The 53707-nt window shown below is 69.4% G+C and carries 45 protein-coding genes and 1 tRNA gene (1 of these 46 only partly in view); 13 read left to right on the plus strand and 33 right to left on the minus strand.

From position 1 onward, the window contains the following. The 11 genes in view from era to lepA are tightly spaced (at most 58 nt apart) and all read right to left on the minus strand, a layout consistent with a single transcriptional unit that may run on beyond the window. A protein-coding gene (era, locus tag DEU37_RS14485) for a GTPase Era (protein ID WP_121191302.1) crosses the window boundary here: on the minus strand, nucleotides 1–761 show its 5' portion. Its footprint begins 142 nt before the window's first position; 761 of the gene's 903 nt are visible here — the first part of the coding sequence; it begins with the start codon at nucleotides 759–761; the stop codon falls past the left edge of the window. Beyond that, nucleotides 758–2077, minus strand: coding sequence for a hemolysin family protein (locus DEU37_RS14490; RefSeq protein ID WP_005049424.1), 1320 nt, complete (start codon nucleotides 2075–2077; stop codon nucleotides 758–760). The genes era and DEU37_RS14490 overlap by 4 nt, the downstream gene beginning before the upstream one ends. Beyond that, entirely contained in the window at nucleotides 2074–2541 is a 468-nt protein-coding gene (ybeY, locus tag DEU37_RS14495; protein ID WP_005049422.1) for an rRNA maturation RNase YbeY, read from the minus strand. The genes DEU37_RS14490 and ybeY overlap by 4 nt, the downstream gene beginning before the upstream one ends. Then, the gene (locus tag DEU37_RS14500; RefSeq protein WP_121191303.1) at nucleotides 2538–3680 is read right to left on the minus strand and encodes a PhoH family protein; all 1143 of its coding nucleotides are present in this window, start codon (nucleotides 3678–3680) and stop codon (nucleotides 2538–2540) included. Before DEU37_RS14500 ends, ybeY begins: the two co-directional genes overlap by 4 nt. Next, nucleotides 3673–4020: an HIT domain-containing protein gene (locus tag DEU37_RS14505; protein WP_036285009.1), complete on the minus strand. Its 348-nt coding sequence runs from the start codon at nucleotides 4018–4020 to the stop codon at nucleotides 3673–3675. The genes DEU37_RS14500 and DEU37_RS14505 overlap by 8 nt, the downstream gene beginning before the upstream one ends. A gap of 23 nt (nucleotides 4021–4043) precedes the next feature. Next, entirely contained in the window at nucleotides 4044–4796 is a 753-nt protein-coding gene (locus DEU37_RS14510; protein ID WP_121191304.1) for a 16S rRNA (uracil(1498)-N(3))-methyltransferase, read from the minus strand. A gap of 1 nt (nucleotide 4797) precedes the next feature. Beyond that, a complete protein-coding gene (dnaJ, locus tag DEU37_RS14515) occupies nucleotides 4798–5907 on the minus strand; it encodes a molecular chaperone DnaJ (RefSeq protein WP_121191305.1) in 1110 nt (369 codons plus the stop codon). 52 nt (nucleotides 5908–5959) lie between these two features. Continuing rightward, a complete protein-coding gene (hrcA, locus tag DEU37_RS14520; RefSeq protein ID WP_121191306.1) occupies nucleotides 5960–6997 on the minus strand; it encodes a heat-inducible transcriptional repressor HrcA in 1038 nt (345 codons plus the stop codon). 58 nt (nucleotides 6998–7055) lie between these two features. Beyond that, nucleotides 7056–8273 (minus strand): radical SAM family heme chaperone HemW, encoded by a 1218-nt coding sequence (gene hemW / locus DEU37_RS14525; RefSeq protein WP_121191307.1) that lies wholly within the window; start codon nucleotides 8271–8273, stop codon nucleotides 7056–7058. Then, complete coding sequence (locus DEU37_RS14530) at nucleotides 8273–8923, minus strand: DUF1990 family protein (RefSeq protein WP_121191308.1); 651 nt, start codon at nucleotides 8921–8923, stop codon at nucleotides 8273–8275. Before DEU37_RS14530 ends, hemW begins: the two co-directional genes overlap by 1 nt. A 28-nt stretch (nucleotides 8924–8951) precedes the next feature. After that, the gene (gene lepA / locus DEU37_RS14535; RefSeq protein ID WP_005049411.1) at nucleotides 8952–10802 is read right to left on the minus strand and encodes a translation elongation factor 4; all 1851 of its coding nucleotides are present in this window, start codon (nucleotides 10800–10802) and stop codon (nucleotides 8952–8954) included. 306 nt (nucleotides 10803–11108) lie between these two features. Here lepA and DEU37_RS14540 point away from each other — a divergent pair, with 306 nt between their 5' ends. Together DEU37_RS14540 and DEU37_RS14545 are read left to right on the plus strand one after the other, a co-directional pair. Further along, nucleotides 11109–15875: an ExeM/NucH family extracellular endonuclease gene (locus tag DEU37_RS14540; protein ID WP_259457314.1), complete on the plus strand. Its 4767-nt coding sequence runs from the start codon at nucleotides 11109–11111 to the stop codon at nucleotides 15873–15875. A gap of 108 nt (nucleotides 15876–15983) precedes the next feature. Next, on the plus strand, nucleotides 15984–16727 hold the full coding sequence (locus DEU37_RS14545; RefSeq protein WP_121191310.1) for an alpha/beta fold hydrolase: 744 nt from the start codon (nucleotides 15984–15986) through the stop codon (nucleotides 16725–16727). Here the strand turns inward: DEU37_RS14545 and DEU37_RS14550 are convergent. Continuing rightward, nucleotides 16657–17952, minus strand: a complete 1296-nt coding sequence (locus DEU37_RS14550; protein ID WP_121191311.1) for an MFS transporter — start codon at nucleotides 17950–17952, stop codon at nucleotides 16657–16659. The two genes, DEU37_RS14545 and DEU37_RS14550, sit on opposite strands and share 71 nt — an antisense overlap. A gap of 217 nt (nucleotides 17953–18169) precedes the next feature. On the opposite strand from DEU37_RS14550, the gene rpsT reads away from it, so the two are divergent. After that, on the plus strand, nucleotides 18170–18430 hold the full coding sequence (gene rpsT, locus DEU37_RS14555; RefSeq protein ID WP_036285140.1) for a 30S ribosomal protein S20: 261 nt from the start codon (nucleotides 18170–18172) through the stop codon (nucleotides 18428–18430). A 201-nt stretch (nucleotides 18431–18631) separates the two neighbouring features. Here rpsT and holA read toward each other — a convergent pair whose 3' ends face one another. The 5 genes from holA to DEU37_RS14580 form a co-directional block, all read right to left on the minus strand. Next, entirely contained in the window at nucleotides 18632–19678 is a 1047-nt protein-coding gene (gene holA / locus DEU37_RS14560; protein WP_016465137.1) for a DNA polymerase III subunit delta, read from the minus strand. 52 nt (nucleotides 19679–19730) lie between these two features. Continuing rightward, nucleotides 19731–22100 (minus strand): ComEC/Rec2 family competence protein, encoded by a 2370-nt coding sequence (locus tag DEU37_RS14565; protein WP_121191312.1) that lies wholly within the window; start codon nucleotides 22098–22100, stop codon nucleotides 19731–19733. Beyond that, the gene (locus DEU37_RS14570) at nucleotides 22097–22711 is read right to left on the minus strand and encodes a ComEA family DNA-binding protein (RefSeq protein WP_121191313.1); all 615 of its coding nucleotides are present in this window, start codon (nucleotides 22709–22711) and stop codon (nucleotides 22097–22099) included. The genes DEU37_RS14565 and DEU37_RS14570 overlap by 4 nt, the downstream gene beginning before the upstream one ends. Before the next feature lie 84 nt (nucleotides 22712–22795). Further along, the gene (gene leuS / locus DEU37_RS14575; RefSeq protein WP_121191314.1) at nucleotides 22796–25378 is read right to left on the minus strand and encodes a leucine--tRNA ligase; all 2583 of its coding nucleotides are present in this window, start codon (nucleotides 25376–25378) and stop codon (nucleotides 22796–22798) included. Between the two features lie 70 nt (nucleotides 25379–25448). Then, on the minus strand, nucleotides 25449–26771 hold the full coding sequence (locus DEU37_RS14580; RefSeq protein WP_121191315.1) for an anthranilate synthase component I family protein: 1323 nt from the start codon (nucleotides 26769–26771) through the stop codon (nucleotides 25449–25451). An 82-nt stretch (nucleotides 26772–26853) separates the two neighbouring features. On the opposite strand from DEU37_RS14580, the gene DEU37_RS14585 reads away from it, so the two are divergent. The 3 genes from DEU37_RS14585 to DEU37_RS14595 are packed head-to-tail and all read left to right on the plus strand — an operon-like array spanning nucleotide 26854 to nucleotide 29323. Continuing rightward, nucleotides 26854–27537, plus strand: a complete 684-nt coding sequence (locus DEU37_RS14585; protein ID WP_121191316.1) for a DedA family protein — start codon at nucleotides 26854–26856, stop codon at nucleotides 27535–27537. A 4-nt stretch (nucleotides 27538–27541) separates the two neighbouring features. Beyond that, a complete protein-coding gene (locus DEU37_RS14590; RefSeq protein ID WP_121191317.1) occupies nucleotides 27542–28603 on the plus strand; it encodes an App1 family protein in 1062 nt (353 codons plus the stop codon). A 9-nt stretch (nucleotides 28604–28612) separates the two neighbouring features. Further along, on the plus strand, nucleotides 28613–29323 hold the full coding sequence (locus DEU37_RS14595; RefSeq protein WP_121191318.1) for an SOS response-associated peptidase: 711 nt from the start codon (nucleotides 28613–28615) through the stop codon (nucleotides 29321–29323). Between the two features lie 59 nt (nucleotides 29324–29382). Here the strand turns inward: DEU37_RS14595 and nagE are convergent, their stop codons facing one another. Further along, nucleotides 29383–31329, minus strand: coding sequence for an N-acetylglucosamine-specific PTS transporter subunit IIBC (gene nagE, locus DEU37_RS14600; protein WP_396652206.1), 1947 nt, complete (start codon nucleotides 31327–31329; stop codon nucleotides 29383–29385). 320 nt (nucleotides 31330–31649) lie between these two features. Here nagE and DEU37_RS14605 point away from each other — a divergent pair, with 320 nt between their 5' ends. Further along, a complete protein-coding gene (locus DEU37_RS14605) occupies nucleotides 31650–32837 on the plus strand; it encodes an IS481 family transposase (protein WP_121191320.1) in 1188 nt (395 codons plus the stop codon). Nucleotides 32838–32887: 50 nt separating this feature from the next. Here the strand turns inward: DEU37_RS14605 and DEU37_RS14610 are convergent. From DEU37_RS14610 to rplU, 10 genes are all read right to left on the minus strand, one after another. Next, nucleotides 32888–32963 (minus strand) — tRNA-Ala (locus tag DEU37_RS14610). 72 nt (nucleotides 32964–33035) lie between these two features. Then, nucleotides 33036–33413 (minus strand): ribosome silencing factor, encoded by a 378-nt coding sequence (gene rsfS / locus DEU37_RS14615; protein WP_005053513.1) that lies wholly within the window; start codon nucleotides 33411–33413, stop codon nucleotides 33036–33038. Beyond that, nucleotides 33410–34390: a hypothetical protein gene (locus DEU37_RS14620; protein ID WP_121191321.1), complete on the minus strand. Its 981-nt coding sequence runs from the start codon at nucleotides 34388–34390 to the stop codon at nucleotides 33410–33412. The genes rsfS and DEU37_RS14620 overlap by 4 nt, the downstream gene beginning before the upstream one ends. Then, nucleotides 34387–34989 carry a nicotinate-nucleotide adenylyltransferase gene (gene nadD, locus DEU37_RS14625; protein ID WP_005053506.1) on the minus strand — a complete coding sequence of 201 codons (603 nt, stop codon included), beginning with the start codon at nucleotides 34987–34989 and terminating at the stop codon, nucleotides 34387–34389. Before nadD ends, DEU37_RS14620 begins: the two co-directional genes overlap by 4 nt. A gap of 9 nt (nucleotides 34990–34998) precedes the next feature. Continuing rightward, the gene (locus DEU37_RS14630; protein WP_121191322.1) at nucleotides 34999–35226 is read right to left on the minus strand and encodes a hypothetical protein; all 228 of its coding nucleotides are present in this window, start codon (nucleotides 35224–35226) and stop codon (nucleotides 34999–35001) included. A gap of 40 nt (nucleotides 35227–35266) precedes the next feature. Further along, nucleotides 35267–36538 carry a glutamate-5-semialdehyde dehydrogenase gene (locus DEU37_RS14635; RefSeq protein WP_121191323.1) on the minus strand — a complete coding sequence of 424 codons (1272 nt, stop codon included), beginning with the start codon at nucleotides 36536–36538 and terminating at the stop codon, nucleotides 35267–35269. Between the two features lie 53 nt (nucleotides 36539–36591). Then, on the minus strand, nucleotides 36592–37425 hold the full coding sequence (gene proB / locus DEU37_RS14640) for a glutamate 5-kinase (protein WP_121191324.1): 834 nt from the start codon (nucleotides 37423–37425) through the stop codon (nucleotides 36592–36594). Next, nucleotides 37422–38942 carry a GTPase ObgE gene (obgE, locus tag DEU37_RS14645; protein ID WP_016465127.1) on the minus strand — a complete coding sequence of 507 codons (1521 nt, stop codon included), beginning with the start codon at nucleotides 38940–38942 and terminating at the stop codon, nucleotides 37422–37424. Before obgE ends, proB begins: the two co-directional genes overlap by 4 nt. 104 nt (nucleotides 38943–39046) lie before the next feature. Then, nucleotides 39047–39304 (minus strand): 50S ribosomal protein L27, encoded by a 258-nt coding sequence (gene rpmA, locus DEU37_RS14650; RefSeq protein WP_005053492.1) that lies wholly within the window; start codon nucleotides 39302–39304, stop codon nucleotides 39047–39049. An 18-nt stretch (nucleotides 39305–39322) separates the two neighbouring features. Then, nucleotides 39323–39631: a 50S ribosomal protein L21 gene (gene rplU, locus DEU37_RS14655; RefSeq protein ID WP_005053490.1), complete on the minus strand. Its 309-nt coding sequence runs from the start codon at nucleotides 39629–39631 to the stop codon at nucleotides 39323–39325. A gap of 192 nt (nucleotides 39632–39823) precedes the next feature. On the opposite strand from rplU, the gene DEU37_RS14660 reads away from it, so the two are divergent. Next, nucleotides 39824–40096 carry a DUF4031 domain-containing protein gene (locus DEU37_RS14660; protein ID WP_016465126.1) on the plus strand — a complete coding sequence of 91 codons (273 nt, stop codon included), beginning with the start codon at nucleotides 39824–39826 and terminating at the stop codon, nucleotides 40094–40096. Nucleotides 40097–40120: 24 nt separating this feature from the next. Here the strand turns inward: DEU37_RS14660 and DEU37_RS14665 are convergent, their stop codons facing one another. Then, nucleotides 40121–42508, minus strand: a complete 2388-nt coding sequence (locus DEU37_RS14665) for an Rne/Rng family ribonuclease (protein WP_121191325.1) — start codon at nucleotides 42506–42508, stop codon at nucleotides 40121–40123. A 306-nt stretch (nucleotides 42509–42814) separates the two neighbouring features. On the opposite strand from DEU37_RS14665, the gene DEU37_RS14670 reads away from it, so the two are divergent. Then, the gene (locus tag DEU37_RS14670) at nucleotides 42815–43429 is read left to right on the plus strand and encodes a vitamin K epoxide reductase family protein (protein ID WP_121191326.1); all 615 of its coding nucleotides are present in this window, start codon (nucleotides 42815–42817) and stop codon (nucleotides 43427–43429) included. A 98-nt stretch (nucleotides 43430–43527) separates the two neighbouring features. Here DEU37_RS14670 and ndk read toward each other — a convergent pair whose 3' ends face one another. Genes ndk through ileS form a run of 4 tightly spaced genes read right to left on the minus strand, consistent with a single transcriptional unit; the run spans nucleotide 43528 to nucleotide 49106 of the window. Further along, nucleotides 43528–43941, minus strand: coding sequence for a nucleoside-diphosphate kinase (gene ndk, locus DEU37_RS14675; protein ID WP_005053482.1), 414 nt, complete (start codon nucleotides 43939–43941; stop codon nucleotides 43528–43530). Nucleotide 43942: 1 nt separating this feature from the next. After that, on the minus strand, nucleotides 43943–44350 hold the full coding sequence (locus DEU37_RS14680) for a DUF4233 domain-containing protein (protein ID WP_005053480.1): 408 nt from the start codon (nucleotides 44348–44350) through the stop codon (nucleotides 43943–43945). Further along, on the minus strand, nucleotides 44338–45690 hold the full coding sequence (locus DEU37_RS14685) for a folylpolyglutamate synthase/dihydrofolate synthase family protein (protein WP_121191327.1): 1353 nt from the start codon (nucleotides 45688–45690) through the stop codon (nucleotides 44338–44340). The genes DEU37_RS14680 and DEU37_RS14685 overlap by 13 nt, the downstream gene beginning before the upstream one ends. Next, nucleotides 45687–49106, minus strand: coding sequence for an isoleucine--tRNA ligase (ileS, locus tag DEU37_RS14690; RefSeq protein ID WP_121191328.1), 3420 nt, complete (start codon nucleotides 49104–49106; stop codon nucleotides 45687–45689). The genes DEU37_RS14685 and ileS overlap by 4 nt, the downstream gene beginning before the upstream one ends. Before the next feature lie 249 nt (nucleotides 49107–49355). On the opposite strand from ileS, the gene DEU37_RS14695 reads away from it, so the two are divergent. The 4 genes from DEU37_RS14695 to DEU37_RS14710 all read left to right on the plus strand — a co-directional run bounded on the left by DEU37_RS14695 (nucleotide 49356) and on the right by DEU37_RS14710 (nucleotide 53598). Next, nucleotides 49356–50033 carry a hypothetical protein gene (locus DEU37_RS14695; protein WP_121191329.1) on the plus strand — a complete coding sequence of 226 codons (678 nt, stop codon included), beginning with the start codon at nucleotides 49356–49358 and terminating at the stop codon, nucleotides 50031–50033. Next, on the plus strand, nucleotides 50030–50617 hold the full coding sequence (locus DEU37_RS14700) for a GNAT family N-acetyltransferase (RefSeq protein ID WP_016465120.1): 588 nt from the start codon (nucleotides 50030–50032) through the stop codon (nucleotides 50615–50617). The genes DEU37_RS14695 and DEU37_RS14700 overlap by 4 nt, the downstream gene beginning before the upstream one ends. A 136-nt stretch (nucleotides 50618–50753) precedes the next feature. Beyond that, nucleotides 50754–53348 (plus strand): valine--tRNA ligase, encoded by a 2595-nt coding sequence (gene valS / locus DEU37_RS14705; protein WP_121191330.1) that lies wholly within the window; start codon nucleotides 50754–50756, stop codon nucleotides 53346–53348. Between the two features lies 1 nt (nucleotide 53349). Then, nucleotides 53350–53598, plus strand: coding sequence for a hypothetical protein (locus DEU37_RS14710; protein ID WP_121191331.1), 249 nt, complete (start codon nucleotides 53350–53352; stop codon nucleotides 53596–53598). Nucleotides 53599–53707: the final 109 nt, after the last annotated feature.

A 53707-nucleotide genomic window follows, 5' to 3' on the forward strand; every position in this document is an offset into this window, starting at 1 on the left:
CCCTTGTGGCCGATGATGATCGCCTTCTGGCTGTCGCGCTCGACGACCAGGTTCGCGTAGATGTCGGTGAGCTCGCCCTCGTCACGGCGCGAGATGTCGTCGATCGTGACGGCGATCGAGTGCGGCAGCTCGTCGCGGACGCCTTCCAGCGCCGCCTCGCGGATGATCTCGGCGATGCGGTCCTCGAGCGACTCGTCGGTGACGATCCCCTCCTCATAGAGCGCGGGACCGGTCGGCATGAGCGTGAGCAGCTCGTCGGCGAGCACGTCGAGCTGTTCGCCCGCGACGGCCGACAGCGGGATCACCGCGTCCCAGTCCTCGCGCAGACTGTCGACCTCCATCAGCCGTTCGGTGATCTCGTCGCGGGAGGCGATGTCGGTCTTGGTGACGATGGCCACCTTCTTCGCGCGCGGGTATCCGTCGAGGGATGCCGCGATGCGGCGGTCGCCGGGACCCACCTTCTCCGTGGCGGGCACGAGGAAGCCGATCGCGTCCACGTCGCCGAGCACCTGTTCCACGAGGTCGTTCAGGCGCTGGCCGAGGAGCGTCCGGGGCTTGTGGATGCCGGGGGTGTCGACGATCACGAGCTGGCCGGCCGGGCGGTTGACGATGCCGCGGATCGCGCGCCGGGTGGTCTGCGGCTTGTCGGAGGTGATCGCCACCTTCTCGCCGACGAGGGCGTTCGTCAGCGTCGACTTGCCGACGTTGGGACGGCCGACGAAGGTGACGAACCCGGAGCGGGTCTGGGGGCTGGAACTCATCGGTGGGCATCCTCCCGGTCGGTGCGGTTGTCGTCGCCGAAGGCGGCGTCGACGGCGAGCAGGCTGGGGGTGGGTTCGACGAACACCGTGGCGAGGCCCCGCCCGCGCCCGCGGGAGGCGCCTCCCGTCAAGCGCAGCCCGGAGTACTCCGCGGTCGCACCGGGCAGGGGCACACGGCCGAGCAGCTTCCCGAGCAGGCCGCCGATCGAGTCGACGTCCTCGTCTTCGAGCTCGAGACCGAACAGTTCGCCGACTTCATCGAGGCCCAGGCGCGCGCTCACGCGGTACCGTCCCTCGCCCAACTCGACGATCTCGCTGGAGCGGGGATCGTACTCGTCGGAGATCTCGCCGACGAGCTCTTCGATCAGGTCTTCGAGCGTCACGAGACCCGAGACGCCGCCGTACTCGTCGACCACCAGGCACACGTGCACCGCATCGCGCTTCATCTGCTGCAGCAGCGTCTCGGCTTTCATCGATTCGGGCACGAACACCGCCGGCCGGGCGATCTGGGCGACCGGGGCGTCCCGCCATGCGGTCTCATCGCGGAACGCGAACTGCACGAGGTCTTTGAGGTAGACGACGCCGGTGATGTCGTCGGCTTCGCCGTCGGCGACCGGAACCCGTGACACGCCCTTGTCCAGGAAGAGCTGCATCGCCTGCTGCGTCGTGGCGGCGGCATCCATCGTCACCATGTCGGTGCGCGGAACCATCACCTCGCGCACGTACGTGTCGGTGAACTCGAACACGGAGTGGATGAGCTCGCGGTCGTCCTCTTCGATGAGGTCCTGCGAAGCGGCCTCGTCGACCATGCTCAGCAGTTGCTCCTCACTCGCGAACGAGGCGCCGCGGTGGATGCCGGGCGTCACCCGGTTGCCGACGAGCACGAGCAGGTGTGCGAGGGGGCCGAGCACGATGCGCGCGCCGCGCACGAGCGGGGCGCACGCCTGGAGCAGTCCGCGGGCGTGCTGGCGCCCGACGGCGCGGGGGCTTGCACCGACCAGGACGAACGACACCACGGTCATCAGCACCGCGGCGGCGAGCATGGCCCACCAGATGCTGTCGAACGCGATCGTGAAGGCCACCGTCACCACGACGGCCGCCGTCGTCTCGGCGAGGATCCTGATGAACACGACGGCGTTGCCGTGGGCTTCGGGATCGGCGCCGATCCGCCCGAGAGCGGTCGCGCTGCGTCCTGACGTCGCCATCTCGGCGAGGTCGGCGCGCGAGGTGACACCCAGCGCCGCGTCCAGCGCCGCCATCAGACCGCCGAGCGCGACCAGGAGGGCCGCCGCGATGAGCAGGAGGATCTCGGTCATGCGCGTCGTCGACGCTCCGAGACGTGGAAAGCGGCGATCAGGTCGCGCTGCAGACCGAACATCTCGCGCTCCTCCTCGGGCTCGGCGTGATCGAAGCCCAGCAGGTGCAGCAGCCCGTGCGTGGTCAGCAGGATCAGCTCGTCGACGGTCGTGTGGCCGGCTGCCTGAGCCTGCGTCTCGGCGACCTGGGGGCAGAGCACGATGTCGCCGAGCAGTCCCGGCGGCGTGGGCTGTTCCTGCGTGCCCGGTCGCAACTCGTCCATCGGAAAGCTGAGTACGTCGGTGGGGCCCGGCTCGTCCATCCACTGCACGTGAAGAGCTTCCATGGCGCCTTCGTCGACGAGGAGGATCGCGACGTCGGCATCCGGGCTGACGTGCAGCTCCGCGAGGTTGTTCTCGGTCAGGCGCAGCAGCACGGTCTCGTCGATGTCGACGCCGGACTCATTGGTGATCTCGATGGTCATGAGCGTCCTCGCTGTGTTCCGTGGGGGCCGTGGTGTCCCCGGCTGTCCCGGGGTGGCAGGTGGTCTCGCGGTCCGCCGGAGCGCGGCACACCGCTGCGACGCTCGGTGCGATTGGCGAACTCGGCGGCTTCGTCTCGTTCTCGGCGGGCGGCCAGGCGCTGCTCGTCGTACACGCTGTAGGCATCGACGATCCGGCCGACGAGGCTGTGGCGCACCACGTCTTCGCTGGTCAGCAGCGAGAAGTGGATGTCGTCGATATCCTTCAGCACGCGCGTCACGAGCCGCAGCCCCGAGGCTCCCTGCGGCAGGTCGACCTGGGTGATGTCACCGGTCACGACCATGCGGGTGCCGAAGCCCAGACGCGTGAGGAACATCTTCATCTGCTCGGGCGTCGTGTTCTGGGCCTCGTCGAGCACGACGAACGAGTTGTTGAGCGTGCGTCCGCGCATGTACGCCAGCGGGGCGACCTCGATCGTGCCCGACGCCATGAGCTTGGGGACGATCTCCGGGTCCATCATCTCGTTCAGCGCGTCATAGAGCGGCCGCAGGTACGGGTCGATCTTGTCGGTCAGGGTGCCGGGCAGAAACCCCAAGCGTTCCCCCGCTTCCACCGCCGGCCGCGTCAGGATGATGCGGTCGACCTCCTTGCGCTGCAGCGCCTGGACGGCTTTCGCCATCGCGAGGTAGGTCTTTCCGGTTCCGGCGGGACCGATGCCGAAGACGATCGTGTTCTCGTCGATCGCGTCGACGTAGCGCTTCTGACCGAGGGTCTTCGGGCGGATCGTGCGTCCACGCGAACTCAGGATCGCCTCGCCCAGGACGTCGGACGGGCGTTCGCCGGTGTCGGCCCGGAGGATGCGATTCGAGGTCTGCACGTCGGAGGGCTCCAGGCCCTGACCCGCGCGCGCCATCGCGATCAGCTCGTCGACGAGTGCGCGGGCCCGCGCAACGGACGCGGCGGCGCCGGTGAGAGTGATCTCGTTGCCGCGCACGTGCACCTGCACGTCGGGGTGTTCGCGCTCCACGACGCGCAGCAGTCGGTCCTGCGGTCCGAGCAACTGGACCATCGCCACTCCGTCCGCGAGAATCCGGTCGACCGCGTGCTCGGTCGCGTTCGCGTCGTCGGCGGAATCAACCACCGAGGCTCCCCTCGTCCAGTCCCCCGGCCAGCACATGCGCGTGGACGTGGAAGACCGTCTGACCGGCGCCCGGCCCCGTGTTGAACACCAGGCGGAAGTCGCCGTCTGCGTGCTCGGCGGCCAGAGTGTTCGCGAGTGCGATCATCTCGCTCATGAGGGCGGGATCGGACGCGGCCAACTCGACGACGTCGCGGTAGGCGGCACTCTTCGGGATGATCAGCAGGTGCACGGGCGCTTGGGGTGCGATATCGCGGATCGCGAACACGTTCTCGGTCTCGGCGAGGATCTCGGCCGGGATCTCGCCCTCCAGGATGCGCGTGAAGATGGACGGTTCGCTCATACTCCGAGTGTAGTCAGCGCCCGTCACCAGCGGCCGAGGCGGGCGTTGACGACGGCGAGGGCAGCCGGCCCGGCCGTCGAGGTGCGAAGCACCGTGTCGCCGAGGCGGACGGCGGTGGCTCCGGCATCGGCCAGGGCGTCGAGTTCGTCGGGAGCGATGCCGCCCTCGGGGCCGACGACGAGCACGACCTCCGCGCTATCGGTCAGCGACAGGGTGCTGAGGGGCACGGACGCCGTCGGCTCCAGGACCAGCACGCGGGCATGTGCGGCACGTGCGGCGAGGCCGGCGACGGACACCGGCGTCGACACGCGCGGAACCCAGGAGCGGTGCGCCTGCTTCGCGGCCTCGCGGACGATGCTCTGCCAACGCGCGACGCCTTTGACGGCCTTGTCGCCGCCCCAGCGCGACACGCTGCGCGCCCCCTGCCACGGCACGATCTCGTCCACGCCGAGTTCGATCGCCGCCTGCACGGCGAGCTCGTCGCGGTCGCCCTTCGCGAGCGCCTGGGCGAGAACGAGACGTGGGGTCGGCGCCTCGGTGACAGAGCGGCCGGTCACCGTCACTGCGACGCGCTTGGGGGCGGATGCCGCGACGATGCCCGTGAGCCAGACGCCCGCACCATCGCCGACGGTGACCTCCTCACCGACCCGGACGCGGCGGACGACCGCCGCATGATGGGCCTCGGCGCCGGTGATGACGATCTCGTCGCCCAGAGCCGCGTCGGCGACGGCGGGCCCGTCGGTCGGCGGTTCGTCGACGAGGAAGTGCAGTGCCATCTCAGCCGCGGAACCGGTCGCGCAGCTTCGAGAACATGCCCTGGTGGAACTGCGCCAGGCGGGGCGCCGGGGCCTTGGTCTTCTTGGCGAAGTCCTCGATGAGAGCGCGCTCCTTGGCGTCGAGCTTCGTCGGGGTGACGACCTGCACACCGACCCGGAGGTCGCCGCGCGTTCCGCCGCGCAGGGGCGTGATGCCGCGGCCCTTGATCGTCAGGACGTCGCCGGACTGCACGCCGGATCGCACCTCGAGGTCGACCTCGCCGTCGAGCGAGGAGATCGTCGTGTGGGTGCCGAGGATCGCGTCGGGCATCGAGACCTCGAGGGTGGCGAGCAGGTCGTCGCCCTCACGGCTGAAGACCTCGTGGGTGGCGACGGTGACCTCCAGGTAGAGGTCGCCGTTCGGACCGCCCGCCGGGCCGACCTCGCCCGAGCCGGGCAGCTGGAGGCGCAGGCCCGTCTCCACGCCGCCGGGGATGTCGACCGACACCGTCCGCCGTGCGCGCACGCGGCCCTGTCCCTGGCACGTCGCGCAGGGGTACGGGATGGTCGTGCCGTAGCCCTGGCACGTGGTGCAGGGCTGCGAGGTCATGACGTTGCCGAGAAGACTGCGCACGGTGCGCTGCACCTGACCCGAACCGTGGCAGATGTCGCACGTCGCCGGCTGGGTGCCCGGCTGGCAGCACGATCCCTCGCAGGTCTCGCACAGCACCGCCGTGTCGACGTCGATGTCACGGTGGGTGCCGAAGACGACATCGCCGAGATCCAGCGTCACCCGCACCAGCGCATCCTGGCCGCGCTCACGCCGCGATCGCGGTCGGCCGGCCCGTGCTCCCCCGCCGCCGAAGAACGTTTCGAAGATGTCGCCGAATCCGCCGAAGCCTGCGCCGCCTCCGCCGAAGGGCGAGCTGTCGCCGCCCATGTCATAGCGTTGGCGCTGCTCCGGGTCGCTGAGGACGTCGTACGCGTGGGTCACGAGCTTGAAGCGCTCCGACGCGTCCGCTCCGGGGTTGACGTCCGGGTGCAGCTCGCGCGCGAGACGCCGGTACGCCTTCTTGATCTCGTCGGGGCTCGCATCGCGGGACACGCCCAGGACTTCGTAGTGGTCGGCCACAATCGCCTTTCCTGCCCTGCCGGGCGCGGGTCGGTGTTCGGGAGCGCGACGCTCAGCGGGACGTGTCGTCCTCGTCGAGCAGTCGGCTCAGATAATGCGCGACGGCGCGGACCGCCGCGAGGTTGGTGGGGTAATCCATGCGGGTGGGGCCGAGGAGGCCGACGCGGGCGCGGGTGCCCGTTGCGTCGTACTCGCTCGTGAGGATGGAGGCCTCCGTGAGTCCGAAGGGCTCGTTCTCCCGACCGATGCTCGCGGCGAGACCGTGCTCGTCGGCGACCATCTCGCCCATCAGACGCAGCAGGGTGACCTGCTCCTCGATGGCCTCCAGCAGCGGGTAGATGCTGCCGCGGAAGTCGCCCTCGCGCCGCGCGAGGGTCGCACTTCCGGCCATCACGAGCCGGTCCTGCCGGAAGTCCTCGAGCTCCTCGCCCACGATGCGCGCGACGGTGCGCAACGCGGCGTCGATGCGGGTGCCGTCGGCAGCGGATGCCGAGAGAGCCTCGATGGCGGCCGCGGCCTCGCCGACGGGCTTGCCCGTGACCAGCCGCGCGATCGCGGTCTTGACCTGTCGGGCGGCATCCTCGGTGAGCTCCTCGGCCAGGAAGGCCACGCGCTGGGAGACTCGCCCGGTGTCGGTCACGACGATGACCACCACGCGCGGGCCGCCCAGATGGACGAACTCGATGTGCGTGACGTTCGCGCGCGCGAACGACGGGTACTGCACGATGGCGACCTGTCCGGTGAGCTGCGTGAGGGCGCGCACGGTGCGCATCAGGAGCTCGTCGAGATCGCCCGGATCGCTGAGGAACGACGAGATCGCCGAGCGCTGCGCCGTGGACAACGGCCGCAGGTCGGCGAGATGGTCGACGAACACGCGGTAGCCCTTGTCGGTGGGTACGCGTCCGGAGGACGTGTGCGGCGCGGCGATGAGCTCCTCGTCCTCCAGGAGCGCCATGTCGTTGCGGATGGTCGCCGCGGACACGCCGAACTGGTGACGTTCGACGATCGCCTTGCTGCCGACGGGCTCATGGGTGTCGACGTAGTCCTGCACGATCGCGCGGAGGACCTGCAGGCCGCGTTCCGAGACCATCGCTCCTCCTTGTTGGCACTCAGGGTCGTCGAGTGCCAATATTACCGCGATCGCGCGGTCAGGCGGTGAGGGCGCGCACCACGGCATCCGCCAGCAGGCGGCCGCGGCGGGTGAGGACGACGCGGCCGCGCACGGCGGAGGACCCGTCGATGAGCCCGTCGGCGATGAGTGCCGCGATCGCGTGACGACCCTCTTCGGTCAGCTCGGACACCGCGATGCCCTCGGCGATCCGCGACCGCAGGAGCACGTCCTCGAGTCGCCGCGCAGCGGCATCGGGGCGCTCCCGCGCCGCCGCGGGCGACGTGCCGGCGGCAAGGCGCTGCGCATACGCCGCGGGGTGTTTGACGTTCCACCACCGCAGGCCGTCGACGTGGCTGTGCGCGCCGGGGCCGTAGCCCCACCAGTCGGTGCCGCGCCAGTACGCGAGGTTGTGGCGGGAGCGGTGACGGGGCGCCGTCGCCCAGTTCGACACCTCGTACCAGCCGAACCCGTTCGATGCGAACGCCTCGTCGGCCAGCTCGTACATGTCGGCCTGGAGGTCGTCGTCCGGCGCGGCGACCTCTCCGCGGCGGATCTGGCGCTCGAGCTTCGTGCCCTCTTCGATGATGAGCGCGTACGCGGAGATGTGGTCGGGTGCGAGCGCCACAGCTGCCTCGACCGAACGACGCCAGTCGTCCAACGCCTCCCCCGGCGCGCCGTAGATCAGATCGACGCTCACATCGAGGCCGGCCGAGCGCCCCGCGTCGACGGCCGTCTGCACGCCGGCCGGATCGTGGGTGCGCTCGAGTGCGGCGAGCACGTGGGGCACGGCCGACTGCATGCCGATCGACAGCCGGGTCACGCCGGCCTCCGCCAGCTCGTGTGCCATTGCGACGGTCACCGTGTCGGGGTTGGCCTCGACGGTGACCTCGGCGTCGGCGGCCAGCGCGAAGGCGGAGCGGATGCCGTCGAGCATCCGCGCCAGATCTCCCGCGGGAAGCAGAGTGGGCGTGCCGCCGCCGAAGAAGACGGTGGATGCCGCGCGGAGGGGCCCCCGCGCCGACAGCACGCCCCGTGAGAGCGCGATCTCGCGGAGAACCTCGTCGGCGTACGCGTCCTGGCGCGCGCCCCGGAGCTCCGTGGCGGTGTAGGTGTTGAAGTCGCAGTAGCCGCAGCGCACCCGGCAGAAGGGCACGTGCAGGTAGACGCCGAAGTCGCGGGCGGGGTCGATCGAGATATCGGGCGGCAGCGCGCCGTCGATCGGCGCGGGGTCACCGAGCGGGAGGGCGGAGCCCATCAGGCCGGCGTCGTGTACAGCGGAGAGATGGCTTGCAGGTATCCGCGGAACAGCTCACGACGGCGTCGCTTCACCAGCGCCGGAACGACGCGGTAGAGCGTGGCGACGGGACGGTCGAAGGCACGCACCGTGAAGCGTACTTCGTCGTTGTCCGCCCAGGTCACGACGAACGACTCCTCGCCGCTGACGACGGAGTCGCCGACCGTCCCCAGAGCGAAGCCGACGCGCCGGGGCTCTTCGATCGCGTAGATGACGCGCAGCTCGCCGTCCGCGTTCATGCCCTTGACGTGTCCGCGCACCCGCACCGTCGTTCCCGCAGCCACGTACGGGGTCCCGTCGGCGTCGAAGCGCTGGTCGGCGTCCAGGCGACTCGCGACCATCGGATTGCCGTCGACGTCGTAGCCCACGCCCGTGTACATCGGTCCGGCAGCCGGACGCACGTCCGAGATCGTGAGGCCCGCTCCGCGCAGCGCCGTCCACGACAGCAGCGCGTCGGCCGACGACTCGAAGCGGGCGTGGCCGCTGCCGAGCAGCCAGGAATCCTCCGCCGGAACGCTGCTCTCGGGCGGATAGCTCATGAGGTCGTGCGCCTGCGTGGCGCCGACGGCGGCGTAGTCGACAGTGTCGTCCTGAAAGCTTCCGCGACGCATGATGTCCAGCCTAACCGGGGCGTCCGGCTTACTTCTTGTCCTTGCCTTCGACATCACCGGAGAGCGCGGCGATGAAGGCCTCCTGAGGCACCTCGACGCGACCGACCATCTTCATGCGCTTCTTGCCCTCCTTCTGCTTCTCCAGCAGTTTGCGCTTGCGGGTGATGTCGCCGCCGTAGCACTTGGCGAGCACGTCCTTGCGGATGGCGCGGATGTTCTCGCGCGCGATGATCCGCGCGCCGATGGCGGCCTGGATGGGCACCTCGAACTGCTGGCGCGGGATGAGTTTGCGCAGGCGTTCGGTCATGAGGGTGCCGTACGCGTACGCCTTCTCCCGGTGGACGATCGAGCTGAACGCGTCGACCTTCTCACCTTGCAGCAGGATGTCGACCTTCACGAGATCGGCCTCCTGGGATCCGGCAGGCTCGTAGTCGAGGCTCGCGTAGCCCTGGGTCTTGGACTTCAGGTGGTCGAAGAAGTCGAAGACGATCTCGCCGAGCGGCATGTTGTAGCGCAGCTCGACCCGGTCCTCACTGAGGTAGTCCATGCCGAGGAGCGTTCCGCGGCGCTGTTGGCAGAGCTCCATCACCGTGCCGACGTAGTCCTTGGGCAGCAGGATGCCGACCTTGACGACCGGTTCCGAGACGCTCGCGACGCGGCCGTCCGGGTACTCGCTCGGGTTGGTGACCGTGACGGATTCGCCGGTGTCGGTCGTGACCTCGTACGTCACTGACGGGGCCGTGGTGATCAGGTCGAGGCCGAACTCGCGCGACAGACGCTCCGTGATGATCTCGAGGTGCAGCAGGCCCAGGAATCCGCAACGGAACCCGAAGCCCAGCGCGACGGAGGTCTCCGGCTCGTACTGGAGTGACGCGTCCGACAGCTTCAGCTTGTCGAGCGCCTCACGCAGATCGGCGTAGTCGCTGCCGTCGATCGGGTAGATGCCGCTGAAGACCATCGGCTTGGGGTCGGTGTAGCCGGCCAGCGCTTGTCCCGCGGGCTTGCGGTGGTTGGTGATCGTGTCGCCGACCTTCGACTGGCGCACATCCTTCACGCCGGTGATGAGGTAGCCCACCTCGCCGACGCCGAGGCCCCGGGTGGGAACCGGCTCGGGGCTGGAGACACCGATCTCGAGCAGGTCGTGGGTCGCTCGCGTGGACATCATCTGGATGCGCTCGCGCGGTTCGAGTTTGCCGTCGACCATGCGGACGTACGTCACGACGCCGCGGTACGCGTCGTAGACGGAGTCGAAGATCATGGCGCGCGCCGGGGCGTCGGCGTCGCCGACCGGCGCGGGGATGCGCTCGACGATGCGGTCGAGCAGCTCCTCCACCCCCATGCCCGTCTTGCCCGAGACCCGCAGCACGTCGGCGGGGTCGCCGCCGATGAGGTTCGCAAGCTCCGCGGCGTACTTCTCCGGATCGGCGGCGGGCAGATCGATCTTGTTGAGCACCGGAATGATCTGGAGGTCGTTCTCCAGCGCCAGGTAGAGGTTCGCGAGGGTCTGCGCCTCGATGCCCTGCGCGGCATCCACGAGAAGGATGGCGCCCTCGCAGGCGGCGAGCGAGCGCGAGACCTCGTACGTGAAGTCGACATGGCCGGGCGTGTCGATCATGTTCAGTGCGAAGGTGCCGTCGGTCGTCGCCCACGGCATGCGGACGGCCTGCGACTTGATCGTGATGCCGCGCTCGCGCTCGATGTCCATACGGTCGAGGTACTGCGCACGCATATCGCGGTCCGAGACCACGCCGGTGATCTGCAGCATGCGGTCGGCCAGCGTGGACTTGCCGTGGTCGATGTGGGCGATGATGCAGAAATTGCGGATCAGCTCTGGAGGGGTCGCAGACGGCTCGAGAGGCTTCAGGGCGCGCGGTGACATGTCCCGAGCAGTCTACCGGCGTCTGCGGCGACGCCCCCGCGCCGCTGCGCGCGGGACTCTAGCGTGCCCGTCGCGCGACGCGCCAGGGCCGCGCAGGATGAGAAAGAGTTAACCGCTCATTCTCTTGCCGCCGCGATCCGCGCCACAGAAGCTCGATCTCACGTTCGATGGGACCGGATGTCGTGCGGCGTTCACTTCGGTGAAACCTTTTCGTCTCACAGCCACCTCATCATCGGCACTCAATCACCGAAGAGGACCGCCGTGTATGCGGCTGTCCGCTGTTGCATGCGAAACCAGGGAGAACACGTGTCAGATCCGACACCGGACGCCATGCGTCCCACCGCCGAGAGGCGGAAGCGACGCTCGATCGTCGCCGCCATCACCGCCGGAGCCCTCGCCCTCACCGGCGCGGGTCTGGCCGCTCTTCCCGCTCGGGCGGCGGTCTCCGCGGACGCCGCCGTGCTCATCAACGAGGTATACGGCGGGGGCGGCAACAGCAAGGCCACCTACACGCACGACTTCGTGGAACTCGTGAACGTCTCGTCGGCGCCGGTCAGCCTCGACGGCTGGACGCTGCAGTACGCCGCAGCAGGCGGCGACAACAAGTTCTCGGCGCAGCCCCTCAGCGGCACCATCGCCGCCGGACGCACCTTCCTCGTCCAGGAGGCGAAGGGGCAAGGCGGGACGACGCCCCTTCCCACACCGGATGCCGTCGGCTCGCTCGCGCTGAGCGGGACGACCGGCAAGGTCGCCCTGGTCTCGAGTGCGACCATCGTGACCGGACCGAGCGACGCCGATGTCGTCGACTACGTGGCCTGGGGCTCGTCCGCGACACCCGCGGCCGGCTCGCCCGCACCTGGCACCGAGAACCCGACCAGCATCTCGCGTAACGCATCGCACACCAACACCGCCGTCAACAGCGCGGACTTCGCCGTGGGCGCCCCCACTCCGCAGAACTCCGCCGCCGGCGCGGAGCCGACGCCTGGGCCGACCGGTACCGCGTCCCCCACTCCCCAGCCGAGCGCAACGTCGACGCCGACGCCGACTCCGCAGCCGACGTCGACGGCACCCGCGGGAACCGACACGATCACGCCGATCGCCGCGATTCAGGGATCCGCCGACAAGACGCCGCTGAACGGTCAGACCGTCACGACGGAAGGCGTCGTCACCGCTCACTACGCGACGGGCGGCTACAACGGCTACGTCATCCAGACGCCCGGAACGGGCGGCACGGTCGATCTGAGCACCCACACGGCATCCGACGCCATCTTCGTCTACGCGAAGACTTCGGCCGTGGCCAGCGAGGTCGCCCTCGGCGACACCGTGCGCGTCACCGGCAAGGCGTCCGAGTTCAACGGTCTGACACAGCTGACGGTCGATGCAGGCACGGCGCGCAAGATCGATGCGGCTGCGGCCCCCAAGCCCGTCGTGCTCAGCACATGGCCGGCCTCGACCGCGCAGCGGGAGAGCCTCGAGTCGATGCTCGTGAGCGTCACCGGCACCTTCACGGTCACCAACACCAACAACACCAACCGTTACGGCGAGGTGGGCCTGGCCGCAGGATCGGGCGTGCTCCGTCAGCCGACGGACGTCGCTCGCCCCGGCAGCTCCGAAGCCGCCGCGGTCACGGCGGACAACCTCGCGCGCGGCGTCGTCCTCGATGACGGCGGTTCGCTCGACTACGCGGCGCGTGCCAACAACGGGACCGGCGCGCTCCTGAACGGCGACCTGACTCCGGCCTACGTCTCGCTCGACAAGCCGGTCGTCGTCGGCGGCACCGCATCGTTGAGCGGCGCGTTCGTGCTCGATTACCGCAACAACACGTGGAAGCTGAACCCGGTGTCCTTCCTCGCCGGCGATGGCAAGACGCAGGGGCAGGCGAGCTTCACCAACCCGCGCACCGCGGCTCCCGCCTCGGTCGGCGGTGACCTCAGCGTGGGTTCGTTCAACGTGCTCAACTACTTCACGACGCTCGGCTCGTCCGATGCGTCCTGCCAGCCGTACACCGACCGCGCCGGCGTCGGCACGAACGTGCGCGGCGGCTGCGACCTCCGCGGCGCGTGGGGTGCGGCGGACCTCGCCCGCCAGCAGTCGAAGATCGTCTCGGCCATCAACACGCTGGACGCCTCGGTGGTCGGTCTCATGGAGATCGAGAACTCGGCCAAGTCCACGCCGGCGACGCCGGACAAGGCCGTCTCGACCCTCGTCGCGGCGCTCAACGCCGCTGCGGGAAGCGAGAAGTGGGCCTACGTCCCGGCATCCGCACAGCTGCCCGATGCGTCGCAGCAGGACGTCATCCGCAACGCGATCATCTATCAGCCCGCCCGGGTCGCCCCGGTCGGCGATGCGCTCGCGCTGGGGACGCAGTCCGGCTCCGGGCAGGCCTTCGACAACGCACGCGAGCCGATCGCGCAGAAGTTCGCTCCTGCCGCTGGCGGCGAGCCGTTCCTCTTCGTCGTGAACCACTTCAAGTCCAAGGGCTCCAGTGGCGCCAGCGGATCGCAGGCCGACCAGAAGGACGGACAGGGCGCCTGGAACCCGGCGCGCGTCGCTCAGGCGACCGCGCTGCGGGACTGGGTCTCTTCGATCACCACGACCGGCGAGGCAGCCGTCCTCGTCGGCGACTTCAACTCCTACACCCAGGAGGACCCGCTGAAGGTCCTCTACGATGCGGGCTACACGGATGCCGAGTCGGCGCTGAAGGTGGGGCGTTCCACCTACTCGTTCGACGGCCTCGCGGGCTCGCTCGACCACGTGCTGCTGAACGCGGCGGCCGGCAAGCGTGTCACGGGAGGTGATGTCTGGAACATCAACTCGGGCGAGTCGGTGGCGCTGGAGTACAGCCGCTACAACAACCACGGCACGCTGTTCTGGCAGGACGTTCCGTATCGCTCGAGCGATCACGATCCGCTGAAGGTCGGTCTGTCCGCACGCAAGAGCGCACCGACGAAGATCGACATCCTGACGATCAACGACTTCCACGGTCGCATCGAGCCCGGCAGCCAGGGCGAGGCCGGAGCGGCCGTGCTCGCCGGAGCGGTCGCTGCCAAGAAGGCGAAGAACCCGAACACGTTGCTGGTCTCGGCCGGCGACAACATCGGGGCGTCGACCTTCACTTCGCTGATCCAGCAGGACAGCCCGACCATCGACGCGCTGAAGGCCGCGGGGCTGGAGGTGTCGGCGGTGGGCAACCACGAGTTCGACCGTGGCTTCACCGACCTGAAGAGTCGCGTGCTGCCGCGTTTCGGCGGCAACACCGACCCCGCGAACGTGACCGACGCGCAGATCACCGCCGGTTCGCCGTTCGCGCTCGGCGCCAATGTGTACAAGAAGGGGACGACCACGCCTGTCCTGCCGGAGTACACCGTGAAGACGATCGGCGGCGTGCGCGTCGCCTTCATCGGCACGGTGACCACCGATACGGCGCGGATGGTCGACCCGAAGGGCATCGACGGCATCGAGTTCGGTGACCAGCTCGATGCGGCCAACCGGGTCGCCACGACGATCGCCGACGGCAACCTGGCCGACGTCACCGTGCTGCTCACGCACTCCGGCTCGTCGGTGTCGAACCAGTGCGACGCGGTCGCCACCGACCCCTCGGACTTCGGCACCCTCATCCGCGGGGCATCCAGCCACATCGATGCCATCGTCTCCGCGCACACGCACCAGACCTACGCGTGCAACGTGCAGGTGGGCTCCAGCGGGAAGCTGCGACCGGTCATCCAGGCGTCGGAGTACGGCAAGGCGCTCGGACAGCTCTCGCTGCAGTACGACACCGACGCTCACGAGCTGGTGTCGGCGACCGGATCGACGCAGGCGCTCGCCAAGGCCTACCCGGCCGATGCGGCGGTCGCCTCGATGGTCGCCGCCTTCACCGCACAGGCCAACACGATCGGTTCCAAGCCGGTGGGCGTCATCACGGCTGACATCCTGCGCGGCGGGAAGGGCGGCTCGGATCGCGGAGTCGAGTCGACGATGGGCAACACCGTCGCCGACATCTATCTGTGGGCCACGAGCACCAACCCGGGCTACGCGGGCACGAAGGCGCAGATCGCGCTGATGAACCCGGGCGGACTGCGCGCCGACCTCGTGCGCAGCGGCGACGGGACGGTGACGTTCAAGGATCTGGCCGCCGTGCAGCCGTTCGCGAACACGCTCGTCACGGTGACCCTCACCGGTGCCCAGCTGAAGGACATCCTGACGCGCCAGTGGCAGTCGACCGGCGACCGTCCCAAGCTGCACCTGGGCGTCTCGAAGGGCTTCACCTACGAGTACACCGAGGATGCACCGCTCGCCGGCCAGACGGCGTCGCGGTCGGGACACATCGTGTCGATGTCGCTGGACGGGAAGAAGATCAGCGACGCCGACACCTTCACGGTGGTGACGAACTCGTTCCTCGCCAACGGCGGGGACGGCTTCACGCCGTTCGCGCAGGGAACAGCCCGCACGGACACCGGTCAGGTCGACCTCGACGCGACCCTCGCCTACGCGGCGGCGGTCACGCCGATGACGCCCTCGCCGCTCGGACGCGCTGTGCTGGTCACCGCCACCACACCGACGCCGGGCCCGACCTCGAGCGCGTCCCCGACCGGTTCGCCCTCCACGACGGGCGCCCCGACCGGTGCGCCGTCTCCGTCGCCGTCGACGACGCTGCCGAGCACCGGCGGTGCCGCGGCGGGTGTGTCGACCGCGGGGCTGTCGGCCGATGGGCGCATCGAGCGCGGCGCGTCGTTCACGGTGACGCTCACCGGGCTGGGCGCGCGCGAACAGGTGGTCGCCACGCTGAACAGCGATCCGATCGTCATCACCGGCATCCCGGCCGCTGATGCCGCGGGCCGCGTGACGTTCACCGTGACGGTGCCGTCGACGCTCCCGCTGGGTACTCACCACCTCATCGTGTTGGGTGCCGACGGACGGGTCGTGCTGAACCTTCCGCTGCAGGTGGTCGGTGAAGGCACCCTCGCCACCACGGGCGCCGAGCTCCCCTGGGGTCTCGCGCTCGGCGGAGCGTTCTTGCTCGCGGCCGGCCTGCTGCTCGCGATGACACGTCGTCGTCGGAGCCTCATGGGCTGATCGCTCGCACCCGAGGCCCCGGCCCCGCTTCGGCGGGTGTCCGGGGCCTCGTGCGTGTCTGCGTGCACGTCGGATCCCGGGCCGCGCCCACTGCTTAGGCTGAAGACCATGGCGACGACGGTGGTGATGGTGCACGGCATCCGTACCTCGGCGACGATGTGGCGCGCGCAGGTCGAGCATCTGCGTGGCCGCGGCATCGACGCGGTCGCACTCGACCTCCCGGGCCACGGTGCGCGGATGGGTGAGCCCTTCACGCTCGACGGCGCATTCGCGACGATCGACGGCGCGGTGCGCGATGCCGCCACACGCGGCCGTGTGCTGCTCGTCGGCCACTCCATGGGCGGTCTCGTGTCCATCGAGTACGTCGGCGCGGCGGAGCGCCCGCCGGTCGACGCGTTCATCGCGGCATCCTGCACCGCGATCCCGCGCGGCGTGGCGCTGCAGACCTATCGCACGCTCGCTCGCGGCTTCGATCGGCTTCCCCGCCGCGGCGCACCGATCGCCGAGTGGGTGCTCGATCGCACGCTGCCCGTCGAGACGCGGGCCGACTTCGGCGCCGGTGGGTATGCGTATGACGCGCAGGACACCGCGCTGCGCAGCCTGTCGGTGCTCGACCTGCTCGCCGCGCTGCGTCGCATCGCGGTGCCGACGTGGTTCGTGAACGGGCAGTTCGATCAGTTGCGCATCAACGAGAGGCTGTTCACGTCTCTGGTGCCCGCCGCGGAGCTCATCGTGGTGCCGCGTACCTCGCACCTGGTCACCGCGATGCGTCCGCGGGTCTTCAACGCCGTTGTGGATCTGGCGCTGGCGACGATGGATGCCGGGACTCAGCCCGCACCATCAGGGTCATGAGTCCGCCGAGCACCGACAGCACGGCGCCGCCGAGGAACAGCAGCCAGAACCCCTCGACGGCGGCGACCAGGCCGGCGCCAACGAGCGGTCCGAGCAGTTGCCCCAGGCTCGCCGCAACGGTGACGAAGCCCAGGTCGCGCGCGCTGTCCTCGGCGAACGGCAGGAGGTCGGTGCCGAGTGCGAGCCCGACGGCCATGTACGCGCCGTACCCGACGCCCAGCAGCGCGGCCGCCACGAGGGCGATGTCGAAGGACGGGAACACTGCGAGCAGCAGAGCAGCAGCGCCCTGCACGAGGGCGGCGGCGACCGTCATGCCGCGTCGGCGTCCGGTGCGATCCGAGACCGCCCCGGCGACGACGGATGCCGCGACGACGAAGACGGTGTAGACGACGATGAGCAGCAGCAGTTCGTCCTGTGCGTCGGCCGGGTCGCGGTGCAGCCCGTAGAGAAGGAAGAACAGCAGCAGGCCGGTACCGAGGGCGTTGCCGATGTTGACGACGAGACGCCCCCACAGCATCCACGCGAAATCGCGGTCCCGGAAGGCGGCGAAGCGCTCCGCGGCGGAGAGACGGGTGCGTGCGGTGGCGGAAGCGGCGGGTGCGGGCGGGTCGGGCAGCAGCAGGGCGCCGAGGCCGCCCGCGATCAGCAGGACGCCGCCGAGGACGAGATAGCCCGCGATCACGCCCAGGCCGAGAAGGACGATGACCCCCACGCCGACGACGACTCCGAGGGCCTGCGAGGACGAGATCGAGGCGGAAGCGGTGCCGCGCTGCTCGGTGAGCTGGTCGGCGATCATCGCGGTGAACGCTGCGGATGCGACGGCGACACCGACGGAGACGCCGATCCACGAGATCGCCACCGCCCACGGGACCGTGGCGAACGCGAGGCCGATCAGCGAGACGGCGCCCAGTACCACTCCCCCGAGCGCCCACGGACGACGCCTGCCGAAGGCGCCACGGGTGCGATCGCTCATGCCGCCGGCGAGCGGGCCGGCGATGACACCCGCGAGGCCGCCGGCGGCGAGGATCAGTCCCGAGGACACCACCCCCGAGATCCACCGGTCGGCGTCGCCGGGGGTGTTCAGCTGCAGCGGGATGAGCAGCTGCAGCGGGGTCAGCTGGGCTGTCCAGATCGCCAGCCACGCGAGGGTGAACAGTGTGAACCATGCGGCACCGGCGCGTCGGGGCGCGTTCCGGGTGCTCGGGTCTGGCGAGGCGGCAGTCACGGCGACTCCTTCGTCGGCGGGCCTCGTCGATGAGGCCGAACGAGCCGATCATGCCGCACGCCCGGTGCCGCGGCCCGCATTGCGGGGGCGGCGCGCGGCGACCTGATAGACTCGGTGATTGGCTTGCGTGTGGGTCCCACCCCGCACGCCGCCGGAGGCGTCCCTCTACCGCTACCCCGGCACATCCATCGAAAACCGAACGAAAGAGCCGTCGAACGTGGCGAACATCAAGTCGCAGATCAAGCGCAACAAGACCAACGAGAAGGCGCGCGAGCGCAACAAGGCCGTCAAGAGCGAGCTGAAGACCGAGGTGCGTCGCACCCGCGAGGCGATCGCCGCCGGCGACAAGGCCGCTGCCGAGAAGGCGCTCGCGAAGGCGTCCAAGAAGCTCGACAAGGCTGTGAGCAAGGGCGTCATCCACGAGAACCAGGCCGCGAACCGCAAGTCGTCGATCGCGAAGCAGGTCGCCGCTCTCTGAGCCGCATCCACATCATCGAAGGCCCGTCCCCGCATCCGCGGCGGCGGGCCTTCGTCATGGGTGGGCACGGTGCACGCGCGTGCGCGTGCGCGTGTTCGTCGGTCCTGTCTGGTCGTTCATTCGTGCCGGATGCGACCAGACGGGACGGATGAGCGCGGGGTCGGGTGCGCCGCAGAGTGACGGATGCGGCATCCCCCGCGCTCAGGCGCCGTAGGGGGCGCGGGTGGCGATGATCGTGATGAGGCGCTCCACGGCGAAGACGGGATCGCGTGAGGCGCCTTTGACCTCGGCATCCGCCCGCGCCGCCGCCTGGATGGCGAGGCCGAGGCTCGCCTCGTTCCACCCCGTGAGGTCACGGCGCGCGCGATCGACCTGCCAGTCCTTCATGCCGAGTCGAGCCGCGAGCGACGCGGACGACTCTCGGATGCCGGCGACGCGCGCCATCGTTCGCAGCTTCGAGGCGATCGCGGCAACCAGCGGCACCGGATCGGCGCCGCTGGCGAGGGCGTGGCGAAGAGCCACGAGAGCATCGCCGTACCGGCCGGCGATGGCGGTGTCGGCGACCGTGAACGCCGAGGTCTCCACGCGGCCGCCGTAATACCGCTCCACGATCTGCTCGGTGATGTCGCCGGGCACGTCGGAGATGAGCTGCTGGCAGGCCGCCGCGAGCTCGGTGAGGTCGTCGGAGAATGCGCCCACGAGCGCGCGGAGAGCAACCGGCGCGATCTTCTTGCGCGCCGTCTGGAACTCCCCGGCCGCGAAGTCGAAGCGGTCGGAGTCGCGCTTGACGGCCGGGCACGCGATCTCGATGCCGCCACCGGTACCGGATCGGATCGCATCGAGCAGCTTCTTGCCGCGCACGCTGGAACCGGTGTGGCGGAGCACCACCGTGGCGCCGTCCTGGGGGGCCTCGATGTAGGCAAGGGCCTCGGTCAAGAAAGCGTCGGAGCACTTCTCGACGCCTCCGACGCGCACGAGCCGCGGCTCGCCGAACAGCGACGGCGACGTGAGGGTCAGCAGGCTTCCGGAGGTGTAGTCGTCGGCCCGCAGGTCGGAGACCTCCAGGCTCGCATCCTCCGCGCGGAGGAACTCGCGGATGCCGGCGGTCGCCCGCTCCGCGCAGACGTCCTCGGGCCCGGAGACGAGCACGACGGGCGCCGGCTGCGGCGACCGCCAGGAGATCTGCGGGATCGCCGACGCGGTGCGCGCGCCTCCGCGAGAGGCGGGACGACGCGGCGCGGAAGGCATGAACACCAGCCTACCGACGGCTCGCGACACCGAGGCAGCGCCCGGCGGCAGCTCACGGAGATCCCTTCTCGTGCCACAGTCGCACGCTCGATGCCTCGGTCCACAGCATGAGGAGACCTTCCGTGTCGGTGCGGGCCAGCCGCGCGCCCAAGGATTCGAGCATCGCGAGCGTCTCGCTTCGCGGATGTCCGTAGGTGTTCGCTCCGACCGAGATCAGCGCCACTGCGGCGTGGAGTCGTCCGTACAGCCGCGGTTCCTGGTCGGCGCTGCCGTGGTGCGAGACCTTCACGACCGTGTAGGCGGCGCGCAGGGATGCCGTCGCCATCAGGCGCCGCTGACCCTCGGCAGAGAGGTCACCCAGCATCAGCATCGGAGGCACGGTCGGGCCGGCGATGTCGATCACGACGCTGCCGTCGTTTCCTGCGGCGGTGCGCGGCTGCGGCCACAGCACGCGCCAGCGGGCATCGCCGAGGGTGCCGGTCATCCCCGCGTCGGCACGGACGAGGTGGGCTCCCGCGTCGCTCAACCGGGCCAGTGTGCGTTCGTCGTCGGGCGCACCTGTCGGTCCGTGCAGAACGGTGTCGACGCGGCCGGCGACCGCGCGCGTTCCTCCGTCGTGGTCGTGGTCGAAATGGGTGAGAACCAGAAGGTCCACCCGGTCCACACCGAGCGTCTCCAGGCAGCTCGTGAGCGCCTGCGGATCGGGGCCGGTATCCACGAGCGCGACGCGACCGGCGGCGCGGATCGCGATCGCATCGCCCTGGCCGACGTCGCACACCGCGATCGACCAGGCGACGGGAAGGCGGGCGCGAAGACCGACCTGCGCGGCGGGGCCGGTTGCGGCCACGACGACCGCGGTGACGGCCAGGACCACGACTGCGGCGACCCGCGCCGGTCGCGGTGTGCGCAGCAGCAGGACGACCACGGCCGCACTGGCAAGGGTCAGGGCGGCCAGGCCCCCGACGCCCTCGGGCCACCAGATCGCGCTGCCCGGCAGGGTGCTGAGTGTCGTGGCGGTGGCGGCGATCCAGGCGGCCGGCACCCAGGCGAGCGCCGCGAGTCCCGCACCCAGGAGGGGGATGCCGGCGCACAGGCAGGCGGCGAGCCCCAGAACGGTGCCCACCGGCGCGGCCGGCGCGGCGAGCATGTTCGCCGCCACACCGTAGATCGACACCTGGGGCGAGATCAGCACGATGATGGGGCCGCACGCGAGCTGAGCGGACAGCGGCACGGCGACGAACAGAGCGAGTGTGCGCGGCATCCACCGCGAGAGGCCATCCGCGAGGGGCCCGGCGAGGACGAGAAGCGCGGCGGTGGCGGCGACCGAGAGGGCGAACCCGATCGAGCGCGACAGCCACGGGTCGAGCAGGAGCAGGAGGACGACCGACGCTGTCAGCAAGGAGAGCCCCGCCCCGGTGCGACCCAGCATCAGGCCCAGCATGGCGATGGCGGCCATCGTCGCCGCGCGGATGACGCTCGGCTCCGGCGAGACGAGGATCACGAACGCGACGAGGGCGCCGAGGCCCGCGATCACCCGGAGGGCACGGCGCGCTGCGCACAGGGCCGCCAGAGCGAAGGCGATCCCGACGACCAGGGCGCAGTTGGCTCCGCTCACGGCGGTGAGGTGCGACAGCGAAGAGGACTTCATCGCCGCATCGAGCCCGTCCGACACTCCCGAGGTGTCGCCGACCGCGAGACCCGCGATCAGGCCGCCGCCGGGATCGGGGAGCCCGGTCGTGACGGCGGTCAGTCCGTGGCGCAGGAGCGAGGCCAGAGCGGACACTCCCGTCGGTGCGGCGATCAGCGTCGGCGTCGCGGACGCATCGATGACGAGGACGGCCCGTTCGCCGGGGCCCGCGGCCCATGCCGTTCCGGTCAGGCTCACGCGGGCGCCGAGATCGAGTCCCGGCGGGACGTCGCCGGTGCGTACGAGCACCGGCACCGGTGTCGTGATCGTGGTCTCTCCGTAGGCGAGCCGCTGCAGCACGGCGTCGAATCGCCAGCCGGCCGCGCCGCGTTCGATCTTGCCGACCGCGACGACGTCGACCGTCAGCGCACGTCCCCCGGCGATCTCGGCCGCCGCAACGGCTCCGCGAGCAGGCAGCGCGGAGGCGACGTGCGAGGCGACCCCCGCCGCGACGGCCAGGACGATGGCGACCAGGGCGAGCGCAGGAGCGCTGCGTCCCGCCCGGAACGCAGCGGAGCGGCGCCGCCGGTGCACCAGCGCGAGGACGACCACGAGTGCGCTCGCCCAGAGCAGCGCGGCCGCGGATGCCGCGGCATCCGCCGTGCCGGTGAGGACCCCGGCGGTCACCCACGCACCGGCGGCGACGGGCACGAGGCGCACGTCCCGGCGTCGCAGGGATCGGCCGCCCCGGCCGGCTCGCGTCGGCTGAGGTGTCGTCGCCGCGGTGCCGGTCACACCGTCACCAGGTCGCGGAGTCCGGCGAGCATCTTCTCGCCGATGCCGGGAACCGACAGCAGATCGTCGACGCTGGTGAACCGGCCGTTCTCCTCGCGCCACGCGATGATCCGCTCTGCGATCGCGGGTCCCACGCGCGGAAGCGTGTCGAGGGCGGCGACGTCGGCGGTGTTGAGGTTCACGCGTCCGTCACCGCTGACGGGTGCGCCGGTGGACGGCGCCTCCCCGACCTCCGGCACCTGCACCTGTTCGCCGTCTACGAGAGGTCGCGCCAGATTGACCGCCGTGCGATCGGCGGTGTCCGTGAACCCGCCCGCGGCGGAGACCACATCGACGACGCGCGCTCCGCCGTCCAGGCGGTAGAGCCCGGGGCGCTCCACGGCACCCGACACGTGCACGTAGAGCGCAGCGGCCGAGATCTCGACGGGCGCCACCGCGACGCCCGTGTCGGCGGTGGCCACCGAGCGGACGAGCCCCACCGCGACCGCGATCGCCGCGGCGGCCAGCACCAGCACCAGGGCCGCACCGGTGCCGACGCGCCGCCGACGCGCGCGATGCGCGTCGGCGGCGGTGCGCGGTGGGTGATCGATGCCGGGCGGACTCACCTCCACACCGTGCCATCGGCGTACCGCCGGGATCAGCGCCCGCGCGGCATCCGTGGACGAGCGGCGGGCACCGCCCTCATGGGGAGGAGACTACGCGGTGGTGAAGCTGACGACCTTGGGAGCGCGGACGACGACGCGTGCGATCTCGCGTCCGCCGAGTGAGCGCACGACCTTCTCGTCCGCGCGCGCCAGCGCCTCCAGCTCGTCGGCCGAGATGCGCGCCGGCACCGTCAGCGTGCCGCGCACCTTGCCGTCGATCTGCACGACCGCGGTGACCGACTCCTCGACCAGCAGCGTCGGATCGGCTTGACGCCAGGTGGCGAGACCGACGAACGGCTCGTACCCGAGCTGCTCCCACATCTCCTCGGCGGTGTGCGGAGCGAACAGGTCGAGGACCATCGCGATCGCCTCGGCGGCCTCGCGGACAGCAGGATCCCCCGCCCCGGCGGGGCCGTCGATCGTCTTGCGCGTCGCGTTGACGAGCTCCATCAGACGGGCGACGACGACGTTGAACTTGGTCTGCTCGATGAGCGCCGGGGCGTCGGCCCACAGGCGATGGGTGACACGGCGAAGCGCCTGGTCTCCCTCGGCCCACACGACGTCCGGAGCGCTGGTCACCTCATGCGCGATGCGCCAGGCGCGCGCCAGGAACTTCGCGGCTCCCGTCGTCGAGACATCGCTCCAGTCCTTGTCGTCCTCCACCGGACCGGCGAAGGCGAGCGCGACCCGCAGGGCGTCGGCACCGTGGGCGTTCAGCTCGTCCTGGAAGAGCACGAGGTTGCCCTTGCTCTTGCTCATCTTGGCGCCGTCGAGGATGACCATGCCCTGGTTGATGAGGTGGGAGAACGGCTCGGTGAACTCGACGAGGCCCATGTCGAACAGCGCCTTCGTGATGAAGCGCGCGTACAGCAGGTGCAGGATGGCGTGCTCGACGCCGCCGATGTAGAAGTCCACCGGACCCCATCGGTCGGCATCCTTCGAGGAGAACGCCTTCGTCGTGTCGCCCGGTGACAGGAACCGCAGGAAGTACCAGGAGCTGTCGACGAACGTGTCCATCGTGTCGGGGTCGCGCAGGGCCGGCTCGCCCGTCTCGGGGTCGACGGTTTCGACCCATCCGGTCGCGGCGCCCAGCGGAGAAGAGCCCTTCGGCGTCAGGTCGAGGCCCTCCATGGCCGGCAGCTCGACGGGCAGCTGCTCGTCCGGCACGGGCACGATGCGCCCATCGGCGGTGTGCACCATCGGGATCGGCGTGCCCCAGTAGCGCTGGCGTGAGATGAGCCAGTCGCGCAGGCGATAGGTCTTCGCAGCGCGACCGGTTCCGGCGGCCTCGAGCTGCTCGATGGCCCGGGCGATGGCGTTGCGCTTGCTCAGCCCGTCGAGGGGGCCGGAGTTCATCATCCGGCCGTCGCCCGTGATCGCGACGCCGGTCTTGGCCGGGTCGATCTCGTCGATGCCCGGAGCACCCGGATCGATCGGCACGCCCTCGGCATCCAGTTCGATCACCGGGATCGCGCCGGTCACGGGGGCTGTCGTGTCGACGACCACCTTGACGGGCAGGTCGAACGCACGGGCGAAGTCGAGGTCGCGCTGATCGTGGGCGGGAACCGCCATGACGGCGCCGTGGCCGTAGCCGGCGAGCACGTAGTCCGCGGCCCAGATGGGCAGCCGCTCCCCCGTGACCGGGTTGACCGCGTACCGCTCCAGGAACACGCCGGTCTTCGGGCGGTCGGCGGTCTGCCGGTCGATCTCGCTCGTCTTCTGCACGGTGTCGAGGTAGTCCTGGAAGCGCATGCGCGCCTCCGGGGATGCCGAGGCCACGAGCTCCGCGGCGAGGTCGGAGTCCGGAGCGACGACCATGAACGTCGCGCCGTAAAGGGTGTCGGGGCGCGTCGAGAACACGGTGATCTTGTCGGCGCGGCCTTCGATCTCGAAGTCGATGTCGGCGCCGACCGAGCGTCCGATCCAGTTGCGCTGCATCTGCAGCACCTTGTGCGGCCAGAAGCCCTCGAGCTGGTTCAGGTCGTCGAGCAGACGGTCGGCGTACTCCGTGATGCGGAAGAACCATTGGGTCAGCTTCTTCTTGACGACCACGGCGCCGCTGCGCTCCGATGTCCCGTCGGGCAGCACCTGCTCGTTGGCGAGCACGGTCTGGTCCACCGGGTCCCAGTTGACGAGCGCATCCTTGCGGTACGCGAGGCCCTTCTCATAGAGCCGCTGGAAGAGCCACTGGTTCCAGCGGTAGTACTCCGGGTCGGAGGTGTGCAGTACGCGCGACCAGTCGAACGAGACGCCGTATTGCTGCATGCTGGAGCGCTGCTGCGCGATGTTGCCGTAGGTCCAGCCGCGCGGCTCGACGCCGCGCTTGATGGCGGCGTTCTCGGCGGGCAGGCCGAAGCTGTCCCAGCCGATCGGGTTGAGCACGTTGTACCCGCGGTGACGCCAGAAGCGCGCGACGATGTCGGAGTAGAGGTAGTTCTCCGCGTGCCCCATGTGCAGGTCGCCCGACGGGTAGGGGAACATCGCGAGCACATACTTTCGCGGGCGGGTGTCGTCTTCACCGCCGGCGCGGAACGGGTCCTTCTCGGCCCAGATGCGCTGCCACTTCTCCTGCACGGCGTGCACGTCGTACGGTCCGTTCTCGGCGGCGGTGGCGATGTCTGTGGGGCTGCTCATGGGAAGGGGAAGACCAATCTGAAAGCTCGGGAACGCACGAGAGGCGTCCTTCCAGGTTAGCGGACCCGTCCTACCATCCCGGCGGCAGATTCGCACCCAGCGCGGCGAGGGGGCCGCGGGCTTTGAGCCCGACCTCGGCGACCTCCTCTTCGGGATCGGAGAGCCAGGTGATGCCGCCGCCGGCACCGACGTATGCGCCGTGCGGTCGCAGCACGATCGATCGGATCGTCATCGCCAGGTCGGCGCGACCGTCGGTGCCGACCCAGCCGAAGCACCCCGCGTAGATGCCCCGGCCTGCCCCTTCGAGCGCGGACAGGATCGTCATCGCCGACAGCTTCGGCGCCCCCGTCATGCTCCCCGCAGGGAAGGCGGCGTCCAGCAGGTGTCCGAGGGTGGCGTCGGGCAGGAGCTGGCCCGCGACGGTGCTGACCAACTGGTGGACCGCTGTATACGACTCCACCTCGAGCAGACGTTCGGCGCGGACCGTCCCCGGCCGGCACACCCGCTGCAGGTCGTTGCGCATCAGGTCGACGATCATGACGTTCTCGGCGCGCTCCTTCACGCTGTCGACGAGCGCGCGACGCAGCGCGGCGTCATCGTCGGCGTCGCGGCCTCGCGGCCGGGTGCCTTTGATCGGGTGCGTGCGCACCACGCCGCCTGTGACCTCGAGGAAGCGCTCGGGACTCGCGCTGAGCAACGCGGTGTCGCCGCTGCGGATGATCCCACCGTGGTGTGCGGGCAGCGCGTCGCGCAGCGCGAGATAGGTGGTGACGGGATCGAATGGTGCGGATGCCGCGACCGTGAACCGCGTCGTCAGGCAGAGCTGGTAGGCGTCGCCGGCCCGGATCGCGTCTCGGCACCGCGCGATGAGCGCCCGATACTCCTCCGGCGTCTGACGGGCCGATGCGGTGGGGACCGCCTGGCGTGTGGCGGCGGGGCGGCGCGACGCCGCACGCGCAGCCGACGATCGTGCGCTTTCCACCGCGTCGGCGAGGGTCTCGCCGCGGTCGGCGGGCGCGGCGATCCACACCTCGCAGGCGGCGTGGTCGAAGACGATGAACCATTCGATCCGCAGCCACAGCTCCTGCGGCCCGTCGGCGTCGTCGACGCGCGCGGGCGCGCCGACGGCCGCGGACGCCGCATCGAACCCCCACCACCCCACCCAGCCGCCCTGCAGCGGACCCGGCACCGCGGCCGCCTGCTGAGCGTCCGCCACGAGAGGTAGGTCGCGGGGTCCTGCGCCGGGAGCGCCGACGCCCAGCCAGCTGAATCCCGTCGTCGCACCCGGCCCGGCATCCAGCCAGAACGCGTGCTCGTCGTCGCAGAGGATCGTCGCGAAGACGACGGCCGGATCGACCCAGTCGTGCCGACGGGCGACGAGGCGCGAGCTCATCGCTCCAGGCTAGCCGTGACGTTCGGTCGCCGACGGCGGATGCACAGCATGCACACACCTTCACCCGCCATAGGCTGGAGCCGTGAACGAGTTCCTCTCATGGCTGCTCGATGCCGTGCAGAGTGTGGATCCCGTCCTGCGCACGGTGCTCGCGGGCGTCGCCATCATGCTGGAGACGAGCGTTCTGGTCGGCCTGATCGTGCCCGGAGACACCGTCGTCATCGTCGCTGCCACGGCCGTCGGATCGGTCGCCGAAGCCGTCGTGCTGATTCTGGTCGTGGTCGGGGGCGCCCTGATCGGCGAGAGCGTCGGATTCTGGCTCGGTCGATGGCTCGGCCCCCGCATCCGCTTTTCGCGCCTCGGACGTCGGATCGGCGAAGACAACTGGACTCGCGCCGAGCTCTACCTGCGACGACGCGGCGGACCGGCCATCTTCCTCTCCCGCTTTCTGCCGGTTCTGCATTCCCTCGTGCCCCTGACGGTGGGGATGAGCGGGTTCTCCTATCGCCGCTTCCTCGCGTGGACCGCGCCGGCCTGCACGGTGTGGGCCGTGGCCTACGTGAGCGTGGCGGCAGCGGCGGCGGGCACCTATCGAGAGTTGGCCGACCGTCTGCACACGGCGGGGTACTTCTTCGTCGGTGCGATCATCGTCTTCCTCTTTCTCGCCTACGTCGCCAAGCGCGTGATCGTGGCACGCGAGGCACGCCATATGCGACTGGACGACGAGGCTCCCGGCACGAAGCGCACGGACGGCATGGGAGACTGAAACGATGGCCGCCGAACCCGCACCACGCGTGAAGGTGCTCTGGATCGCCCGACTGGAGTACCGGTTCCATGCGTGGCGAGAACGTCGGGCCCGCGCCCGTGGGCTGCGCGCCAGTGTGTCCGCGTACCCCGGTTACGGCGGGGAGGACTGGGTTCGTGTCCTCGGCCGTGTGCTGATCGCCCCTCCCGTCCGCGCGCGTCGTCGACGCGGCGACGACGGCGGCGTCCGTGGTTGGCGCAGCTTCGCTGCCGTTCCCGTCGGTTATGCCACCGTGACGGTGACCGTCGACGGCGTCACCCACGAAGTGATCGCCGATCGCGGTGGCGTCATCGATGCCGTGCTGCCGGCTCGACTGCAGGCGGGATGGCAGCCCCTGTCGATGGCCGTCGAGGGGTCGGAGCCGTTCGAGACGCGCGTGTTCGTGGTGGGCTCCGATGTTCGCTTCGGCATCGTCTCCGACGTCGATGACACCGTCATGGTGACGGCCCTGCCTCGGCCGCTCATCGCCGCGTGGAACTCCTTCGTCGTGAACGAGCACGCCCGCCAGCCGGTGCCGGGCATGGCCGTGCTGCTCGAGCGTCTCGTGCGCGAGCACCCGGGCGCGCCTATGGTCTACCTCTCCACCGGCGCGTGGAACGTCGCTCCGACGCTCCAGCGCTTTCTCCGTCGTCACCTCTTTCCGCCCGGAGCACTGCTGTTGACCGACTGGGGCCCCACGCACGACCGGTGGTTCCGCAGCGGCCGGGCACACAAGGAGGAGAACCTCCGACGCCTCGCGCGTGAGTTCCCCCAGGTGAGATGGGTGCTGATCGGTGACGACGGGCAGCATGACGATGCCCTGTACACCGCCTTCACGGGCGCGCACCCCGATCACGTCACGGCCGTCGCGATCCGCCGGCTCTCGCCGGCGGAGGCGGTGCTGGCCGGAGGACGCACGGCCGTGGACGATCACACCGCCGCCACGGTGCCGTGGGTGACAGGGGACGACGGCGCCGGCCTTCTCGACAGGCTGGCTGAGATCGGTGTCGTGGGCGGCACGGCCGACGGCGTCGGAGGCCCCGCGTAGGCTGGCCGCATGTGCGGTCGATTCGTCGTGGGCAGCTCCGGCTCCGAGCTCGTCGGTGTGCTGCGCGTGGATGTCGTCGGTGACGATCTGCCGCAGCCTTCGTTCAACATCGCGCCCACTGACCGTGTCGCGATCGTGCTCGACTCCGCCAAGACGGAGCCTCCGACACGTCGTCTGGAGGCCGCGCGCTGGGGTCTGATCCCCGGCTGGGCAAAGGATGTGGGCATCGGCGCGAAGGCGATCAACGCGCGCGCCGAAGAGGTCGAGAACAAGCCGATGTTCCGGCAGGCGCTGATCGCGCGGCGAGCGATCGTCCCGGCATCCGGCTACTACGAATGGAAGACGGAAGACGGCGTCAAGACGCCGTACTACATCCACCCGGCTGACGACGAGCCGCTGTTCTTCGCCGGTCTCTACGAGTGGTGGAAAGACCCCGCGAAGGCCGCGGACGACCCCTCACGATGGGTACTGAGCTTCACGATCATGACCAGGGATGCCGTGGGTCAGCTCGGCTCGATTCACGACCGCATGCCGCTGTTCATCGACGCGGATTACGCGGATGTCTGGCTCGACCCCACCACGGAGAACGTCGGCGATCTGCTGGACGCGACGATCGACGCTGCCCCGGCACTGGTGGACGGGATGCTGATGCGAGAAGTTGATCGTGCCGTCGGCAACGTGCGCAACAACGGCCCGCAGCTGATCGCGCCGCTCTCGTGACGAACGGCGGGACGGACCCGAAGGTCCGCCCCGCCGTATCCGGCAGGATCGGTCGATCCCTACGCGAACTCGATCGTCGCATCCTCGTTGTTGAGCACGATCACCGGAGTGATCGCGGAGTGCCCCGCGCGGCGGATCTTCTCCGGATCGAAGCGAAGGAGCGGCGTACCGGGCTCGACGGTGTCCCCCGCTGTCACGAGCGTCTCGAAGCCGTCGCCCTTCATGTCGACCGTGTCGATGCCGACGTGGATCAGAAGCTCCGTGCCGTCCGCGAGGGCGAGGCCGATCGCATGTCCCGTCGGGAAGACCGATGCGACGGTGCCGCCGGCCGGCGCGACGATGGTGTCTCCGGTGGGGTCGATCGCGAGGCCCGGACCCATCGTTCCTTGGGCGAACATCGCATCCGGAACCTCGGAGAGCGCGAGCACGCGGCCCGCCACCGGTTGACGAAGCTGCAGGACCGCCGGCGGTACCGACGAATCCAGCCGCTGCTCTGCGGCAGCCCCGGCGGCCATGGCGGCGCCGCCGACGCCCCCGACGAAGCCTGCCACTGCACCGGTCTGGCCGGCATCGGCACCGCGGAAAGCCTCGATGGTGCGATCGTTGAGGATGTCTTCCATCGCGTCCTTCACGAACTGGACGTTCAGGCCGTAGACCACCTGCACGGAGTGGCCGCCCGGCTTGATGGTCCCCGCGGCTCCGGCGCGCTTCAGGGCGTGCTCATCGACCTGGGACGTGTCGGCGATCTCCATCCGAAGACGCGTGGCGCAGTTGTCGACATCGATGATGTTCTCCTTGCCGCCGAGGGCCGCGATGAACTTCTCCGCCGTCCCGTGGTAGCCGGAAAGGCTCGTGCCGGCGTTGTCGGCATCCGGCTCATCGAGCTCGTCGCCCCGACCGGGCGTCTTGAGCTTGAAGCGCTTGATCAGGAAGTAGAACGTGAAGAAGTAGATGAAGAACCAGGCGACGCCGAGCAGGAGCAGCATCCACGGGTTCTCTGCCATCGGGTTCGTCCACTGCAGCACCATGTCGATGAAGCCCGCTGAGAAGCCGAAGCCGAGGCGCGTGGGCAGCATCGCGGTGATCATCACCGAGATACCCGTGAAGATCGCGTGGATGAGGTACAACCACGGCGCGACGAACATGAAGGAGAACTCCAGCGGCTCGGTGACGCCGACGAAGAACGAGGAGATCGCGCCCGAGAGCATGATGCCGTAGGTGATCTTCTTGCGACGCGTGTCGGCCGTGAGATACATCGCGAGTGCCGCGCCCGGCAGGCCGAACATCATGATCGGGAAGAAGCCGGCCATGTACTGGCCCGTCACGCCGTAGGTGCCGGTGCCGTTGAGGAAGTTGACGAGGTCGTTGATCCCCGCCACGTCGAACCAGAACACCGAGTTGAGCGCGTGATGAAGGCCGGTCGGAATCAGCAGACGATTCAGGAAGCCGTAGATCCCGGCGCCGACCGGACCCATCGTGGAGATCCACTCGCCGAAGGTCACCAGAGCGCCGAAGACGACCGGCCACACGAACATCAGGACGACGGCGACGACGAGCGACAGACCGGCCGTCACGATGGCGACGGAGCGCTTGCCCGAGAAGAACGAGAGCGCATCGGGCAGCTTCGTGTCCTTGAATCGGTTGTAGCACCACGCGCCGATGAGGCCGGCGACGATGCCGACGAAGACGTTCTGGACTTTGCCGAAGGCGGGGTTCACATCGCCCAACTCCCCCAGTCCCAGCAGCTTCTGCATCGTGGCGGGCGCAAGGAGGGTGGTGATCGTGAGCCACGATACGAGGCCCGCCAAAGCCGACGTGCCGTCGGTCTTGTTGGCCATACCGATCGACACGCCGACGGCGAACAGGAGCGGCATGTTGTCCAGGAGTGCCCCGCCGGCCGCGCCGAGGAAAGCGGAGGCGGTGTTGGCACCGCCCGCGGCGGAGCTGATCCAGTACGAGATGCCGGAGAGGATCGCCGCAACGGGCAACACAGCCACCGGCAGCATGATCGACCGACCCAAGCGTTGCAAGAACTTCATCGAGGAAACTCCGTCCAGGTGAGGCACGGGGCCACGCGAGTGCGCGGGCCACGCATGGGACGCTACCGCGCATCAGGTCAAACGCACAGCATTCACTCAGGAATCGGCGAAATCGGCGGTGAGGCGACTCTCGACCGCCCGGTCATTCGGGCCAGATGAGTCGGACACAAAGAGAAACCCCCGGGTGCGACCCGGGGGTTGTTGGTGGACCTGAGGGTGTCGGGGTTCGCGACATAGGCGACAGGTGATCGGCGACACGTGAGTCGCGTCATAGGCGACAGTGGTGGATGTCGTCGAAGCATCGTGTCGTGGTGTTGAAGATCGTCGCCGGGGAGATGTCGGTCACCGCGGCCGCGGCCGAACATGGGATGTCGCGGCAGTATCTCCATAGGCTCCTCGCCCGCTACCGGGACGAAGGTCTTGACGGGCTCGACGCGCGATCCCGGGCCCCGTTGACCAGCCCGCAGGCGGTCGCCGACCGGGTTCGTGATCGGGTCGTGCAGCTGCGGCAGGTGTTGGTCGCGGCGGGCACCGATGCCGGCCCGATCACGATCGCCTGGCATCTGCGGCAGGAAGGACTCACCGCCCCGTCGACATCCACGATCCGCCGCATCCTGCACACCGCCGGGCTGATCACTCCCGAACCCCGCAAACGCCCAAAGAGCTCCTACGTCCGGTTCGAGGCCGCGCAGCCCAACGAGACCTGGCAATCCGACTTCACCCACTGGCGCCTGGCCGACGGATCGGACGTGGAGATCCTGAACTGGCTCGATGACCACTCCCGCCTGCTGCTCAGCTGCACCGTCCACCGGCCCGTCACTGGCCGCAACGTGGTGGACACCTTCCTCACCACCATCGAGACCTACGGCCCGCCCGCGTCGACCCTGACCGACAACGGCCGCGTCTACACCGCCCGCCACGGCGGCGGACGCAACGAATTCGAGTACGTCCTCGCCGCCCTGAACATCCGGCAGAAGAATGGCGCTCCCAACCACCCGCAAACTCAAGGCAAGGTCGAGAGGTTTCACCAGACCCTGAAACGGTGGCTCGCCGCCAGACCTCGTGCCGCATCGATGCTCGAGCTGCAGACGCAGCTCGATGCGTTCCGGGAGCACTACAACACCGCCCGCCCGCACCGCGCCCGCGACGGACAGACGCCGGCCACCGCCTATGCGACATCACCGAAAACCGCCCCAGCCGGCAGCCGGCCTGATGCCGTCCACTACCGGATCCGCTACGACCACGTCGGCAGCAACGGGAAGATCAGCTTCAGAAGAGCCGCCCGCATGCACCACCTCGGCATCGGCATCGAACACCGCGGGAAACGCTGCATCCTCATCGCCGACGAACACACCGTCACCGTCATCCACCTCGACACCGGCGAAATCGTTGCGACCAACACCATCAATCCCGCCACAAGCTACTGGCGAAACAACGAAAAAGAGCCCGGCCGATGGCCGGGCTCCCTCTCATGAGTGTCACCTATGACGCGACTCAGATGTCATCTATGTCGCGACTCATCACATGGTGGACCTGAGGGGACTCGAACCCCTGACCCCCTGCATGCCATGCAGGTGCGCTACCAGCTGCGCCACAGGCCCATTTTCAGTTTGTCACCGCTCCGCGGCAACCCCTCAAGCTTACTACATTTCGAGGAGTGCAACGAACACGGCTCAGTCCGCGACGGCGGGTGCGGGCAGCTCGATCGGGATGATCGGGCAGTCCTTCCAGAGCCGCTCGAGCCCGTAGAACACACGCTCCTGCTCGTGGAAGACGTGGACGACGAGGTCGCCGAAGTCCAGGAGCACCCACCGCGACTCGTGGCGGCCTTCGCGGCGAAGACGCTTCACACCGTTCTCGAGCATCGCCTCCTCGACGGCGTCGGCGATGGCGGCGACATTGCGCTCGCTCGAACCGGTGGCGAGGAGGAAGGCATCCACGAGAGGCAGAGGCTCGGAGACGTCGAAGGCGAGAAGATCCTCGGCGCCCTTGCTCTCGGCCGCCGCCGCGGCGACGTTCACGAGGGTGCGGGTGGTGTCTGCAGTGGTCATCGAAATAATGCTCCTGTCGCAAGGGCCACGATCAGCACGCCGGTCAAGGCCAGCGCCAGCGCTCCCGCGGTGATGACGAGCGCCAGCATGAGCCGACTCCCCTTCTCCGGCGCGGGCGGTTTGATGATGTCTTCGGCACTCTTGATCGTGCTGATCGCGGAGCTGGCCGCGATCGGGGTGGGTGAGGAGGAGGCGGGAAGCTCGCCGTCGACGAGGACCGCGTCCGTCTCCTTGTTATCGGTGCGGCCGGGCATCGCGCCGGTCGATCCGAACGATTCGGGAAGAGAGAAGGTTCCGGTGATGAGGACTTCACCGGTGCCCGTGATGGGCGAGACGAGCGCACCGGTCTCCGGTGTCTGCGACAGGATCAGCGCGTTGGGCGCCGACAGCGCACCGGTGGCGGTGCTGCCGCGGGTCAGAAGCTGATCGAAGGATGCCGGGAGATCGATCTCCACACCCTCCCCGGCGAGAAGCCCCGAACCGAACGTCGGTGCGACGACGGGCCGCTCTTCATCGTCTGCAGGCTCGGGGGTCTTCTCCGGCGTGACGTCGGCCGGAGGGGCATCATCCCGCTGATCGACCGATGCGGCGGCGTCGGCCTCGTGGGTGTCCCCCGCGGCAACGTCGGCCTGCTCCTGTTCGTCCACGGGAGCGTTCGGGGCGGATTCCGCCGGGGTGGGCGTCTCGTCGGCGACCGGCACCGAGGCCGTCCGCAGTCGTTCCTGACGACGGACGGCGCGCCTCGTGAACGACGGCGCGTCGACATCGACGTCGGCGGCCGCGGGGGGTGCCTCGGCGACCTCGACGGGCGCGGCGGCCCGCGGCAGCGGAGCAACGACGGGAGGGGCCGGTTCGGCCGGGTGTGCTGCCTTCTCGGCATCTTCGGGGGTGATCACCGGCGTCGAAGCGGTGTTGCGCATCTCGCGCAACTGCCGGCGGGTCAGCTGGGGAGTATCGGGCTGGTCGGGTGTGCTCATGCCTCGCTCCGGTAAAGGTGGTGCTTCGCAATGTATTGGACGACGCCGTCGGGGACGAGGTACCACACCGGGTGGCCTCGGTTCACCCGCTCGCGACAGTCGGTGGAGGAGATCGCCAGGGCGGGGATCTCGAGTCTGCTCACGACGTCTTCGGGAAGGCCCTCGGTGGACAGGACGTGCCCCGGTCGAGACACCGCCACGAAGTGCGCCAGATCCCAGAGGCCGTCGTGGTCGCGCCATCCGAGGATCTGAGCGATGGCGTCGGCCCCCGTGATGAAGAAGAGCTCGGCGTCGGGACGAGCGTTCTTCAGGTCGCGCAGGGTGTCGATCGTGTAGGTGGGTCCGGCGCGATCGATGTCGACGCGGCTGACCGTGAACTGCGGATTGGATGCCGTCGCGATGACGGTCATCAGATACCGATGCTCACCGGCGGTGACCTTCTCCTTGTCCTTCTGCCACGGCATGCCGGTCGGAACGAAGATCACCTCGTCCAGGTCGAACGACTGAGCGACTTCGCTCGCCGCCACGAGGTGTCCGTGGTGGATCGGGTCGAAGGTTCCACCCATGACCCCGATGCGGGGGGCGCGTATCGAGGTCATGCCGGCGTCCTAGTGGTGGCCGTGTCCCACCTGCGCCTGGTCGACGGGGTGCGCCTTGGCGTACGCCTCGGCCTTGTGCGAGTGACGGTTGGCGACATTCCGGTAGGACAGCGTGACCAGTCCCAGCGCCATGAACACGATGAACGCGATCAGGCCGAAGATGAACGTCTGGGCCTGGACGTTGCCGTGAGGCTCAGCCTGCGCCGCAGCGAGGGCGAGGGTCGTGGCGAGGGTCATTCGGACTCCTTCGAAAGTCGGGTTTGTTCAGTTTAGGCGGTCAGGTGCGGATCTGCCCGGACCCACGCGCCAGCCACTTGGTGCTCGTGAGCTCGGGAAGGCCCATCGGGCCCCGGGCATGCAGCTTCTGCGTGGAGATGCCGACCTCGGCACCGAAGCCGAACTCGCCGCCGTCCGTGAAACGAGTGGACGCGTTGGCCATCACCACCGCGGAGTCCACCTCCGCGAGGAACCGCTCGGCCCGGGCCTCGTCCGCCGTCACGATCGACTCCGTGTGATGCGTCGAGTAGCGGCGGATGTGGGCCAGGGCCTCATCGAGATCGTCCACGACGCGCATCGAGAGGTCGAGGCTCATGTGTTCGGTCGCCCAGTCGGCATCCGTCGCCGCGACCGCTTCGGCAACCAGCCCGCGGACGGTCTCGTCGCCGTGGATGGTGACCCCGGCATCCTGCAGCGCGGCGGCGACCGGAGGCACCAGGCGCTCGGCCGCGTCACGCAGCACGAGGACCGTCTCCACCGCGTTGCACACGCTCGGCCGCTGGGCCTTGGCGTTCACGACGATCTGCTGGGCCCATTCGAGCGGTGCGGATGAGTCCAGGACGATGTGGACCACGCCGGCACCCGTCTCGATCACCGGCACGGCCGACTGCGTGACGACGGTCTCGATCAGCTGAGCGCTGCCGCGCGGGACGAGCACGTCCACGAGCCCGCGTGCCTGCATCAGCGCGTGGGCACCGTCGCGCCCGAAATCGTCGACGGTCTGGATGGCTTCGGGATCGATCCCCTGACCCTCCAAGGCGTCGCGCATGGCGCTGACCAGCGCAACGTTCGTCGACTGTGCGGCGGTGCCGCCGCGCAGCACGACGGCGTTCCCGGACCGCAACGCCAGCGCCGCGATGTCCACGGTGACGTTCGGGCGGGCCTCGTAGATCGAACCGACGACGCCGAACGGCACCGATACCTTCTGCAGTCGCACGCCGTTGCTCAGCGTGCGCTCGTCCAGCACGCGGCCGACCGGGTCGGGCAGCTCGGCGACGTCACGGACGGCTGCGGCGAGGGCCGCGACGCGCGCCGGGTCGAGACGGAGGCGGTCGAGCAGACCGTCGGTCAGTCCGTCGCGTTCCCCGCGCTCGAGGTCGACGGCGTTCGCCGCGACGATGTCGTCGGTCGCGGCCTCGATCGCGCCCGCGATCGCGCGCAGTGCGTCGGCCTTCTGCGAATCGGTGAGCAGGCCCACGCCGCGCGCCGCATCGTGCGCGTGGGCGATGCGCTGACGTGCGCCGGTGAGCGCGTCGACAGAGACGGTGGTCATCCGCTCATTCTACCGAGCGGCGTCACGGCATCCGCCGTGCGTGACGGCGACGCTCAGGCGGAGCCGACCGCCGGCAGCGGTGTGGTGCCCGTGCGCGGCGGTGTCTCGGGATTCGGCGCGAACCAGGTGCCGATGTCCTCGCCTGCCAGTGCCTGCTCGACGAGGTCGGCGCTGGTGACGAGCACGCCGATCCCGGATGCCGCGGCGAGGCGCGCCGCCGACGCCTTGGTGGCCGCTCCCCCGGTGCCCACACTGTTGACGACGACGGAACCGAACTCGAAACGGGTCAGGTCGTCGCCGAAGGGCACCGTGTGGATCGCTTCGGCCCCTGGCTCGGACGGCGGACGCGTGTACAGCGACGCGATGTCGCTGAGAAGGATCAGCGCATCCGCGCCGATCAGCTCCGCGACGAGGGCCGCGAGGCGATCGTTGTCGCCGAAGCGGATCTCGTGGGTGGCGACGGTGTCGTTCTCGTTGACGATGGGCAGCACACCGAGGCCCAGCAGGCGGTCGACCGCCCGGCGCGCATTGGCGCGGTGTGCCGCATTCTCGAGGTCTCCTGCCGTCAGCAGCACCTGACCGGCGAGCAGGCCATAACGCTCCAGCGTGGTCTGATAGCGCCACATGAGGACGTTCTGACCGACGGCGGCGGCCGCCTGCTGCGTCGCCAAGTCGGACGGACGACCCGCGAGATTGAGCAGCGGCAGCGCCGTCGCGATGGCACCGGAGGAGACCAGTACGACCTGCGTGCCGCGAGCGTGTGCGGCCGCGAGGGCGTCGACGATCGATTCGATGCGGTGATGATTGTCGCCGCTGATGGAGGAGGAACCCACTTTCACGACGACGCGACGCGCCCCCGCGATACCGGACCGATCGTGCACGCTCACGCTCGCTCGTCGTCCTCCCCGTCGAGGAAGGAATCCGGCGCCCCGAGGCGCTCAGCCTCGAGTTCCGCGCGGGCCTCCGCCTTGGCGTCCATCCGCTCGTGGTACCGCTCGCGACGCTGTGACGTGGTGCGGCGCGGGTTGAGGTCGAGTCGGGGATCGGTCCCGCGCGGAGCCGTCATCAGCTCGGCCGCGGAAGACAGCGACGGATGCCAGTCGAACACGATGCCGTCGCCCGGCCCGATCACGACCGTGGAGCCCGCGACGGCTCCCACGCGGAACAGCTCGTCCTCGACGCCCAGCTTCTCGAGGCGATCTGCGAGGAAGCCGACCGCCTCCTCATTCTGGAAGTCGGTCTGCTGCACCCAGCGCAGCGGCTTGTCGCCCAGAATGCGATAGACGTTGCCGTAGGTGCCGCCTTCGACGCGGATCTCGAACTCCTTCTGCGCGCCCTTGGGGCGGATGACGATGCGCTCTGCTGCGGGGGCCTCCGCCACCTGCACGCGATGCTGCGCGATGATCTCGCCCAGCGCGAACGTCAGTTGACGCAGCCCCTCGTGGCTGACCGTCGAGATCTCGAACACGCGGTAGCCGCGCTCTTCGAGATCGGCACGCACGAGATCGGCGAGATCCTTCGCCTCGGGCACGTCGACCTTGTTCAGGGCTACCAGCTGCGGGCGATCCAGCAGAGGGATCTGTCCCTCGGGAACCGGGTAGTTCGCCAGCTCTTCGCGGATCACGTCGAGATCGCTCAGCGGGTCGCGTCCAGGCTCCAGCGTCGCGCAGTCCAGGACGTGCACCAACGCGGTGCAGCGCTCGACGTGGCGGAGGAACTCGAGGCCCAGCCCCTTGCCCTCGCTGGCGCCCTCGATGAGTCCGGGAACGTCGGCGACGGTGAAGCGGATGTCGCCGGCCTGCACGACGCCGAGGTTCGGATGCAGCGTCGTGAACGGATAGTCGGCGATCTTGGGCCGCGCCGCCGAGACGGCAGCGATCAGGCTCGACTTGCCCGCGGAGGGGAAGCCGACGAGAGCGACGTCGGCCACCGTCTTCAGCTCGAGGAAGACGTCGCCCTCCCACCCGGGCGTTCCGAGCAGTGCGAAGCCCGGCGCCTTGCGCTTGGGGTTCGCGAGCGCGGCATTGCCGAGCCCGCCCTGGCCGCCGGGAGCGACGACGAAGCGCGTCCCCGGGACGATGAGGTCCGCAAGGGTTTCACCCTCGGCATCCTTCACCACGGTGCCGACCGGAACGGCGAGCTCCAGGCTTTCGCCCGCGGCGCCGGAACGGTTGTCGCCCATGCCGAATCCGCCGTTTCCGGCGGACCGGTGCGGCGAGTGGTGGTACGACAGCAGCGTCGTCACCTGCGGGTCGGCGACGAGGACGATATCGCCTCCGTGGCCTCCGTTGCCACCATCGGGGCCGGCGAGCGGCTTGAACTTCTCGCGGCGCACGGACACACAGCCGTTACCGCCTTTGCCGGCGCGCAGATGGAGCGTCACTCGATCGACGAAGGTCACCATGTCGGTCTCCTGACGGAAAGGTGGGGAAAGAGGAAAGGGGATGTAACGAAGGAGGGGCGAGCCGAAGCCCGCCCCTCACCTCATGTTCGTGGTCGAACGCGCGGTCACTCCGCCGCGGCGACGATGTTGACGACCTTGCGGCCGCCCTTGGTGCCGAACTCGACCGCACCGGCGGCGAGGGCGAACAGCGTGTCGTCTCCGCCGCGGCCGACGTTGGCGCCCGGGTGGAAGTGCGTACCGCGCTGGCGAACGAGGATCTCGCCCGCGCTGACGGCCTGGCCGCCGAAACGCTTCACGCCCAGTCGCTGGGCGTTGGAGTCACGACCGTTACGGGTAGAGCTTGCGCCCTTCTTGTGTGCCATCTCGTCTGCCTCTTCCGCTTACTTGATGCCGGTGATCTTGACGCGCGTGAGGTCCTGGCGGTGGCCCTGGCGCTTCTTGTAGCCGGTCTTGTTCTTGAACTTCTGGATCACGATCTTCGGGCCGCGCTCCTCGCCGAGGACCTCGGCGGTGACGGTGACCTTCGCGAGCTTGTCGGCGTCGGTCGTCACGGCGTCGCCATCGACGAGCAGCACCGCGGGCAGCTCGAGCTTGTCGCCGATCTTGGCCTGCTGACGGTCGAGGACGACGATCGTGCCGACCTCCACCTTCTCCTGACGGCCACCGGCGCGCACAACTGCGTAAACCACTTCACACCTGTTTTTCTTCTGCGGAGCCAACGGCCCCGGCTGTCTTCATGGGACGAGTACGTCCCCTGCGGGTGTACCCAAATATCCAGTGCGGAGGCGAAACTCGACGCACCAAGGGTCTACTTTACCGGATGCCGGGGCCATCGGCAAAAGCGACGCAAGGCGTGTCGCGCGTCGACCTAGACTGCGAGGATGGCGATCCTCATCGACGACCCGCGCTGGCCCGCCCACGGGAGGTTGTGGGCGCACCTGGTCAGCGACAGCGACCTCGATGAACTGCACGCCTTCGCGGCCGCGAACGGCATCCCGCGTCGCGGATTCGATCGCGACCACTACGACGTTCCCGAGGATGCGCTCGCGCGCCTCGTCGCCGCCGGAGCCGAGCACGTCAGCGGCCACGAACTCGTCAAGCGTCTGATCGCCTCGGGCCTGCGGATCACGGCACGCGAGCGTCGCGAGGGCTGACCGCTCCCCCGCGACGCGCGAGCATCACTCGGCAGCGGGCTCGGCCGTCGGCGTCGCCGCCACCGGGGTGCCCGTCAGCGCCGCGGTGGTGACGCGTCGGCGTCCCCGACCCTGGCCAGGAGCCTTCGGCTCCGGAAGAGCGCTCAGCACCGAATCGAGAAGGATCTCCTTCTCGCTCCGCTCGTTGGCCGAGGAGCGAGAAGCCGGCTCGCGCTTCTTGCGGGGACGCTTGGCGCGCTCGGGTGCGGCCTCAGGCTGTGCGTCGATCACTGTCACCGCCGGGACCTCGGCGGCCTCCGGTGAATCCTCGGCTGCGGTGTGGATGGTGGACGCGGCGATCTGCGCGAGCGCGGACTTCGCACTCTCGGTGATCACGTGCGTGCCGCCGCTCACGGAGCCGTTGCCGCCGGCGGCGGCGGGCGAGGAGCTCTGTCGCGACCGACGGCCGCCGGTCGACGCGGGCGCCTGCGCGCCACGGTGCTTGACGACCGGGTCGTGGTGCACTATCACGCCGCGACCGGCGCAGACCTCGCAGGCCTCGCTGAAGGTCTCCAGCAGACCGAGCCCCAGCTTCTTGCGCGTCATCTGCACGAGGCCGAGCGAGGTCACCTCGGCGACCTGGTGCTTCGTGCGATCGCGGCTGAGGCACTCGACGAGACGGCGCAGCACGAGGTCGCGGTTGGACTCCAGCACCATGTCGATGAAGTCGACGACGATGATGCCGCCGATGTCGCGCAGACGGAGCTGACGGACGATCTCCTCGGCGGCCTCCAGGTTGTTCTTGGTGACCGTCTCCTCCAAGTTGCCGCCGGAGCCGACGAACTTGCCGGTGTTGACGTCGACCACCGTCATGGCCTCGGTGCGGTCGATCACCAGCGAGCCGCCGGACGGCAGCCAGACCTTGCGGTCCAGCGCCTTCTCGATCTGCTCCGTCACGCGGAACCGGTCGAACGGGTCCTGATCGTCCTCGTACTTCTCCACGCGCTCGAGGAGGTCCGGGGCGACGCCGGCGAGATAGGCGGTGATCGTCTGGTAGGCGTCCTCGCCCTGGATGAGCATCTTGGAGAAGTCCTCGTTGAAGACGTCGCGGACGATCTTCACGAGCAGGTCGGGCTCGGAGTGCAGGAGCGCAGGAGCGCCGATCTTCTCGACCTGAGACGAGATGTGCTCCCACTGCGCGGTGAGCCGCTGCACATCGCGCGTGAGCTGGTCCTCCGTCGCGCCCTCCGCAGCCGTTCGCACGATGACACCGCTGGACTCCGGCAGCACCTCCTTGAGGATGCGCTTGAGGCGGGCGCGCTCCGTGTCGGGGAGCTTGCGGGAGATGCCGTTCATCGCACCGCCCGGCACGTACACGAGGTAGCGGCCCGGAAGCGAGATCTGGCTCGTCAGACGCGCACCCTTGTGTCCAACCGGGTCCTTGGTGACCTGGACGAGAACGCGGTCGCCGCTCTTGAGTGCCAGCTCGATGCGACGCGGCTGGTTGCCCGTCTCCACGGCATCCCAGTCGACCTCTCCCGAGTAGAGGACGGCGTTGCGTCCGCGACCGATGTCGACGAAGGCGGCCTCCATGCTCGGCAGCACATTCTGCACGCGGCCGAGGTACACGTTGCCGATGAGTGAGGACTCCTGGCTGCGCGCGACGTAGTGCTCGACCAGCACGTTGTCTTCGAGAACGGCGATCTGGATACGCCCGTTCTTCGAGCGCACGATCATGTCGCGGTCGACGGCCTCGCGCCGGGCGAGAAACTCCGCCTCGGTGACGACGGTGCGCCGGCGTCCGGCTTCGCGGCCGTCGCGGCGACGCTGCTTCTTGGCCTCGAGACGCGTTGATCCCTTGATCCGCTGCGGCTCGGTGATCAGCTCCACGGCGCGCCGACGCGGCTGGCTCTGCTCACGCGGCGCGTCATCCTCGGCGGCCGACGAGCCGGCGCCCCGGCGGCGGTTGCGCCGACGCGCGCTCGTGCCGGACTCGGAAGGCCCCTCGTCCCGATCGTCTCGCTGATCGACACGGATGCCGGGACGCGCGGGAAGCGGCACGATCTGCGGGGCGTAGAAGACCAGCTGCGTGGAGACGGCGGAGACGAACTCGGCGGGCAGGAGCCCGAGGCTCACAGCCGTGACGGGCTCCGTCGCTTCGGGTTCCGTCGCTTCGGGCTCGGTGGCGTCGGGCGCCGTGGTATCGGACTCGGTGCTCTCAGCATCCGCGGCCTCCGCCTCGCCGCCGTGCTCCTCCGCGACCGGGGCGCCGTCAATGACGGGCGCGTCCTCGGCGGCGGCGTCGCGCGTGCCAGCGTCCGCGTCGCGCGTGCCGGCGTCCGTGGGCGCACCAGCCTGCTCGACGGAGGGAAGCGACGGGGTCAGGACCTCGTCGGCAGGGATTGTGGACTGATCGTTGTTCTCATCGGCCATCTCTGGCTTACTCCTCGCCGCCGGCTCCGCGTGCCGTCGGGTGAACTCTGGCGGCGTCACCCGATAGTGGGGAACCGCATACTCACTCGGTCTGCAGCCTCACCCGCTCGTCGGCGGGACTCGTGCTGCCAAGGGCGTTCATCGCCCGAAGTCTTCGGTGATGCGTGGTGCGGCGCGGCCGCGATGCATCGGCCACCATTATCGCATCATCCGAGGAAGATTGAGCAGAGCGACGCTCGGACCGTGCTCTGACGCTCATTCGGTCTCCCAGCAGCGACCGTCCGTGTGGATGCGATAATCGCCAGCATGTCCGCGCAGACCATCGACACCCGCCCGAAGATCCTCGCCATCTGGCTGGTGATCGCGGGAGTCATCGGGTGGATCGCAGCGTTCGCCCTGATGTTGGAGAAGTTCGACAAGGCCACCGGATCGACCGCACCGGCGTCGTGCGACTTCAGCGTCGTCGTGCAGTGCAGTGCGAACCTCGACTCCGCTCAGGGCAGCGTCTTCGGCTTCCCCAACCCGATCCTGGGGCTCACCGGATGGATGGCGCCGATCGTGGTGGGGATGGCTGTTCTCGCCGGCGCCCGTTTCGCCCGCTGGTTCTGGCTCACGTTCTTCGCGGGCGTCACGTTCGCCTTCGGATTCGTGATCTGGCTGATCACCCAGAGCATCTTCTTCCTCGGAACGCTGTGTCCCTGGTGCATGGTCACGTGGCTCGTCACGATCCCGACGTTCTACGCCGTGGCGGTCCAGCTGCTGCGCTCGGGCGTGATCTCTTCCCACCCGCGTATGCGTGCCGTCGGCGCCTCTCTGGCCGCGTGGGTCCCGCTCATGGCGTTCGTGTCGTATGCGGTGGTGCTCCTGCTCGCGCAGCTGCGGCTCGACGCCATCCCGCAGCTGCTCGACGTCATCTTCTGAACCTCTGAGGCACCGAGACTCAGAGGTGCCCGAAGCCCAGACGCGCGATGCCCTTCCGCCTCAGAGGCGGAAGGGCATCGGAGCGTGCAGGCGAGCGATCAGAACCAGATCGCCAGTTCGCGCGCGGCCGACTCGGGGCTGTCGCTGCCGTGCACGAGGTTCTGCTGGACCTTCAGGCCCCAGTCGCGCCCGAAGTCGCCCCGGATCGTGCCCGGTGCTGCGGTCGTGGGATCGGTCGTGCCGGCCAGCGAGCGGAAACCCTCGATGACGCGGTTGCCCGCGAGGCGGATCGCGACCGACGGCCCCGAGAGCATGAACTCGAGAAGCGGCTCGTAGAAGGGCTTGCCCGCGTGCTCCGCGTAGTGCTGCTCGAGCACGTCGCGGTCGGGCTCGACGAGCTTGATGTCGACCAGGGCGTAACCCTTGGCCTCGATGCGCGCCAGGATCGCTCCGGTCAGGCCGCGCGCCACGCCGTCGGGCTTGACGAGGACAAGGGTCTCTTCGGTGGGCATTTCATTCTCCGTTCGTGACGTGCGGGGAAGCGTCTGCGCGGGCCGCGTTGCGACGGTCGAGCGCTCTGCCCTTGATGGTCGCATACGCGTACATGCCGCCGAAAATCACGCCGACGATGACCAGCGCGGGCACGAGCAGTCCGCCCAGTACGACGACGAGCTGCCAGAGCCAGCCGAGCAGGATGCCCACCCGGGAACGTGTCAGGCCGGTCGTGAGGATCAGGAGCGCCGCCAGCACGGAGCCGCCGACGATCCCCCACCAGGACGGGATGCCGGCGGGAAGCACGTTCAGACCGTAGACCGCCAGGCCGCCGAGGAAAACGATGATCGACTCGAACCCGAGCACGACCTGTGCGAGCGATTCCTCCGCGCCGCGTGCGCGCCGCGCGCGTGCGCTCACGCGCTCCACCCGGCCTTCCAGTCGCCGTCCGCGGCGAGTTGCAGGGCCTCGCCCGCCAGCACGACGCTGCCCGCGATGATGACCGCGCGTCGGTCCGAGCTCGCTGCCCATTCGCGCGCGGCTTCGGCCGCGTCAGCGAGGTCACGGTGCACGGTGACGGGGATTCCCGCCGCCTCGACGAGGTCGGCCAGCGCATCGGGGTCGGCGGCCCGCTCGGAGTCCGGCGCCGTCACGAACACCTGGGTCGCCGCCGGCGCGACAGTGGCGACGATCCCCGCGATGTCCTTGTCGGCGAACGCGCCGAGCACGATGCCCCATTCGTCGAAGTCGAACGAGTCGCCCAACGCGGCCACCAGGGCGCGTGCGCCGTGCGGGTTGTGCGCGCTGTCGATGAGCACGGTGGGCGCGACACCGATCAGCTGGAGACGGCCGGGCGAGGTCACCTGTGCGAGTCCGTCGGTGAGCACATCGGGTGCGATCGGCTGTCGACCGGCGCCGATGAGCGACTCGACGGCCGCGATGGCCAGGGCCGCGTTGTGCCCCTGGTGTGCGCCGTACAGCGGCAGGTAGAGATCGTCGTACGTCGCCGCGAGGCCCCGCACGCTGAGCTGCTGTCCGCCGACGGCGAGCGTCTGGCTCGTGAGGCCGAAGGCGGTCCCCTCGACCGCGAGGGACGCGCCTCGCGCGGCCGCGGCTGCGGTGAGGACGTCCAGGGCCGAGGGATCCTGCTGTGCCGACACCGCGGCGGCGTCGGTCTTGATGATCCCCGCTTTGACGGCGGCGATCTCGGCGATCGTGTGTCCGAGCTTGTCGGCGTGGTCGAGATCGATCGGTGCGATCACCGCGACGTCGCCGTCGGCCGTGTTCGTCGAGTCCCACGTGCCGCCCATCCCGACCTCGATGACGGCCACGTCCACCGGCGCGTCGGCGAAGGCCACGAAGGCGAGCACCGTGAGCAGCTCGAAGAAGGTGAGAGCGGCGTCCCCGGATGCCGCGAGCTCCGCGTCGACCAGGTCGACGATCGGGGCGATCTCGTCCCAGGCATCGGCGATGAGTGCGTCCTCGATCGGCTCACCGTCGATCATGATGCGCTCGGTGAAGCGTTCGAGATGGGGACTCGTGAACAGCCCGGTGCGCAACCCGTGGGCACGCACGATTGACTCGATGATGCGGCTGGTCGAGGTCTTGCCGTTGGTGCCGGTGACGTGCACGACGCGGTAGGTCCGTTGCGGATCGTCGAGCAGTTCCAGCGCGCGACGGGTGCGTTCGACGCGGGGCTGCACCCACTGCTCACCCTGACGGGTCAGCAGGCTCTGGTAGACGGCGTCGGCGCGCTGACGGTCGTTCACGAGGACGCTCCGATCCGGGTGACGGCGACGGTGACGTCGCCGGCGTTGGCGTAGGTACCGGCCGCGACGAGCGCCGTGTGGTCGGCGTCGATCGTTTCGGCCGCAGCCAACACCGATCCCTCCCCGACGAGCGCGGTGCCTTCGGGTGAGACGACCGCGTAATCGAGGGCGAGTGTCTCGCCCGCCACATCGGCGGTGCCGAAGGCAGACGCAACGGCCGCGGCATCCTCCGACGAGCTGAACAGCAGCTGCAGGCGGATGCGGTCGCTCACGTCGAACCCGGCGGCCTTGCGCGTGTCCTGCACGGCGCGGACGATGTCGCGGGCGAGTCCCTCGGCTTCGAGCTCCGGCGTGGTGGTCGTGTCCAGCAGCACGAAGCCGCCCTGACGCTCTCCCGACCCCGCCAGCACGGCGAGCGCCTCCCCATCGGGGCGCCCGGCCGTCTCGAGCACGAGGTCGTACTCGCCGGGCTCCAGGGCGATCCCGCCGACGACGACCGTGCCCTCGGCATCCGTCCACTCCCCCGCGCGCGCGGCGGCGATCACCTGCTGCACCTGCTTGCCCAGACGCGGGCCGGCCGCGCGAGCGTTGACCGACAGGCGGTGGGTGATGCCGTAGTCGGCTGCCGTGTCTGCCTCGAGCTCGACGAGCTCGACGGCCTTGACGTTGAGCTCGTCTCGCAGGATGTCCTCGAACTGTGCCAGCGCACGGGCATCCGCCACGACGACGGTCAGTCGGGGAAGCGGCAGACGCACGCGCTTGCCCTCCTTCTTGCGGAGGGCGTTGGCGACGCTGGAGACGTCGCGAACGGCGTCCATGGCCGTGCGGATGTCGGCCGCGGCGGGGAACGCATCGGCGTCGGGCCAGTCCTCCAGGTGCACGCTGCGGCCGCCGGTGAGCCCCTGCCAGACGCGCTCGGAGACGAGCGGGATCAGCGGCGCGGCGACGCGCGTGAGCGTCTCGAGCACCGTGTACAGGGTGTCGAAGGCTTCGGTCGACGTCTCGTCGTCGGTCACCCCGACCCAGAACCGGTCGCGCGAGCGGCGCACGTACCAGTTGGTGAGCGCCTCGGCGAAGTCGCGGAGCTTCGCCGCGGCCGTCGTCGAGTCGAGCTGTTCGAGGTCGGCGGCGACGCCGCGGACGAGGTCGCCGGTGAGGGCGAGGATGTAGCGGTCCAGAACGTTCGTCGAGTCGGTGCGCCAGCGCGCCTCGTATCCGTCGGTGGTCGCGGCGTTCGCATAGGTCGCGAAGAAGTACCACGTGTTCCACAGCGGCAGCAGGAACTCGCGCACGCCCGCGCGGATGCCCTCCTCCGTCACGATGAGGTTGCCGCCGCGCAGCACCGACGAGGCCATGAGGAACCAGCGCATCGCATCGGAGCCGTCGCGGTCGAACACCTCGCTGACGTCGGGATAGTTGCGCAGCGACTTGCTCATCTTCTGGCCGTCGCTGCCGAGCACGATGCCGTGACAGGCGACGCCCGTGAAGGCGGGCCGGTCGAACAGGGCGCCGGAGAGCACGTGCATGACGTAGAACCAGCCGCGCGTCTGGCCGATGTACTCGACGATGAAGTCGGCCGGTGCGTGCTCGTCGAACCACTCGCGGTTCTCGAACGGATAGTGCACCTGCGCGTAGGGCATCGATCCCGAGTCGAACCAGACGTCGAAGACGTCCTCGATGCGGCGCATCGTGCTCTGCCCGGTCGGATCGTCGGGGTTGGGCCGGGTCAGCTCGTCGATGTAGGGACGGTGCAGATCCACGTCGCCCGCGGCATTGCGCGGGAGGCGACCGAAGTCGCGCTCCAGATCGGCGAGCGACCCGTAGACGTCGACGCGCGGATACTCCGGGTTGTCACTGCGCCACACGGGGATCGGCGAGCCCCAGAAGCGGTTGCGGCTGACGGACCAGTCGCGGGCGCCTTCGAGCCACTTGCCGAACTGCCCGTGCTTGACGTTCTCCGGCGCCCAGGTGATCTGATCGTTGAGTTCGATCAGGCGGTCCTTGATCGCCGTGACGCGCACGAACCAGCTGGAGACGGCCTTGTAGATCAGAGGGTTGCGGCACCGCCAGCAGTGCGGGTACGAGTGCTCGTAGGAGGCCTCGCGCAGCAGGCGGCCCTCGGCGCGCAGCAGGCGGATGAGCGGACGGTTGGCGTCCATCCACAGCTCGCCCGCGACATCGCCGACCTGCGGGAGGAAGCGCCCGCCGTCGTCGAGGCTCATGATGAGCGGGATGCCTGCCGCCTCGGTGATCCGCTGGTCGTCCTCACCGAAGGCGGGTGCCTGATGCACGATGCCCGTGCCGTCGGTCGTGCTGACGTAGTCGTCCACGAGGATGCGCCAGGCGCTCTCGGTGCCCCAGACCTCGGCATCCGCGTAGTAGTCGAAGAGCCGGTCGTAGTGGACGTCCGCCAGCTCGCTGCCGAGGACGGTTCGCTCGACGGCCTCGGCCGCGTCGGTCGGGGTCTCGTAGCCGAGGTCCTTCGCGTAGCCGCCCAGCAGGTCGGAGGCGAGCAGGTAGCGGTGGGCGGCTGCGCCCTCGTCGTCGCCGGATGCCGGGACATCCGCCGCGCCGTGCGGTCCGCCCGGCACGACGACGTACTCGATGTCGGGGCCGACGGCCAGAGCGAGGTTGGTCGGCAGCGTCCACGGCGTGGTCGTCCATGCCAGGGCGCGCACGCCGGTGAGCCCCAGGCTCTGCGCCTTCACACCGACGAGCGGGAACGTGACGGTGACCGAGGGGTCCTGGCGCATCTTGTAGACGTCGTCGTCCATGCGCAGCTCGTGGTTGGACAGGGGGGTCTCGTCGCGCCAGCAGTAGGGCAGCACGCGGTGCCCCTCGTAGGCGAGGCCCTTGTCCCACAGCTCCTTGAACGCCCAGAGCACCGACTCCATGTAGCCCGTGTCGAGCGTCTTGTAGCCGCGTTCGAAGTCGACCCAGCGCGCCTGGCGGGTGACGTAGTCCTCCCACTGCTGCGTGTACTCGAGCACCGACTCGCGGGCCTTCGCGTTGAAGGCGGCGATCCCCATCTGCTCGATCTCGCTCTTCTCGGTGATCCCGAGCTGCTTCATGGCCTCGAGCTCGGCGGGAAGGCCGTGGGTGTCCCAACCGAACACGCGGTCCACCTTTTTGCCCCGCATGGTCTGAAAGCGCGGGAAGAGGTCCTTCGCGTACCCGGTGAGGAGGTGCCCGTAGTGGGGCAGTCCGTTGGCGAACGGGGGGCCGTCGTAGAACACCCACTCCTCGGCGCCGTCGCGCTGCGCGATCGACGCGCGGAAGGTGTCGTCGCGCGCCCAGAAGTCGAGCACGTCGCGCTCGATCGTGGGAAAGCGCGGGCTCGGAGACACGTCGGCGGCGGGCCCGAAGGGGCTCGTGTCGCCGGCGGCGGGGTTCGTCGAGGGACGGGGGTAGCTCATGTCACTCCAGCAGGTGCTCGTGCATCGTGGGAATCGTGCAGTCTTCCTGCGAGGACGATCGTGCGACCGCGGTACCACCCCGCTTGCCGACGCGGGGAAGCGGCGGCCACTCGTGCGACGGCTGTGACGGGCCTGCCCCGCGCGGTTCTACCGGCCCCGGACGGTTCCTGGGCGTTCTTCCGCGAGCTCCCCGGTGATGGCCGGATCAGTGCTGATCAGAACATCATACCGGGAGCGTAGGCTCGAGGGATGGCCGGCCGTCCCCCCGCTTCCTCTCGTCCGCGGGCACCGCGTGTGAGTGCGCCGGACCTTCCCGATCACCTCGATGAGGTACCGGCCCTGCGCTCCCGCGCCGACCTTCTCGGCGTCGTCGTGACGGGTGTGAGCGGGGAGGTGGATGCCGCGCACTGTCGGCTCATCGAATCTCGGGTGGCCGCGGCATCCGGAGCGGCCGCCGGCCACGTCGACGTCACGGGTGCCACCTTCGTGGACGTCGCTGTCGATGGGCTGCGCGCGATGGCTCTCGTCGCGCGGGACGCCAGCTGGCGCAACGTCACGGTCGGTGGAGGGCGGGTGGCCACGCTCGACGGGCAGCGTGCCCGCTGGGACAGCGTGGTGGTGCGCGACGTGCACATCGACTACCTCTCGCTGCCGTCCGCCGAGCTCACCGACGTGCTCTTCGTGGACTGCACCTTCGGGACGGTCGATCTCCCGGAGGCCCGGCTTGCGCGGGTCGCCTTCGAAGGATGCCGCGCCGACGAGGTCGACACCCGAGGGCTGCGATGCGACGACCTCGATCTCCGGGGGCTCGAAGCCCTCGCCTTCACCGACGTCCGTGCGCTCACGGGCGCGTGGCTCCAGCCGCGTCAGGCGGAACTGCACGCCGCCGCGTTCGCGCAGGCTCTCGGCATCCGGATCTGCGCATGACGCCCGATCCCCGCGTGCGCATCGAGACCGCACGCCTTCAGCTGAGGGAGATGACCGACGACGATCTGCCGGACCTGCGCGCGATCCTCCACGACCCGCAGGCGATGACGGCGTACAACGGCGCCTTCAGCGCCGCGGAGTCGATGGCGTGGCTGCAGCGCCAGCGCCAGCGCTACCGCGACGACGGCTTCGGGCTGTGGGCGGTCGTGCGCGGTGACACCGGGCGGATGATCGGACAGTGCGGCATCACACGCCAGCAGATCGATGGCGACCAGGTCATCGAGGTCGGTTACCTGTTCCAGCGTGCCCACTGGGGTCACGGCTACGGCGTCGAGGCGGCCGCGGCGTGCCGTGACTGGGCCTTCTCGACTCTGCCGATCGACGAGCTGTACGCCAAGATCCGCTCGACGAACATCGCCTCCATGAACCTCGCCATCCGGCTGGGCATGACGGTGCGCCGTACCTTCACGACGCACTATCGCGGCGTCGACATGCCCCACCTCGCCTTCGCGATCGACCGGGGCACGTGGGCGCGCCGCTCCGATGCGCGGCCGATCGGTTTTCGAGGAGATGTCGCGAACTGAGGATCGGATCGGGTCGGGCGCTCCTCGGCATCCGCCATCTCCTCGGAACCTACCGGCGCGCGCCCGGTAGACTGAGGCGCACATTCCACACTCAGGCACGCTCACACAGTGCCGCACATATCGCTCGAGGAGACCCATGTCCGACGCGCAGATTCCCGACAAGCCCGCCCTGGAAGGCCTCGAGCAGAAGTGGGATGCCGCGTGGAGCGCGGCAGGCACCTACCTCTTCGACCGCGACGCGGCGAAGGCCAAGGGTCGCGCTGGCGTCTTCTCCGTCGACACGCCGCCGCCGACCGCATCGGGATCGCTCCACATCGGCCACGTCTTCAGCTACACGCACACCGACGTGAAGGTGCGCTTCGAGCGCATGCGCGGCAAGACCGTTTTTTACCCCATGGGCTGGGATGACAACGGGCTTCCCACCGAGCGTCGTGTGCAGAACTATTACGGCGTGCGCTGCGACACCTCGCTGTCGTACGACCCCTCTTTCACTCCCCCGTTCCGCGGCGACGCGAAGAGCCTGAAGCCCGCGGACCAGGTGCCCATCAGCCGCCGCAACTTCATCGAGCTCTGCGAAGAGCTGACCCTGGAGGACGAGAAGGCGTTCGAGGCCGTCTTCCGCCAGCTCGGTCTGTCGGTGGACTGGACGCAGACCTACCGCACGATCTCGGACGACACCATCCGCACGAGCCAGCTCGCGTTCCTGCGCAACCTCGAGCGCGGTGAGGCGTATCAGGCGCTCGCGCCGACGCTGTGGGACATCGACTTCCGCTCCGCGATCGCCCAGGCCGAGCTCGAGGATCGAGAACAGCAGGCGTCGTATCACCGTCTCGCCTTCCACAAGAGCGACGGCTCGGGAGACATCCAGATCGAGACGACCCGCCCCGAACTGCTCGCGGCCTGCGTGGCGCTGGTCGCCAACCCCGGCGACGAGCGGTACCAGCCGTACTTCGGCCAGACGGTTCGCACGCCGATCTTCGACGTGGAGGTTCCCGTCCTCGCGCACCCGCTCGCCCAGCAGGACAAGGGTTCGGGCATCGCCATGGTGTGTACGTTCGGAGATGTCACCGACATCGTCTGGTGGCGTGAGCTCGACCTGCCCAACCGGACGATCCTCGGCCAGGACGGCCGTATCCTTCCCGACGCCCCCGATGCCGTGACCACGGATGCCGCAAAAGCCGCCTACGCCGAGCTGGCCGGGCTCACCGTCTTCAGCGCCAAGAAGAAGATGGTCGAGCTGCTGGAGGCCTCGGGCGAGCTGCTGCAGGTCTCGAAGCCGTTCAGCCACCCGGTGAAGTTCTACGAGAAGGGTGACCGTGCGCTGGAGATCGTCTCCACGCGCCAGTGGTACCTGCGCAACGGCGCCCGCGACGAGGCGTTCCGCGAGAAGCTCATCGCACTCGGTCAGGGCATGCAGTGGCATCCGGACTTCATGCGCGTGCGCTACGAGAACTGGACCAACGGCCTGACCGGTGACTGGCTCATCAGCCGCCAGCGGTTCTTCGGCGTGCCGATCCCCGTCTGGTACCCGCTGGACGAGAACGGCGAGCGGGTCGAGGGCGGTGTGATCACCGCCGAGGTCGCGAGCCTGCCGGTCGATCCGACGACCGACGTGCCGCCCGGGTTCACGGAGTCCCAGCGCGGCGTTCCCGGCGGCTTCGAGGGTGAGAAGGACATCTTCGACACCTGGGCGACCTCCTCGCTCACTCCGCAGCTGGCCGGCGGGTGGCAGCGCGACGAAGAGCTCTGGAACGTCGTCGCGCCGTTCGACCTGCGTCCCCAAGGCCAGGACATCATCCGCACCTGGCTGTTCTCTACGATGGTCCGCTCGGCCCTGGAAGACGATCGGGCGCCGTGGTCGGATGCCGCCATCAGCGGCTTCATCGTCGACCCCGATCGCAAGAAGATGTCGAAGTCCAAGGGCAACGTGGTCACCCCCGCCGACATCCTGGACCAGCACGGCACCGACGCGGTGCGGTACTGGGCCGCATCGAGCCGGCTCGGCGCCGACGCCGCGTTCGACCCCCAGAACCCGACGCAGGTGAAGATCGGGCGACGCCTGGCCATCAAGGTGCTCAATGCAGCCAAGTTCGTGCTGTCGTTCCCCGTGCCGGCGGGCGCCGAGGTGACCCACGCTCTGGATGCCGCGATGCTCGCGACTCTCGACCGTGTCGTGCGCGATGCCACGGCCGCCTTCGAGGCGTACGACCATGCCCGCGCGCTGGAGATCACCGAGGCCTTCTTCTGGACGTTCTGCGACGACTATCTCGAACTCGTCAAGGAGCGCGCCTACAACCAGACCGACGTCGGACAGGCCTCCGCCGCGCTCGCGTTGCGCACGGCGCTGTCGACGCTGCTGCGTCTGCTCGCCCCCGTGCTCGCGTTCGCGGCCGAGGAGGCCTGGTCATGGTTCGAGGACGGTTCCGTGCACACCGCGCCCTGGCCGGAGCCTCTGGGCACGGGCGCCGGTGATGGCGCCGCCGGTGACCCGGCCGTGCTCACGGCGGCCAGTGCGGCGCTCATCGGCATCCGCCGGGCGAAGACCGAGGCCAAGGCGTCGCAGAAGACGCCGGTCGCGCGTCTCGTGCTGCGCGGCGACGATGCGACGATCGCCGCGCTCCGTCTCGCGGAGGGCGACCTCAAGGCCGTCGGGCGCATCGCGCAGCTGGAGCTGGTCGGAGGCGGCGAAGGACTCGTCGTGGACGCCGTCGAGCTCGCGCCGGAGGCCTGAGATGCAACTCGGAACCCGGTGGACGAGCGGTGACGAGCCGCCCACGGCTGTTCCCGTGGTTCTGCGGGCGCAGATCCACGCCGTCGATCGTGCGCTTCCCGGCGACGACCTCGGACAGCCGCGCCCGCGGTGGACGCTCACCTTCTTGGAGGGGCGACCGATCGCCGAGCTCGACACCGGCGTGATCGTGGAGGTCGCGGCATCCGGCGAGGTGACCGTGCGTCACGACGACGAGGATGAGTTCGGCTGAGCGGGAACAGCAGCGCTAGCTGTGCTGCCCAGGGACGTTGGTTGAGGTGTGACGCGATAGACGGGTGAGGACCTCCCGGTCGAGAGTGGAGCTGTCTAGTTCCCGCACT

The organism is Microbacterium sp. AG790 (genome assembly GCF_003634765.1).
GTDB lineage: Bacteria > Actinomycetota > Actinomycetes > Actinomycetales > Microbacteriaceae > Microbacterium.

Coding starts and splice junctions, on each gene's coding strand:
- DEU37_RS14490 (WP_005049424.1), bottom strand. CDS start 2,077: ATGACCGAGATCCTCCTGCTCATCGCGGCGGCCCTCCTGGTCGCGCTC.
- ybeY (WP_005049422.1), bottom strand. CDS start 2,541: ATGACCATCGAGATCACCAATGAGTCCGGCGTCGACATCGACGAGACC.
- DEU37_RS14505 (WP_036285009.1), bottom strand. CDS start 4,020: ATGAGCGAACCGTCCATCTTCACGCGCATCCTGGAGGGCGAGATCCCG.
- DEU37_RS14510 (WP_121191304.1), bottom strand. CDS start 4,796: ATGGCACTGCACTTCCTCGTCGACGAACCGCCGACCGACGGGCCCGCC.
- hrcA (WP_121191306.1), bottom strand. CDS start 6,997: ATGGTCTCGGAACGCGGCCTGCAGGTCCTCCGCGCGATCGTGCAGGAC.
- hemW (WP_121191307.1), bottom strand. CDS start 8,273: ATGGGCTCCGCCCTCCCGCTCGGTGACCCCGCGCCGATCGACGGCGCG.
- DEU37_RS14530 (WP_121191308.1), bottom strand. CDS start 8,923: ATGCGTCGCGGAAGCTTTCAGGACGACACTGTCGACTACGCCGCCGTC.
- lepA (WP_005049411.1), bottom strand. CDS start 10,802: ATGTCACCGCGCGCCCTGAAGCCTCTCGAGCCGTCTGCGACCCCTCCA.
- DEU37_RS14545 (WP_121191310.1), top strand. CDS start 15,984: ATGGCGACGACGGTGGTGATGGTGCACGGCATCCGTACCTCGGCGACG.
- holA (WP_016465137.1), bottom strand. CDS start 19,678: ATGCCTTCCGCGCCGCGTCGTCCCGCCTCTCGCGGAGGCGCGCGCACC.
- leuS (WP_121191314.1), bottom strand. CDS start 25,378: ATGAGCAGCCCCACAGACATCGCCACCGCCGCCGAGAACGGACCGTAC.
- DEU37_RS14580 (WP_121191315.1), bottom strand. CDS start 26,771: ATGAGCTCGCGCCTCGTCGCCCGTCGGCACGACTGGGTCGATCCGGCC.
- DEU37_RS14590 (WP_121191317.1), top strand. CDS start 27,542: ATGGCCGCCGAACCCGCACCACGCGTGAAGGTGCTCTGGATCGCCCGA.
- DEU37_RS14595 (WP_121191318.1), top strand. CDS start 28,613: ATGTGCGGTCGATTCGTCGTGGGCAGCTCCGGCTCCGAGCTCGTCGGT.
- nagE (WP_396652206.1), bottom strand. CDS start 31,329: ATGCTGCCGGTGGCTGTGTTGCCCGTTGCGGCGATCCTCTCCGGCATC.
- DEU37_RS14605 (WP_121191320.1), top strand. CDS start 31,650: ATGTCGTCGAAGCATCGTGTCGTGGTGTTGAAGATCGTCGCCGGGGAG.
- rsfS (WP_005053513.1), bottom strand. CDS start 33,413: ATGACCACTGCAGACACCACCCGCACCCTCGTGAACGTCGCCGCGGCG.
- DEU37_RS14620 (WP_121191321.1), bottom strand. CDS start 34,390: ATGAGCACACCCGACCAGCCCGATACTCCCCAGCTGACCCGCCGGCAG.
- nadD (WP_005053506.1), bottom strand. CDS start 34,989: ATGACCTCGATACGCGCCCCCCGCATCGGGGTCATGGGTGGAACCTTC.
- DEU37_RS14630 (WP_121191322.1), bottom strand. CDS start 35,226: ATGACCCTCGCCACGACCCTCGCCCTCGCTGCGGCGCAGGCTGAGCCT.
- DEU37_RS14635 (WP_121191323.1), bottom strand. CDS start 36,538: ATGACCACCGTCTCTGTCGACGCGCTCACCGGCGCACGTCAGCGCATC.
- obgE (WP_016465127.1), bottom strand. CDS start 38,942: ATGGTGACCTTCGTCGATCGAGTGACGCTCCATCTGCGCGCCGGCAAA.
- rpmA (WP_005053492.1), bottom strand. CDS start 39,304: ATGGCACACAAGAAGGGCGCAAGCTCTACCCGTAACGGTCGTGACTCC.
- DEU37_RS14660 (WP_016465126.1), top strand. CDS start 39,824: ATGGCGATCCTCATCGACGACCCGCGCTGGCCCGCCCACGGGAGGTTG.
- DEU37_RS14665 (WP_121191325.1), bottom strand. CDS start 42,508: ATGGCCGATGAGAACAACGATCAGTCCACAATCCCTGCCGACGAGGTC.
- DEU37_RS14670 (WP_121191326.1), top strand. CDS start 42,815: ATGTCCGCGCAGACCATCGACACCCGCCCGAAGATCCTCGCCATCTGG.
- ndk (WP_005053482.1), bottom strand. CDS start 43,941: ATGCCCACCGAAGAGACCCTTGTCCTCGTCAAGCCCGACGGCGTGGCG.
- ileS (WP_121191328.1), bottom strand. CDS start 49,106: ATGAGCTACCCCCGTCCCTCGACGAACCCCGCCGCCGGCGACACGAGC.
- DEU37_RS14695 (WP_121191329.1), top strand. CDS start 49,356: ATGGCCGGCCGTCCCCCCGCTTCCTCTCGTCCGCGGGCACCGCGTGTG.
- DEU37_RS14700 (WP_016465120.1), top strand. CDS start 50,030: ATGACGCCCGATCCCCGCGTGCGCATCGAGACCGCACGCCTTCAGCTG.
- valS (WP_121191330.1), top strand. CDS start 50,754: ATGTCCGACGCGCAGATTCCCGACAAGCCCGCCCTGGAAGGCCTCGAG.
- DEU37_RS14710 (WP_121191331.1), top strand. CDS start 53,350: ATGCAACTCGGAACCCGGTGGACGAGCGGTGACGAGCCGCCCACGGCT.